The sequence below is a fragment of the Hydrotalea flava genome (assembly GCF_001623405.1).
Lineage (GTDB): Bacteria > Bacteroidota > Bacteroidia > Chitinophagales > Chitinophagaceae > Hydrotalea > Hydrotalea flava.
Genome location: NZ_LUHG01000065.1, coordinates 115344 through 163126, shown reverse-complemented (window position 1 = coordinate 163126; position 47783 = coordinate 115344). Strand labels below are relative to the sequence as shown.

Genomic DNA, 47783 nt, shown 5'->3' with positions numbered 1-47783 from the left:
AGCGCACGGTGTCTTCTAATCCTGCTCTGGCAGGCATGCCGCAAGAGGGGTCGCGCTGGTTATCTACCATATCTGCGGTAAATTTAGCCTGCATAGGCATGGGTGCCATGGCGGCGGCAGTATCTTTTTTCACTTCAGTTTTCTCGTTGTTGTTGGCACAAGCTGCTAAAAAAAGCAAAGCCGATGCTGCTACAATTAATTGCTTCATATTCATCGTTTTGGGTAAAGTTAAAAACTAAAACTTACATGTACATCACCCCTCCAATTTAATTTTGTTTGTCCTGCTGCATAATACTGGCTTACAGGGGCCATACAAGTAATGCCAACATTCATTTTTTTAATACCCACTTCTACTCCTGCCATGGCACTGGTAATATAACCACCGGTAGCAGCTACGCTCATTTTACTGAGGGTATTGGCTGCAGTATTTTCATACATCATACCGGCATTGGGCATTATGTTCATTTTTTTCAGCAAAATGTTGTAATAACCAATGGCGCTGCCGGTAAATTTGTTGCCAAACTGGTATTCGTTTTTTGCAGTATTTGCTTTGTAGGTTAGGGTGGAGTTAACGCCCCAGTTGCCCATACGAATATTGTACATGGTGTTCAACATAAAATCAATGCTGCCGGTACCTAATTGTGCATTTATATCAGCTACAGTAATGTTTGGATCTTTTAAATTTACATCCATTTTGCCGGTGGGTAGTTTTATACCTCCGCCAATCCATAACTGTTGCTCAATGCCGGCTCTGTGTTCGTATGTTTTTATTTTATGAAACAACAAATAATTTGCCATGAGTGATGCATCGCCCAAACCATTTTTATGGGTAATGCCATCATCATCTATTTGTTTGTTGAAATGAACTGGCACAATATATAATAATTGCCAACGCTTTGCTACATTAAACCCGCCCCAAACCTGTATGGTATTATAAAAGTTATGACTGTACTGTGCAGGATCGTTTACCAATACCGTATTGTAGTTCATATACTGGTATCGGATGCCAATAAATTTGGTTCTGAAATGGGGCATTAACCCCAAATAAAAATTACTGCCGCCACACCCGCAAATAGCGCATGCAAATGATGATGCAGTAATACATAAAAACAAAATTGTTGTAATGTATTTTTTGTACATAAACCTTTTTTTAGAAATTAAAATACAGGCAGTTTTGTAACTGTGTTGTACATCATTGCATGTAAAACAAACCATTACAAATATTGCTGAAAGAAAAAACAGAAAGATTATGCCCGCATTGCAGGTGGATGAAATAAAGGCACAGTAACGCCTTTATTGAGTGTTGCTGCATACATAAAATATGAAGTTGCAGTATAAAAGGCGTGATTTATATGAAGCGGGTAATGCTGATAAGCAAATAAATCAATTGTTTTAAAACTTTTATTGCTATTAGTGGCAGGTTGTGTCGCTTTTTTAAGCGCTTTGGCCAAATGGCACTGGCCATTACAATGCATTTGTGGTTTATTTTTATTAACACAGTATTCCAGTGTAATGGCAGCAGTATTTAGTCTGTAATACAGTTCAATTAAGTTGGTTTGAAAGCTTTCTGCTCCAATACCAATTATCATGAAAACTATGATCAGGGGTTTCAACATCAGTGGCAAAATTATGATAAAACCTACCTAAAATTATGATGCTAAGCATAATTTAATTAAGTAATGCAATAAAATTATGTGTGGTACAAATTGCAGCATACTATTTAAAATGGATGAAATATATTACAGCCTTAAATTCAAACACAGGTTAAAATAATTGTTATGCAGGAAGATATTATTATCCAAATCAGTAACCGGTTAAAAGAAATTAGAAAAGACAGAAATGTTACACTGCAGGAATTAGCCGAAAAAGCAGGAATTACTAAAAGCATGTTAAGTCAGGTTGAAAACAGCAGAAGTATTCCTTCGTTAAGTGTATTGCTGAATTTAATTAAAGGGCTTGAAGTTGACCTGAACGAATTTTTTAAGAATATCAATCTTCAATCCGGCAGTAAAGTAATTTTTAAAAAGGAATCAGCATATCAATATTTTGAAAAAGAAAACGCTGTAGGTTTTTACTACCAGCGCATATTCACAGCTACTTTTGAAGAGTATCATTTAGATTTTGTTTTATTGCGCATAGAACCCGGTGCTCAGCGCCAGCCGGTGAGTACGCAGGCATTTGAATTTAAATATTTACTGCAAGGCAATTTGTGTTATACCATTGGTGAAGATAATTATGATATGGAAGCCGGCGATTCGTTGTTTTTTGATGCCACAGAACTACATAATCCTGTAAATACAGGAAAGGAAGATGCCTTGTTGCTGGTGGTGTATTTTTTTCTTCAAAAGGGATAATACCTGCCAGTGTTGTTCACAATTAATTCATAAAAGTTTAATATTGGTTAACTGTATGCTTCATTTTGCTTCTTTTGTTAAATATTGCTTTACTATTTGTTAATATTCCCGCAATAATTCCATAACATAGGCCGGATAGTTTTGCCTTATAACTAAACATATTGTTTATGAAGCAAATTGTCCCCCAATTTTTCAGGCTACTGTTGTTCATGACAGTTAGTCTGCTCACTGCTCCAACCGTTCAGGCACAGAGTATGGTGCTAAAAGGACGTGTTGTAGATGCGGTTTCACAAACACCTATTGAAGGTGTTTCCATTGCTGTTAAAAAAACCAATCGAGGCACTACTACCAATGCGGATGGTGATTTTAGCATTTCAGTTGAAAAAAATGATGTGCTTGAATTTTCGTATGTTGGCTTTGAAACCAAGAGATTGGTTGTACACAATGGCGATGCCGTTGCCATTGCACTGAATCCGCAAAATGCCGATTTAAGTGCGGTAGTTGTTACTGCTACAGGTATTAAAAAAGAAGCCAAGCGTTTGGGTTATGCAGTACAAACTATTGATGCTACCAAACTTACCAAAGCAAGAGAGGCCGATCCTATTAATGCTTTAAAAGGTAATGCTGCAGGTCTTGCCATTAATATCAATTCAGAAATTGGCCATTCACCCGGTATTATTATACGTGGTGAGAATGGTGCCAACGATCAGCCTATGTATGTTGTTGACGGGGTGCCATTTACGTCGGATACTTATAATATCAATCCCGATGATATTGAAACGATTACTATTTTAAAGGGCCCTAATGCCGCTTCTTTATATGGTTTTCAGGGAAAGAATGGCGCCATTATTATTACTACAAAAAAGGGTTCTAAAAACGAGGGGCTGCATGTAGATTTTAATTCAAGCACACAGATTAACAAAGGATTTATTGCTTTGCCGAAATACCAGGATTTATATGGCCCCGGTGATAATGGTAAATATGCATTTGGTGGTGGTGGTTCCGGTCCGGCTAACTATCGGGGTGGCGGTGCCATTGGCGTAGGTGTTAACGATTATGATTATGATGTTTGGGGTCCTCAATTTAGAGGGCAGTTATTGCCGCAGTACGATGGTAAATACGATCCTACACAAAATTATACCACTACTTTTGCAGATGGTTCAACTTATATTGGCCATGTACAGCCTACACCGTGGATTGCCCGTGGTAAAGATAACCTTCGAAAATTTATACAGGCAGGATTGCTTTCCAGTAACAGCGTTTCTATTTCTTCTTCTACCGAAAAAACAGATGTACGGTTCTCTGTAGGTAATACTTATCAAAAGGGGATTGTACCCAACACGCAGTTAAACAATTTTAATGTAACTGCAAGTGTTACACAACGCTTCAATCCAAAATTAACATTGAGTAGTTACATTAACTACAGCCGACAATCTACTCCAAATATTCCGGATGTACAGTATGGTCCAAACAGCATTATTTATAATATTATTCTTTGGGGTGGTGCAGACTGGGCGATGAGTGATATGCGAAATTACTGGCAACCGGGTTTAGCAGGTATTCAACAAAAATACGAAGAGTTTTATCGGTATAATAACCCATACTTTATGTCGTATGAATGGTTAAGAGGCCATTACCAAAATAATATGTATGGTTATATTTCCTTAAACTATAAGCCCACAAAAAATCTTGAATTTCAATTAAGGCCCAGTATTTCAACTTATGATATGTTTAACTCTGAAAAAATGCCTTATTCAGCGGGTGCTTATGGCAGAGAGTTGCGTATGGGCGATTACAGAGAAGACAGAAGAGGGCAATACGACTCTTATGTAGATGGTCAGGTACGTTATAAAAAGAATTTATTTGGTTTTTTAGATATGGAAGCTTTGGGTGGCGGGACGGTACGCAGCTTTAATTTCAACTCCAACTTCACCTCTACCAACTATTTAAATGTACCGGGTATTTATTCTTTTTCAAACTCATTGTATCCTTTAACAGGAAGTACATTCCATTCGCAAATGAAAGTGTTGAGTGCTTATTATTCCGTTGATCTGGGTTATAAATCATACCTTATTGCCAACGTAACAGGAAGGGTTGATAAATCATCTGCTTTACCTGCCAATAACAACAGCTATTTTTATCCATCATTTAACCTGGCATCAGTGTTATCTGATTACATTAAATTACCAAGAGCCATTTCCTTCTTAAAAGTAAGAGGTTCTTATGCTGAAAGTAAAAGTGGAGGCACGAATGCATTCTTTACTCCCGATATTAGTGCAACACCGGCAGCAGGTTATGGTTACAACTGGTATTCTCCCTATGGTGGCCCTAGTTATCAGTTCTCACAGCCTTATACTTTAAGCCCAACATTTACCAATCAGTTAAGCAATAGTGCCAGCTATACCAACCAAACAGTAAGTGCCAACATACAAACGGCTGAAAGAAAAGCTACAGAATTTGGTGTAGACATTCGCTTCTTAGATAACAAATTAGGATTAGATGTAACCCATTACCACTATCTGAATACAGGTATTGTAAACCAGGGCACATCCTCTGCATCAGGTTATTCCAGCTTTTTAACCAACGGAAATGCTTATACCAATGATGGCTGGGAATTTACCATGAATGCAAATCCTATTAGTAATGCCAATGGTTTTAGTTGGAATGTAACAGCCAACGTATCTACTTATGTAAAAAAATGGGTAAACAATTCCAATCCAAATAACTATTCTAAAAATGGTACTCGGGTTGATTTGGTTTACGGTAATGCCTTTGTGCGTACGCCCGATGGTAAAATGGTAATTGACCCCGCATCAGGCCTTTATTTACGTTTTTCTGATTTGGGTTCTTCTGCACAAAAAATTTATGGCCATTCTGATCCTGATTTTCAATGGGCGGCTATTAATACTTTTAGCTATAAAAACTTTGCACTCCGCTTTCAGTTTGATGGAATGGTGGGCGGTGTAATGGAAGATTATGTTCGTAAAAAAACCTTACAGGGTGGTAGGCATATTGAAAGCGCAACCGGTGCATTTGGTATTGCCAGGCCTTTTGATGAAGCCAATGTAGCAGCCTATACCGGACAAGGCGTTAATTTAACCGGAGCACCAATTAGTTTAGACCCCATTACCGGGCAAATTAATAATATGAAAAGTTTAACCGAAACACAGAATACTACCAAAAGCCAGGTTCAGCCCTTTGTTACCCGTATGGCTTCTATCCCCGATTTAGATATTATTAAGAAAACGTATGCTAAATTAAGAGAGGTTACTTTAACTTATAACATTCCGGCAAACAAACTGAAACCTACTTCATTTATACGCGGAGCGAGTGTTTCACTGGTGGGTAGAAATTTACTGTACTTCTTCCCCAATCGGTATAAAGATTTAGATGTAGACCAGTATACACAAGACAGTGGTTCCGGTCTTCAAACACCGACCACCAGAAGTTATGGTTTTAATGTAAACCTATCCTTTTAATTCATAAAGCAAATTGTATGAAACAGATAAAAAATATTTCTCTTTTTTTATTGGGTGTTTTGCTGCTGGCTTCCTGTACTAAAAAAATTCAGGAACTTCAGGCCGACCCCAATAAACCTACCAGCGTTCCTGCGGGCTTAATTTTAGGAACGGTATTAACAAATATGGCCGGAAATGGCAGTGCCGGTTCTTTAGGCGGCCTCAATTCCTGGAATAATGTGCACAACTGGAACCAGTATTTCTGTAATAACTACGACTATTATGGAAATAATATTTACTCCTGGACCAATGGTTCGTTTGACCCCTACTTAGTTCTGAAAAATGTGGTACAAATGGAGCGTGAGGCTGTTGTAAAAGGCGCTTCATCAGTTAACCCTTATGAAGCAGTAGGCAGATTTATTCGTGCTTATTACTTTTACAATCTTACTTCTTTGTTTGGTGATGTTCCGTTAACACAGGCTTTACAAGGTTCCGCAAACCCTACCCCGTCATATACCACGCAACAACAGGTGTTTGCTTATATATTGAATCAGTTAGATACTGCCAATACACATTTTGCAACATTAATTGCCAATAACGACCAAACATTATCTGCCTCACAAGATTTGTTTTATCAGGGCAATTTATCAAAATGGCAAAAATTGGTCAATGCTTTTAAGTTAAGGGTGTTGATTCAGTTAAGTTCAAAAACATCAGATGCAACTTTAAATGTTGCTGCACAGTTTGCCAATATTGTCAATAATCCTTCTAAGTACCCCATCTTCACCAGTCAGGCAGATGATATGGCGGCACAATACGATGCTACTTATTTGCAATATCCCTTCAATCCCAGCAATTTCGGTTCTATTGCACAGCGTAACAACATGGCCGATACTTATGTAAAAGCTTTAACCACTATCAACGATCCCCGTGTGTTTGTTACCTGCGAACCGGCATGGGCCCTGGTTGGAAGCGATACCTTACAGCCTGCTAAATTTCAATATTTTGTGGGTGCCAGCACAGGGTTACCACTTTCAATTATGTATGGTAATGCTTCTGCCAATTTATACTCCTTTCCAAACCGTAAAAGATATTATTCAACTTTTACCGGTGAACCAGATGTGTTAGTGGGTTACAAAGAACAGAACTTTAATATAGCTGAGGGCATTGAAAGAGGTTGGGTTACCGGCAATGCAGCAAGTTATTATAAAACAGGCATCATTGAGTCGATGAAATTTTATGGTATCGATGTAACACAGCCCGGCTTTACTGCTTACTTTCTTCCTCCGGGTAAAACATCAACCACGCAGGTAACACCTTATAGTGTTTCGTTCAACTTTGTTAATTATTACGCTCAACCAGCAGTTCAACTTTCTTCCACTCCTGCAACTGCTATTCAGCAGATTATATTGCAAAAGTATATTGCCATGTTTCAAAATTCAGGCTATGAGGCTTATTACAATTGGCGCAGAACCGGCGTTCCTGCTTTTGAAGGGGGCAGTGGTGTGGGTAACAATGGCATTATTCCAATCAGATGGGCATATCCGGTTTCAGAGCAGGCACAAAATGCCGCCAACTGGAAAGCTGCACTACAAAGCCAGCAATTTTCTGCCGATGACTTGAACCAGAAAATGTGGTTGTTGAAATAATTTTTTGATGCATTTAATGATAAAAGTGAAAAATGTATATCAATATATTGTACTGATTTTGGTAGTTGGTTTTAGTAGTAGTTTTTCTGTACAAGCGCAGAAGGGGAATGGGGTATTACCTCGTTCCTCAACTGCTTTTGTTGTAATAGCGCATCGAGGTAACCATGTGTTTTATCCTGAAAATACCATTTCCGCAATTCAAGCAGCTATAGAGGCTGGTGCGCAATACGTAGAAATAGATGTAAGAGAAACCAGTGATAGTGTAATGGTATTAATGCACGATGCAACAGTTGACAGGACAACAGATGGTAAAGGTGCGGTGAGCAGTTTGGATTATGCACAAATTAAAGCTTTGCATACACCGGCTAAAGATGGGCAATTATATACTATCCCGTTATTTTCAGAAGTATTACAACTTTGTAAAAACAAAATCAATATTTACCTTGATTTTAAAAATGCCAATGTTGCAAAAGCATGGAACATGATACAACAGGCAGGCATGCAAAATCAAATTATTGTATATCCCAATACCTTACAACAATTCCATGAATGGCAAAAGTTAGCACCACAAGTACCTATCATTACCAGCGTACCCAAAACAACAAGTTTAACAGAAGAAAAATTAAATGAATTTTTTACAACCATGTATGTAGCTGTTGTAGATAATTTGTATGATGAAAACTTAATTAAAATAGCCCATGTAAATCATGTAAAGGTTTGGTTAGATGTAGAAAGCCCACAAGAATCAACAGCAATTTGGGATAAATTTTTGAAAGTGGGAGTAGATGGTTTACAAACCGACCACCCGCAACAACTATTGAAATACATAACTCAAAGGCAAATGGGGCTTGAATAAATTCAATGAACGACTAGCTAATATTTAATAACTTTAAAACGCATTTATGAAAAGAAGTATTATTTGTTTGGCAATTTTATTAGCGGCTTTTTGTACAAATCCGTTATTGGCACAACGCCAAACTGAAAATGTTGTAATTGTAACCTTAGATGGATTACGCTGGCAGGAAGTGTTTAAAGGGGTAGATTCTTATTTATTGGCCGACAAAAACTATATGCACGACAGCGACTATATAGCTGAAAAATTTACAGCGGCAACACCCGCTGAAAGCAGGGCTAAATTATTCCCTTTTCTTTGGTCAACTGTTGAACAACGGGGACGGCTTTATGGCAACCGTTTATATGAGAATGATATGAACGTAGCCAACCGCTACCATTTTTCATATCCCGGATACAATGAAATATTTACAGGTTACCCTGACACGGCCGTTAATTCAAACGATAAAATCAAAAATAAAAATAAAAATGTATTAGAGTTTTTAAATAAGCAAAAAGGGTTTACCGGAAAAGTGGCTGCCTTCTCTACCTGGGATGTGTTTCCTTATATCTTAAACAAATGGCGGAGTGGTATTTATGTAAATTCAGATACTGATACTTTGCATTTTCAAAACAGCAATTTAAAATTAATGAATGATATGCAGTTTTTAACGGCACAGCCCTTGAATGTGCGTCCGGATATTTTAACTTATATGGCAGCCCGCGAATATCTGAAAGCTTATCAGCCAAAGGTATTGTATATTGCTTTCGATGAAACCGATGATTTTGCACATGGCGGGATGTATGATCAGTATTTAAAAAGTGCACATGCCGAAGATGCCATGATACACGATTTGTGGAACTATCTGCAATCCAATCCTGTATATCGTAACAAAACCACTTTAATTGTTACCTGCGATCATGGAAGAGGTGATGTAAATAAAGATAACTGGCGCAGTCATGGTTCGCGTATTCCGGAATCTTCACAAATTTGGATGGCGGTAATGGGGCCGGATATTACACCGGAAGGAGAAGTAAAAACACACATGCAATTGTATCAGGAACAAATTGCTGCTACCATTGCTGCTATGTTGGGATTTCATTTTACAGCCAATCATCCCGTTGCAAAACCAATTGAGCAACTGTTACAAAAATAAACGGTATGAAAAAAGAACAAATTGAACAAACAGCCCATGAAATAATTGAGTTATATAAAAAATATGGGCATGAAGATTATATTGGTGAGCCGGTTTCACAATTAGAGCACATGTGCCAATGCGCTCAACTGGCAGAAGAAGGCGGGTATGATGATGAAGTAATATTGGCTGCTTTCTTTCATGATATTGGGCATTTATATGAACACATAATGCCCGAAGGGAGTACTGCCGGCCATATGGATAATTTTGGATTGGTGGATCACGAAAAATTAGGTGCAGCATATGTTTTGGAAAAGGGTTTTTCTTTGAAAATTGCAAAACTGATTGAATCGCATGTAAATGCAAAAAGATACCTAACTTATAAAGATCCCGAATATTATGCACAATTATCTGAAGCCAGTAAACAAACATTGCAGTTTCAGGGCGGCAGGATGGCGGAAGCAGAAGCAGCTGAATTTGAAGCAGATCCCTTGTTCCCATTATATATAGCCTTACGCCGTTGGGATGAGCAAGCCAAATTAACCAACAAGCCTTTACCTTCATTAGAGGTATATCAGCAACGTATTATTCAACACTTAAAACAACAAAGCTAATATGCCCATTCAATTAGTAGTTTTCGATATTGCAGGAACAACTGTAGCCGATCATGGCAACATCAATCAAACTTTTAGAGATGCTTTTCAGGCAGCAGGATTAAACGTGCAACCGGATGATGTAGATAAAGTAATGGGGTATAAGAAAATTGAAGCCATTGAAATTATTCTGCGCCAATATAAACAACCTTTATTGCCCGGCCATAGCATCGAATCTATTCATACCGATTTTACCAATCGTATGGTGCATTATTATGGAACAACACCATCCTTACAACCATTGCCTTTCGCAGAACAAATTTTTTCCTGGTTAAATAGTTTGGGTATTCAGGTTGCATTAGATACCGGATTTACCAGGCCTATTACGGATGCAATTTTAAACAGATTACATTGGAATCATCATCCCAATATTGCTTGTGTAGTTTGCAGCGATGAAGTGCCCGAAGGCAGGCCGGCACCCTATATGATACAATCTATTATGGGAAAAACCCGTGTGCAGGATGCTAAAAATATAGCAAAAGTAGGCGATACGGAGGTAGATGTATTAGAAGGGCGAAATGCAGAATGTGGTATTGTAATAGCCACTACAACAGGCGCATATACCGAGTTGCAACTGCGTACCTATGCTCCCGATTATATCATTCATTCACTTAATGAACTTAAGGGAATTATACAACCGCAATGGCAGTAAATTATATTAAAAAGCATCGGGAGTTTTTCGTAGCCTTATATGCTGCCATAATTACTTTTCTTACCTATGCAACGGTATATGCTTTCCGTAAGCCTTTTAGTGTCGGAACTTATCATGATACGCCTACTGTTTTCGGATTGGCTTATAAAGATGCATTGGTAATTACCCAGGTATTGGGCTATATGTTCAGTAAGTTTTACGGTATTAAATTTATTGCAGAGTTAAAACATTTTAGAAGAGGCAAATTAATATTACTGTTGGTGGGTATTTCGTGGTTGGCGCTTTTGTTGTTTGCCATTATACCTGCCCCTTACAATATTCTTTTTTTATTCATTAACGGGTTCCCGTTAGGAATTATCTGGGGAATTGTTTTCTCCTTTGTTGAAGGAAGAAAGGCAACCGACTTTATTGGAGCAGCATTAGCAGTTAGTTTTATTTTCTCCTCTGGTTTTGTAAAATCGGTAGGTAAAACTTTGATGGTGCAATTTCACATTAAAGAATTATGGATGCCTTTTGTAACCGGATTGGTTTTTGTTATACCCATGATACTACTGTTATGGTTATTAGAAAAAATTCCGCCGCCAACAGAGGCCGATAAAGCACAACGCGTTACCAGGGCTTCATTAAACAAAGCAGAAAGAAAAATCTTTTTTAAAAATTTTAGTACCGGATTGGTGCTATTGGTATTGGTATATGTAATATTAACGGTGTTTCGTGATATCCGTGACAATTTTGCGGCAGATATGTTCCGCGAAATGGGTTTTGGTAAAAATGCTGCCGTATTTACTGAAACAGAAACGCCCATTTCAATTATTGTCCTGATTTTGATTAGCAGTATGATATTTATTAAAAACAATGCACGTGCTTTTTTTATAACGCATTATTTAATTATTGCCGGTTTTATGATAGCCGGTATCAGTTCCTGGCTTTTCTTATATCAACATTTACCGCCATTGTATTGGATGACGCTGGTAGGTTTAGGTTTGTATGTGGGCTATATTCCCTTTAACTGTATATTATTTGATAGAATGATTGCCACTTACCGGTATACGGGTAATGTAGGTTTTTTAATGTATGTGGCCGATTCGTTCGGATATTTAGGAAGTGTAGGTGTAATTATACTCAAAACATTTTTTAGTGGACATATGGAATGGTCTGTTCTGTACGGAAACGGCGTTATTATTTTTTCTGTAATAGGTGTTGCAGGTACCACCATTGCTTTGTACTATTTTAAATCGAAATATAATAAAATAAATATTGTGTATGCGTAATCAGTCCGCAATTGTAATTGGCGCCGGTATTGTTGGGTTGGCAACGGCAAGGGCTTTGAGTTTAAAAGGATATTCCGTTACTGTAATAGAACGTGGCGAAAAAGCAGTAGGTGCATCCATTCGTAATTTTGGAATGGTTTGGCCTGTAGGGCAACCCGATGGTGTATTGTATAACAGAGCCATGCGGAGTAAGGAAATTTGGAAAGAAGTAGCAGATAGTACCAATATATGGTATAGAGAATCCGGCAGTTTACACGTTGCTTATCATGAAGATGAAATGCAGGTGTTGGAAGAATTATTTGATGCCTTTCACCAAAATGGCAGGCCGGTAGAGTTAATGCGTAAAAAAGATATTATTGAAGAATTTGAAGGCGTAATTGAATTGGGTTTATTAGGTGGTTTATACAGTGCCACTGAAATGGTGGTCAATCCACGAAAAGCTATTGCCACCATTCCTGTTTATTTATCAGAATATTTGAATGTTCAGTTTATATGGGGAAAAGTTGTTAATCGTATAGAACAGGGAAAAGTTTGGATGGGTAATGAAACCTTGCAGGCTGATTTGATAATGATATGTAGTGGAGCAGATTTTGAAACCTTATTTCCGGAAGTATTTACTGCTATCGCTATTACCAAATGTAAATTACAAATGCTTCGTTTTAATGCAGGTAATGATGGTATGCATATTGGTACTTCATTGTGTGGCGGATTATCTTTAATTCATTACGAAAGCTTTAAAGCCGCTGCCTCTTTGCCACAATTAAAGGCAAGATATGAAAAAGGTATGCCCGAATATTTAAAATGGGGTATTCATGTAATGGTTTCACAAAATGATGAAGGCGAGCTTACCGTTGGTGATACACATGAATATGGATTAACCCACGATCCTTTTGATGCGGCACATTTAAACAATTTGGTAATTCAATATTTAAAACAGTTTGTTCATTGCACCAACTGGTCATTATTACAAAGTTGGAATGGAATATATTCTAAAATGAGCAATGGTGACACCGAAGTTTTTCTTGAAGTCTTGCCCGGTGTTTATATTTTAAATGGATTGGGTGGAGCAGGAATGACCCTATCGTTTGGTTTGGCTGAGGAGAAAATAAACGAAATTGTATAGCCTCAGCGGTATTGCCTTGAGAAATTATGCTGTTTTATAAAATATTTTTTTTCTTCCAAGCAGCATAATACAGCTTGAATTTCTCTTTTTCATGTCATTTGCATAAAAAATATCAATAATCATCAATTTGTAGTATGTTTATCATGATATGTATTGCTCTTGAACTATTTTAGCGCTTTCATTTGCTGTATCAAATAAACACTATTTTTAAATTTTAAATGTGTTGATATGAAAAAGATAGCCCTGCTATTTATTACCGTTATTGCTATGTTGCCATCTCATGCACAAGGTGTTGCTGCGGCCATTGCCGATGCCAATAAATTTGTTGGCAATTATTTACAACCTTTTGGCGAAGGAGAAATTTACAATATGAATCGCGGCTGGTATAGTACGGCAAGGGCTCATAAACTATTGGGTTTTGATCTTTCCGTTAGTTTACAGGCTGCTGTAGTACCAACCGATAAACAAAATTTTACATTTAATAATGCTGATTATTCAACCTTTAAATTAAATGGCGGTGCAACGAGCGCCAGTCTGCCCACGTTTATGGGAGGCAGCTCATCACAAAGCATTCATGTAAATGTTACCGAAAACGGACAGCAGGCGTACACCGATTTTACAACCCCAACCGGTATAGGAAACGATTTTAAAAAGAATATTTCATTTTTGCCGGTATCTGTTCCACTGCCGGTAGCACAGTTGGGCATTGGTATTTTTAAGCATACTGATTTAAAAGTGCGTTACTTTCCAAAAACAGATTTAAATAATGTTTCAATGGGCATTTTTGGCATAGGTGTTCAGCATGAATTTTCTAATTACCTGCCTTTTCTTAAAAAAGTACCATTTCTGCATTTGTCGGCTTTAGCTGCCTATAACCACCTTTCAGCCGATTATTATCCTAATTTAACCAATTCCGGTTCTGTTCGAAGTAATAATGCAGATTTGAAGTATGATATCTCTGCCTATACCGTTCAGGCCATTGCATCTGTAAAATTTTCATTTTTAGAAATTTACACAGCTATAGGTTATAATTCGGGTAAATCTAATATCAATGTAAATGGTTCGTATCAGGCTACACTTAATACCAATTTTCCCCCGCCGAATAACACTTTTACCATTAATGCTACCGATCCATTGGCAATGTCGTATACAGCATCCGGTATTTCAAATACATGGGGGGTTCGTTTCAATTTATTTATTCTAAAAATTTATGCTGACTATACTTTTGCCAAATACAATGGTATTGGTGCAGGGGTGGCATTTGCATTTAGGTAATGAAAGCCGGTATTTATTTGTAAAATTTAAGTGGAGTTAAAATTTTTTGAAATTGAAATGGATGGGCTTGAATAATACAATGGCATTTAATATTGATTATACCCACGTATCGGTTTTATAAATAGAGAATAGTTACTTTTATCCTGTAATGCTGCAGGATAGTCAGAATAACGAACAATTATTGCAATGGTGGATGGCAGCCAGAGAAGGTGATGTGCATGCATTTAAAGCACTGCATCATCATTTGTTCGAAGGGTTGTATGCGTATGCCTTGAAGTTGCTGGATGATGAGACCCTTTCAAACGAAGCAGTGCAGGATTTGTTTGTGAAATTATGGATCAAAAAAAAGTCACTTCATTCCATACAGCAGGTAAAGCCATATTTTTATGCTGCTTTGCGAAAGCAGATTTTGAACTATTTTCGCGATTTAAAATTAAAAAATATTAAAATACAATTCTTTCAACAACCCAATATTGAATTTTCTCAGGAAGAAATTATTGTAAAAAAAGAAAGTGATTTTATACTGCAACAAAAAATTTCAATTCTTTTAAATCAGCTGCCAAAAAGGCAAAAAGAGGTAATTTACCTTCGTTATTTCGAAAATATGGATAATCAGCAAATTGCTGAAATTATGGGAATTAATTATCAGTCCGTTTCAAATCTCACGCAAAAAGCACTGCATAAGCTTCGAGATGCTAAAATGTTATCTACCCTCATTTCATTATCCTTTCTTTTTCAGTTTGTAAAAAATTAATTCTAAAAAAAGGGTATAAAAAATAAAATCGAGTGTCTTACACTAAAAGATTGCTATGCCCGATAATTTTTGGGAAGAAAATAGTGGCGAAAATTTGCCTTTTCAATTCAGGCACAAGCCTTCAACTGAAGCTCAGCGAGATGCCAACTGGTCATCTATCGAAAATAGAATAACCGGTCAGCAGTTTCGACCCATTTATCCTATGCTGAAGCCCATTCTTATCGCTGCAAGTTTTATTCTTTTAGTTGTGGTTACTTACTTTTTTGTGAATCAAAATTTGCATAGTACTGAACAGTATGCTATTGTTCAAACCGGTTTTGGTGAAATGAAAAGAATTGTTTTGCCCGATAGTACTGAAGTAATGATGAACGCCAATTCAACTTTAAAAATTCCGGCAGTTTGGGCTGATGATGTACAACGAGAGGTATGGATAAAAGGGGAAGCTTGGTTCCATGTTCGAAAAAAAACAGTAACAAAACAGAATTTTATTGTGCATACGCCACAAACCAATGTTGAGGTTTTGGGAACTATTTTTAATATAAAAGACCGCAGAGATAAATCAGTGATTTCATTAGAGGAAGGGTCTATACAATTAATTACCGACAAAAATAAAGTACTCACGAAAATTACTCCGGGACAGGTTGCTATTGTAACAAAAGATAAAAAAATGAGCGTAGCGTCTGATAGTAATGTGCGCTTTAGAAGTAGCTGGCAATTTAATGAATATCATTTTGATCATACCAGCATTACTGATATTGCCGAGATGATACAGGATAATTATGGATACCACACTGTTATTGATGCAAAACTTATTACAACAAAATTTTTAACCGGAGATCTTACAGCAAAAAGCATTCAGGATTTTATTAAGGTAATATCTGTTGCCATGAATGTAAATATTGAAATGAAAGGAAAAACCATTTATATATATCCCAAACAATAAGCATTTTAATTTTTAAAACGATTGTATTATGAGAAAAAATGTAGGAAAACTACTGCTATTGCAGCTATTACTATTTTCCATGTCTATTGGCATTGCCTTTTCAGAAACGCCACTTCCTTTTAAAAATGGTACGCTTTACCATACAATCAGGAAAGATGATACCAATAATACTAAAATGTTGGTGGATGTACTATCTGAATTACGAAAGGCTTATCAGGTTGATTTTGTGTATGAAAGTAATACATTGCCCGACACCAAAGTGGCATTTTCAATTACTAAATTTAAAAATGTAGAACAGGCACTGAATACCATTTTAATACCATTGGGTATTCATTATAAAAAAGTGCTCGATCAAACCTATGTATTATTTAGTAAAAACACTAAAATTGAAACGCTCAAAGATTTGATTAATAATCCACAAATTTTACAAGCCCTTTATCAGGATCCAAATTTTACAAATGCTTCTGTACAGGCCAATGTAATAACCGGTACCGTTACCGATGCAATTACACAACAACCTTTAATAGGGGTTAGTGTGGTTGTAAAAGGTACAAATAAGGGTACTTCTACCAACAATACAGGGCAGTTTACTATTACAGCCGAAAAAGGTGCTACCATTGTATTTTCTTATGTTGGTTATGCATCAAAAGAAATTGTAGTTGGCGCAACAAACACTATACAAGTACAGCTAACGCCCGTTGATGCTCAATTAGATCAGGTTGTAGTAGTAGGTTATGGTTCGCAGCGTAAAAAAGACTTAACCGGAGCCGTTTCAGTAGTTACAGCAGCCGATATTGCCGACAGACCGATTGTTGATGCAGGAGAGGCATTACAGGGAAAGGCCGCCGGAGTACAGGTGGTTTCCAATTCAGGGAAACCCGGTGCTGGTTTATCTATCAGGATAAGAGGTTCTTCTTCCATCAGTGCAGGGAATGATCCATTATATGTTGTGGATGGTATTCCAATGACGGATATTTCTTCTTTCAGTCCAAGCGATATTGAGTCTATTTCTGTTTTAAAAGATGCAGCATCAGCTTCTATATATGGCACTAGAGCCGCAAATGGTGTAGTAGTCATTACTACTAAAAAAGGAGTAGCCGGCAAATCTAAAATTGAATTTAGTACTTATTATGGTACTACCTCTCCAACCAAAATGTTGTCTGTTTTAAATGCCAAACAATATCAGGCTTATGCAAATGAACAGAAAGGAGCAGTAGTTGTAACTGACTCAATGGTGAATGCAAATAATGTGAATTGGCCAAAAGAAATTTTTCAGGATGGCACACAACAAAATTATCAATTATCTATTTCAGGCGGCAACGATAAATCAACCCATTATATTTCTTTAAATTATACTGATCAAAAAGGGATGATAAAACCTGCAACATATAATAGGTTAACCGGAAGAGTGAATTTAACAACCAAGGCTAGTAACTGGCTCACCATTTTGTCTAGTACAGTTCTTTCTCGCTCTAATAGCAACGATGTTACCGATAACCAAAGTGTAGCAAGAGGCGGCGTTGTTTTATCTGCTTTGGAAACTCCATTTATTATACCAAAATTTAATGCAAATGGGACCATTGGATTTAATCCCTTAACAGGATGGGAAAACCCCTATGGTGCAATTTTAGGAAGATATAACAAATCAACAGCCGACCGATTATTAACCAACTTAGGTGCCGATGTTAAATTGTTGAAAGGATTGGTATTTGAGTCAAGATTTGGTATTGATTATGGAAACTATACCAACACTTATTTTTTGGATCCTTTTCTTACCATTTATGGAAGACAAACCGGAGGTCAGCAATCCAGAACCAGAACCTATAATTTAACCTGGTTAAGTGAGCAAACTTTGCACTATAACAAAAATTGGGGTAAACATCATTTTTCTGCCCTGGCTGGCTGGACAGCTCAAAACTCACATACAGAGCAAACAACTATTTCCGGGTCATTCTTAAAACCGGAATACCGGTTACTGCCCTGGGATCAGGCGTATTTAAGAGATTCTATTAAGCAACCCGGAACCACCGGAATTGATGAATGGGCTTTGATTTCATATTTAGGAAGAATTAATTATGATTTTGATGGTAAATATCTGTTTCAGGCCAATATCCGTTCTGATAATTCTTCCAAGTTTGCACCGGGAAACAGAACAGCCATATTCCCCTCTTTCTCTGCAGGATGGCGTTTGTCGAGAGAAGCGTTTATGGAAAATGTACGTGCGGTTAACGATTTAAAATTAAGAGTAGCCTGGGGCCAAAATGGTAATCAGGAAGGAATTGGCAGCTATAGTTACCTGCCTTTGTCCAGTATCAATCCGGTTACGGGTGCAGTAACTCCTGTTTCAATTGCGCCGGCCAGTTTAACATGGGAAACTACATCACAAACAGATATAGGTGTTGATGCGAGCTTTTTAAATGGAAGAATTTCATTTACAGGAGATTTTTATGTGAAGAAAACCAAGAATGTATTGGTGAATTATCCTTTGCCCTCACAGGCAGGATTTGCAACTGCTCCACTCAATGCGGCAACCATGCAAAATATTGGAGAAGAGTTTCTTATTTCTACTAAAAATGTTGTAAAAGGCAATTGGAGGTGGAATTCAGATTTCAATATTTCATTCAATCAAAATAAAATATTAAATATTGGTGAAGGAGTAACCTTCCTGAATGCATTTGGCGGTGTTTATGCACGTGGTAACGCTATTGCATTGGCGCAAGGTTACGGCCTCGGTGAATTTTATGGGTATGTAGCACAAGGCGTGGATCCAAATACCGGGCATGAATTGTATTTAACAAAAGATGGTAAAACAACCGATAATCCCGCACCTACCGATAGAAGAATTTTAGGTAGTGCATTGCCCACTTTTATTTATGGGTTGAATAATACCGTTTCATTTAAAAATTTTACATTAACTATATTTATTCAGGGTTCACAGGGCAACAAAATATTTAATGCAGGAAGGTTAGAAGCCGAGGCTATGGTAAACTCCGCTAATCAAAGTTCGGCTGTATTAAGAAGATGGCAAAAACCCGGCGATATTACTGATATTCCAGGCGTAAGTACCAATGCAACCATTAATAATTCGTTGATATCTACACGGTTTTTAGAAGATGGTTCTTATTTAAGAGTGAAAACAATTACACTCTCTTACGATATTCCGTCGAAAGTATTAAACCATATTGGTTTAAGCAGGGCTTCTGTTTATGTTTCAGGTAATAATTTGCTAACATTAACCAAATACAAAGGTTTTGATCCGGAAGTAAATTCTTATGGCAATCCCGGAAATTCAAACGACAATAGAAATATTTCATTAGGGTTGGATAATGGCGCTTATCCACAGGCAAAAATGTTCTTATTTGGTTTGAATGTTGCGTTGAAATAAAAATGATTTTCGTTGCTTATATGCCATTTTGAAAATTTAAAAATCAGGAATATGAAAAATAAAATAATAATAACATTAATTACTGGTTCGCTTGGTTGTTTCATGATTTTGCCGGGCTGCACCAAATTGTTAGATAAACAGCCCATTACACAAGTGGTAACAAATACAGGAACTAGTTCTATTACTGCTTCTCAAGCAGAAAATGCACTGTCTGGTGTTTATAATGCTGAAATTGGTTATAGTTATGGATTAGAGTTCAATGTGTTAGACAGAATTACCAATGCTGATGTTCAGTCTGATAATTGCTATGCAGGTGGTGATAATCCTGACAATATTGCCATCGATTTGTTTACTGCCAATGCAGCCAATGGCAATATCAATCGTGACTGGAAAGATGCCTATGGTATTATAGCAACTGCTAATATTGCTATTGCACAGGTGCAGGCATGTACAGATCCTGCTTTGTCTGCAACCAGAAAAAATCAAATTTTGGGTGAAGCCAGATTTATGCGGGCATTTACTTATTTTGATTTAGTTCGCTTATTTGGCAGAATTCCGTTAATGCTAAAACCGGTGGACCAAACTAATTCTGAAACATTAATTAAATCTACATTAGTGCCACAATCTTCTGCTGATACTGCTTACCAGGCTATTTTACAGGATTTATGGTTTGCAAAAGATAATGTACAAAACGACAATACACCTCCCAATAAAATGGTGGTAACAAAAGGTGCTGTGAATGCAATTTTGGCAAAAGTATATGCCAGCATGCCTACTCCTAATTGGGATTCTGTTGCTTATTATTGCGATCAGGTGATACCCAATTATACATTAATGCCCAACTATACTTTTTTATGGGATAACAATCATAAAAACAATAGTGAATCTATCTGGGAATTTAATTATGTAGGCTGGAGTGTGATTGGCAACTGGATACCATCTCAATTTATCGGCAGCGGCTGGAAAAAATTTGAAACACCCACCAATGATTTGGTGAATACCTTTAGAACAGAAGGTGATTCTATTCGTTTACACGCTTCTATTACTTTTGTAAACTATGGATGGTCTGATCCATATTGGAAAGATGTCAACAATTATCCTATCCTGTCAAAATATAATGATCCAAACAATGGTACCAATGATTTTTATATGATTCGTTTGGCAGATATTATTTTACTGAGAGCTGAAGCTTACAATGCCAAAGGATTAACGACCAACGCAGGTGCATTGGTGAATTTAATTCGTGCCAGAGTTAATCTGCCTCCTACAACAGCAGTTTCGCAAGGTGATATGGCATTGGCAATTGAAAAAGAAAGAAGATTGGAGCTGGCATTTGAAGGCCATCGCTGGTTCGATTTAGTGAGAACCGGAAGAGCCATAACAGTAATGAATGCACAAAAAGATGGTGCAGGTAATAATTTAAATTACAATGTTAAACCTTATCAACTGGTATTTCCCATACCGCAAAATCAAATTGATAACAATGTTTTGTTGAAACAAAATTCAGGTTACTAGTCGTTTAGGTTACATACAAAAGCACCTGCAGATTTTTGTGGGTGCTTTTTTCAGTACATTACCTTATTTTTAGATAAAGCATTTTTCAGTAGGTTGATGCAATTTTTAAATTTTATATGAAATTATACAATGAAAAAACTTTGTAAATATTTTCTGCTTATCAATTGTATGATATTGGCCATGAGTTGTTCCTCGGCTCAAAAGTCGCCTGAAATGCCTAATAGGCCTCCAAATACGGTAGTTAATTTAAAAGATTCAATATCTGTATGGCTCACCAATGCCAATGGTTCTGTGCGTTTACAACAACAAACGCCATTATATTTCGATACGGTTAATAAAACCAATTTTATTATTGTGGTTGATAGTTTGCAGCGTTATCAAACCATGGATGGCTTTGGGTATACTTTAACCGGAGGTAGTGCAACTTTAATCAATCAATTACCCAATACACAAAAAACTGCCTTGTTGAAAGAGTTGTTTGGCCATGACGCCAATAGTATCGGAATTAGTTATTTGCGCATTAGTATTGGTGCTTCTGACTTGAATAGTAGCGTATTTTCATACGATGATATGCCTGCAGGACAAACAGATACTGCCTTATCAAAATTTAGTTTAGGGGCAGATACTGTTGATCTGATTCCGGTTTTGAAAACAATTCTTCAAATCAATCCATCCATTAAAATATTGGGTTCACCTTGGTCGGCACCTGCCTGGATGAAAGATAATGGCAGTACCATCGGCGGAAGTTTGCTTCCGGCTTATTATCCTGTATATGCAAAATATCTGGCAAAATATATTCAGGCAATGCAACAGCAAGGTATTACCGTTCATGCAATTACTATTCAAAACGAGCCATTAAATCCCAATAACAATCCCAGCATGGTGATGCAGGCAGCCGATCAGGCTAATTTTATTCAAAATGCATTGGGCACCGTTTTTAAAAATGAAAATATTACTACAAAAATTTTGTTGTATGATCATAATTGCGACAGGCTGGATTATCCTATTGCTATTTTAAATAATCCTGCCGCAGCACAATATGTAGATGGCTCAGCTTTTCATTTATACGCAGGAAATATTAATGCACTAGCTCAGGTGCATGATGCCTTCCCTGATAAAAATGTATATTTTACGGAACAATGGGTAGGTGCTCCCGGCGATTTCCCATCTAATTTAACATGGCATGTAGAGAATTTAATCATTGGTGCGCCACGCAATTGGAGTAAAACCGTATTGGAATGGAACCTGGCTGCTGATGCACAATATGAACCACATACACCCGGTGGTTGTACCCAATGCCTGGGGGCATTAACCATACAGGGGAATACGGTTATACGAAATGTGGCTTACTATATTATAGCACATGCATCAAAATTTGTACCTTACGGTTCGTATAGAATTGCTTCAAATATGGTAAATGGCTTACCCAATGTGGCTTTTCTTACACCGGCAGGGAAAAAAGTTTTAATCGTTTTAAATACCACTGCAACAACACAGGCATTTGGTATTCAGTTTAAAAATTTATTTGCTCCGGCAGCATTAGCATCTGGTGATGTGGCAACTTATGTTTGGTAAATAACATTCAATGATGTTTATATGAAAAAATTATTGTTTCAATCTGTTGTTTTAGGATTATTATTAGTGAGTAGCGCCAAAGCTCAAACACCGCGCTTTTATCAGGAAATTCAGGCATTTAAACAACAAGATAGCCTACATTTTCCACCTGCCAATGCCATATTGTTTGTAGGTAGCTCCTCCTTTCAAAAATGGAAAGATGTGCAGGATTATTTTCCTAATCATATCATTATTAATCGCGGTTTTGGTGGTTCTACGCTTCCGGATGTAATTCGGTATGCGCCAGATATTATTTTGCCTTATCACCCCAAACAAATTGTGATTTACTGTGGTGAGAATGATATTGCCGAAGATCCTGCCATAACACCACAACAGGTTTTAGAAAGGGTAAAGATCTTGTTGCAAATCATCAGAAAAAAATATAAAAACATACCTGTTGATTATATTTCTATTAAGCCAAGCCCAAGCCGAATACAATGGCAACAAAAAATGGCCGCATCTAATACACTCATTCAAAAATATTTACAACAGCAGCCTCATACCCGTTTTATTGATGTGTATCATGCTATGTTAAACCTGGATGGTACCATTAACGAAACCATTTTTATACATGACCGCCTGCACATGAATGCAACGGGTTATCATATCTGGCAGAAAATATTAGAGCCTTATTTGTTATAATTTAATTTTATTGATTTATATCCTTGATTTTGCAGTTAAATGAATGTATTTCTTTCAGATAATAATTCTATTTGTAATTAATTTGTATATTACAAGCATGAATCGATTAAGCTTGCTTTTAGTAGTGATTACAATCACAAGTTGCCACAAAGCTTCAAATTCTACTCCTGCTATTGCACCCGGCAATGTGGTAATTCATGCTGTTGTTTCTACCGATAGTAGTGGCAATGTAAATTTTACTGCTTCGGCAAACAATGCTGTATCTTATGATTTTGATTTTGGGAATGGCATTATTCAAGCCATTCCTTCCGGAATAACAACTTACAAGTATACTGCTTCCGGAACCTATACCGTGAATGTAATTGCAAAAAGCGCATCAGGCCTTACTTCGTCTGCCAACATACAAATTACCGTAGCAGTAAAATTAAATTTGGTTTGGTCAGATGAATTCAATACACCCGGAAGTCCGGATCCGGCTAAATGGGGTTATGATTTAGGTGCCGGCGGATGGGGTAATAATGAATTAGAATATTATACATCTCGTACCGATAATGCTATCGTTTCGAATGGAACATTAAAAATTATTGCCAAAAAGGAAAATTATTCAGGAAGCAATTATACCTCTGCCCGCTTGCTTACAAAAGGTGTATATAGTTTTAAATATGGCCGGATAGATGTAAGCGCAAAGTTGCCCGCTTCTATTGGAACATGGCCGGCTATTTGGATGCTGGGCAATAATATTTCAACTGCAGGCTGGCCTGCTTGTGGAGAAATAGATATTATGGAACAGAATGGAAATAATAAAAATATTATTTATGGCACATTGCATTATCCCGCACAGGTAAATCAATATGGTGATGGTGCTACTACCTCTATCACCAATGCAGCAACAACTTTTCATAAATATTCTGCAATATGGTCGGCCAACACCATTCAGTTATTGATAGATGATGTGGTGTATTATACATTGCCCAATAAAAGCAGCTTCCCATTCAATCAAAATTTCTTTATTATTTTAAATGTAGCAATGGGGGGTACGTTAGGCGGTACAATTGATCCTGCTTTTACCACCGACCAAATGGAGATTGATTATGTGAGGGTATACCAATAATCATTGAAATGCGTTAACTTCCAATCATAAATATTGCTCAATACCAAACCTACATTCTCCCATTCAAAACTCCTTTCACCAACTTATGCAATCCTTATTCAAATGTATCGTTTTTGTTTTTTGTATACTGCATTCAGGAATAGCACAAACACAAAAAGCCCAGAAAGGAAAAGTAATTTTTTTTGATAATTTTAATACAAAACATTTAGATACGGCTAAGTGGAATATTGAAATTACCGGATTTCATGTAAACAATGAATTACAGGCCTATGTAGACTCTTCTAAAACATTGTACATAGAAAAAAACAAGCTGATATTGCAGCCATTGTATGCACCTGGTTTTGTAACAAAAGATGGGCAACATTTTGATTTTATTTCGGCCAGAATAAATACCCGGAATAAATTTGAATTTGAATATGGCCGTGCAGAAGCCCGCATTCAATTAACCAACGGTGCCGGATTATGGCCTGCCTGGTGGATATTGGGTAATGGGCCTTGGCCGGCTACCGGCGAAATTGACATTATGGAAAATATTGGCGATGCTGGATGGGCAAGTGCTGCGGTGCATGGCCCCGGATACAGTGGTGAAACGCCATTTGTAGAACGTTACCATTTTCCAAAAAACAATGATGCTACGCAGTGGCATGTGTATGCTGTAAACTGGACGCCCGATGCAATGGTTTTTGAATATGACGGCAAACCCATGTACCGCGTTACAAAAGCCATGACAGATAAATATGGACAATGGGCTTTTAGCAATAAAAAGTTTTTGATTTTAAATTTTGCTTTGGGCGGTAATTATCCTGCAGGAGTGAATGGCGCAAAAGAGCCCTATTTTGGCCTGCCTGAAAAAACATTACAACAAATTAAGCAAAATAAGGCAAAAATGGTAGTTGACTGGGTAAAGGTTACCCAATTGGATGCCCCAAAGCCTTCTGAATAAAAAAATGAGCAGTAGGAGTAGTATTCGATAAAGCGTTTATCCAAAATATTTGCACGGCATAAATGGTTTCACTAATTTTCATGCCTGCAACATGAGAAAATGCTTATCCATATTACTCCTAACTGTGCTCCTCACTTATATGGGTGGTTACCATTTGTGGTATGTGCTGTATAAAGTGCATTTAAAAACAGAGATGAAGCTGTTTATTGCTTCCCATCCCGATACAAAAGCTGCCTGTCATTTTCAGTGGAGTATAGATGCAAACGGAAACATTACAGACCCCTCATTCTCTTGGGAAGAAAAAAATCATGAATTTAAATTGAATGGCTTATTGTATGATGTGGTTCATATTCAATATAACCAAACAACGGTAACCATTTGCTGTTTACCCGATAATGCTGAAAACAGCGTAGATTTACAGCACTTTGTCGTGCAAAAAAATAAACAAGATGCCGGAAAACAAAACCGGCTTAGTTTTTCTCAGATATTCTCATTCTTTTATCAACCAGAACTTTTTCAAATCTTATTTCCTGAACCCGTCAATATTTGCTGGCATACTTTTCATTCATATTATTTGCATTACATCGCACTTTCTGTAGTGTTACCTCCTCCCCGATTTACAATCTGTTAGTCCTTCTTCATTAAAATGGCATTCGTTGTTGGAGTGCTATTGCATTCTCTTTATTTAGGTAAATGAATTGTTCATTCTATTCATCATTATATATTACATTATGAAAAAAACTATAGCTATATTTCTTTTTTTGTTTTCATTGCAACAACTGCAAGCACAAAACATACAGGGGCGTGTTGCAGATAATACCACCAATCAGCCATTAGTGGGTGCAGTAATTGAGCTGCCCAACAGGCAAAAATTAATTACTGATGATAATGGCCGATTTCAATTACAACACGTTACAAGTAATATACTTGTAACCATAAGCAGTTTGGGATATGAAACCCAACAGGTTACCATAAAACCTGCCAATAAAGAGTTGTTGATTTTATTAACCCCTACTACCGATAATTTAAATAAGGTGCAGGTAACGGGTTGGGCAACGGGTAAACGCGATAACCAATTAACCGAAGCACAATCGGTAGGTGTATTAACGTATCACGATTTACAACGTGGCAATGGTTTATTTCCTGAAACCCAAATGAACACTATTCCGGGTGTATTTATGCAAACCAGAGGTATTTCCGGTGGCCAGCGTATCATCATCAGAGGATATGGCAATACCACTAATTTTAATGGCTTAGGCTATCAGGTTTTTTTAAATAATATTCCATTAACCGATGCCACCGGTGTAACCATATTAGATGATATTGATTTTTCTACCATTGGCAGAGTAGAGGTGTTTAAAGGGCCGGAATCCAGTTTGTATGGTTCGGGTATTGCCGGTGTGGTTAAATTGTATTCTATTCAACCCAAACCCAATACCACAAAAATTTTGGAAGAAAATACAGTAGGCAGTTACGGTTTGTATAGAAATAATACACGTATTGAATCGGCAGGCAGTAATTCTGTTTTGTTTTTTAATTACGGCCATCAAACGTCAAATGGTTACCGTAACCATAGTGCATCAGCAAAAGATTACGCTTCCTTTAAAGGCGATTTTTATGTAGGCGATCAACAAACCATTTCAACCTATTTGTCATATAGCAGTTCTTATGAAGAACTGGCCGGCGAAATTCCCGGTGATACATTATACCGCCGTATCACCTGGAGCGATCCGAAATATGTGAATAACAATGCCCATGTATTAATTGAAAGTTTTAGAGCAGGTATTACAGATGATATTAAAATCAATCAGCACTTCAATAATCAAACCACCGTATTTACTTCAGGATATACATTGGATCAGCCATTTGCCGCAGGCCTTAACTCAAACGCAGTATTAACTTTTGGCGGCAGAACGGGATTTATTTATAATGGGAAATCGGGTGCAGTAGGCATTCATGGTATTATTGGCGGACAATTTGAGAAAACGCTTTCTTTTAATAAAACCTATAATTTAACCAATGGTGTAATGGGCGGCATTAGAGGCGATTTGCAGATTCAGGCATCTACCTACAATCTATTTACCGAATGGAAGTTGAATTTGCCTGCTCAAATTATGCTAACAGCAGGAAGCAGTGTTAACTTTATTGAATACAGTATTCGCGATATGCTTACGAATAGTGCCAACCCAACACATGCCGACCAGTCGGGTTACAAACGGTTCACCCCCGTACTAAAACCACGAATTGCTGTTTTAAAAATGTTGAATAAAAACAGTTCAGTGTATGTGGATGTAAGTACCGGCTATACGCCACCTACTACCAACAATGTAGTGATACCGGCTATCGGAAAAGTAAACACAGGTTTACAACCTGAATTGGGTATTCAATATGAAGTGGGAACAAAAGGAAGCTTTTTCAATAATAAATTATCTTATCAATTGGCATTGTTTCAGTTAGATGTAAGCAATAAAATTGTGAATCAGTCAGTGGCCGCTACTCAAACCACACCCTTTTATACTTTTGCAGTAAACGTTGGTAAACAGCGAAATAACGGTGTAGAATTGTCGTTAAACTATCTTGCCTTACAAACTAATCAGGGTTTTTTCCGTTCTGTAAAACCATTTGTAACCTATACGTACTCTAACTTTAAATATGTAGATTTTAAGAGTGATAATAATAACAATGCCAACACCCTTAATTTTTCAGGTAATAAAGTTGCCGGTGTAGCACCTAATTTTTTAAATATTGGTTTGGATGTGGTAACTGCGCCCGGTATTTATTTTAGCAGCACTTTTCAATATGTTGATAAAGTGCCCTATACTTTCGATAATTTGAATGATGCATCCGCTTATCGTTTATTGGGTGCTAAGTTGGGTTATCGCCAAACGCTGCATCAACATTTTGATGTGGATGCGTTTATAGGTGCAGATAATCTGTTGAATAATACTTATTATACCTTTTTATTTTTATCGCCTACATTAGCTTCACAAACCGATCCGCACTTTATACCCGGGCCATATACTGCCATGTGGTATGGCGGATTAAAACTGGCTTATCATTTTTAAACAATTGATGTATGATTAAAAAAAATATAATTCGATGGCTGCCTGTAATAGTATGGCTGGCCATGTCATGTAAACAAGGTAAACAGGAAGCGATGAATCCTGCCAATGCCAAACGAATTGTTTCTGTTTCAAAACAATTAACAGAAATGATGTTTGCGTTGGGAAAAGGGAAAGATATAGTAGCCTGCGATTTGACCAGTAGTTATCCCGATAGCGCAAAATTATTGCCTAAAGTGGGTTACCATCGTTTGTTGAGTACGGAAGGAATTGTATCCATGCGGCCCGATATTGTAATTTATAGTCAGAATATTGGGCCTGCCACAGTCATTCCACAATTACAACAAGTGGGGGTACATTGTAAAGAATTTTTTGAATCGAATACTTTGGATAGTGCACAGCTTTTATTAAAAGCATTGGGTACTTATTTTGGGGTATCTGCTGTGGCCGATTCGCTCAGTCATCAACTACAACAACAAATGCAGGTAGTATATGCTGCACAAAAGCAATGCGTAGATACACCAAAAGTAATGGTGATTCAATTTGGCCAGGCCAACAATGTTTTCTTTGTAATGAGTGGGAGGAATGGTCCGGCAGATGCAATGATACGTATGGCAGTTGGAAAACCCGCAGTATACCAGGCAAAAGGAGCCACGCAGTTAAGTGCTGAAGCCATTGCTGCGGCCAATCCCGATATTATTATTGTTACTGATTTTGGATTTGATAAATTGGGGGGCATGGAAGGTGTGAAAAAATTACCGGGTGTTGCCTTAACCAATGCAGCCAAAAACAATACAATATATCGGTTTAATGAACATGATATTGTATATTTTGGTCCGCGAAGCGCCAACAACATTTTATCACTCATGAAAATCTTTCATCCCAATATTCATGCAACGCTACTCTAAACTGTACTTTGGTATTTTAATATTGTTATTGGTTGGTACCCTCATCATGGCCATTGCTTTTGGTGCTGTTCCCATCCAAATACATGAAATGTACACCGCATTGCTGCATACTGTTAAAGCTGATGTTCCATTCAACATTCATGAAGCCGTATTTCTTGAAATTAGGTTGCCACGTGTATTGCTCTGCGCTATTACGGGTGGTATTTTAGCTGCTTCCGGAGTAATGATGCAGGGCTTATTTAGAAACCCGATAGTTGAGCCGGGATTAATAGGAACCAGTGCTGGTGCTGCTTTTGGCGCCTCATTTATATTTGTGTTATCGGGTAGTTTGCCCATGTGGTTACAACGGTTTTCCGGCATTTTTCTGGTTCCGGTATTTGCATTTGTGGGTGGTGTTATTGCAACGGTACTGGTATATACATTGGCCAAATCGGTTCATCGGGTTTCGGTAACCAATTTGCTGTTAATTGGTATTGCTGTGAATGCTATTGCTTTAAGCGGAACCGGATTTTTAAGTTTTATTTCCAGAGATCCGCAGGCAAGAAGCATTACTTTTTGGAACCTCGGCAGTTTTGCTGGTGCATCCTGGCTGCAGATATTGATTACTGCTATTGTTACACTTCCGGTAATGATTCTTTTATTGCGCTATGCCAATCAGTTGAATGCATTGATGTTGGGCGATAAAGAAGCCGGCTATTTGGGCGTACATACCGAGCGTTTAAAATGGCAGATTTTATTGCTCAATACTGCCATGGTTGCTATTGCAACCGCATTTGTTGGTGTAATTGCTTTTGTGGGATTAATTGTGCCGCACATGATGCGTTTATTGATAGGTGGAAATAACAGAACATTATTACCGGCTGCTTTTTTATCTGGCGCAATTTTATTGACGGTAGCCGATATTGCTGCCCGGTTATTGATTGCTCCGGGAGAAATTCCTATTGGTATCATTACTTCATTGGTGGGGGCACCCGTATTTATTATTTTATTGAAGCAAACCCATTTACTGCAAAAAAGAGGTAGTTATGATTGAGGTAACGGAGGTAAATTATACAATTCAAAAAAAACAATTGTTGCAGAATATCAATCTGTGCATTCAGAAAAATACTTTTACAGTTATCATGGGTGCCAACGGAGCCGGTAAAACAACCCTGTTACAATTACTGGCAGGAAGTATTGTACCTTCAAGTGGTTCAATTACAATCAATGGTATAGATATAGCAACCTTATCACCGGAAGTGTTGGCTAAAAAAAGAGCAGTATTATCGCAACAATACCATTTGCCTTTTACATTAACTGTTCGTGAAGTGGTTATGATGGGCCGTTATCCTTTTTTTCAACACCAACCCCTTACCATTGATGTGGCAATTGTAAACCAGGTGATGCAGCAAATGAATGTGGCGCATTTGGCAGATACATTCTATCAACACTTATCTGGAGGTGAGGCGCAAAAAGTACAGATGTGTCGTGTATTGGCACAAATTGCAGATGCATCGGAATCACAGAAAAAAATATTGTTTTTAGATGAGCCGGTTTCTCAATTAGATGTAAAATACCAGTATCAGTTAATGCAAATTGCACAATCTTTAACCCGTCAGCATGTTACCGTTGTGGCAGTTTTGCACGATATGAATTTGGCTTTACAATTTGCAGATACCCTGCATTTTATGAAAAGTGGTCAGTTGCTATACTCATTACAGCAGCCTGCTGATATTGATGCTGCATTAATAAAAAATATTTTTGATGTGCATGCCATAAAATTGGAACAACAAAATTTAGATCATCCTTTCATTTATTTTCAACCCGAATAAATTTTCTACTTATAAAACAACCCTATTCGTGCAAACCATTGATATATCCGGAACCATTGGCCTTATAGCTACCGCTGTTTTAACTTTGAATATTTTGCTAGGTATGCTGCTTAGTTCAGCGTATAAAAAATCTGTTTATTGGAAGCGCGTTCCTGCCTTTATTCAAAAGCTGAATATTACCGATATACATAATTATACCGCCTATTTGGCTTTGTTATTGGTGTTGGTGCATATTGTATTAATACCTATTGATTCTGCTTCAAAATTTTCGTGGTTGCAATTGCTATGGCCATTGAATACTCAACACCAGCCATATATGGCTTTGTTGGGCAGTTTGTCGTTCTATGCACTTATTCTGGTAATTATTACCACCCAAAAAATCATTAAAAACAAAATGGGATTTCGCTTTTGGAAGAATGTGCATTTAATTTCATACGGTGCTGCCTTGCTGTTTATAATACATGGCATTTGGATGGACCCGGAATTAAAAGACCGGCCTGTCGATTTCTTAGATGCAGAAAAGCTGCTATCAGAAATTTGTGGGTTGGTTCTGATAGCGGCTTCTGTAATCAGGATTCGCTATTTTATACGAAAACAATGCTGAAATGGTAAAGCTTTATTCTTTGTCTTCTTCCTTTTTAAACAAATCTAATTTAGAGGACTCTATCAAATTACGGAAGGCTTTCCATTTACTGTTGAAGAAGTTATCTGCTTTTTGCAATACCTGGTTTACACTTTCTTCCGCAACCTTATACAAGGTTTCCTCCTGTTCTCCGGGAGCTGCATTTTTATATAATGCCGTAAAGCGGGCATTTGCAATATTGCCATTTACAGTTACCTGAGGTACAGTACCATAACCCTGCTTTTCCTGTGGTTTGCCATTTAAAGTTTCTCTAATGTCTTTAATCGATTGCTCCAATGCTTTCATGCTATGCCGTATGCTGTCTCTTCTGCTACTATCTATGTTGGGCAGGTTTGCTTTTATATTGACCATAATGGCATCTGCATCTGTTAATCGTTCTGTTAACTGGTTTACTTTTATGGTTAGTGAATCTAATCTTGCATTGAAAGCACGTTGTGCTTTTCTTACTTCCGGCGATGTAGGTGCATTGGGATCATCATTCACCACAACGGTTGCAGAATCTTTTAATTTGCCCCATTGCAATACAACGGTATAGGTTCCGGGATCTACCGGTAAGCCACCCGGTTCGGCACTGCCTCCACCAAAATTTCTTCCTCTTCTGCCACCGGCACTGCGAATACCTTTCTCTTCTAATCCCCAAAAAAACCGATTAAAGCCGGTATCAGCTTTCACTACTAAATTGCGCACATTGTTGTGTGCTGCATCATAAATATGTATATGCACTGAATCAGGCATTTTTGCTTTGCCGGTATCGCTTGAAGTTTTTTCGGTAAAGAAACTAATAGAGGCGCCAGGCTTTCTGTTTTCTCCTTCATAAGTGCCCCAAATGCTGTACTCAATACCCGAAGGGTTTTTCATTTTGGCCTGATAGGCTGTTGGTATTGGGAAAGCCACTAATTTTTGCGTAAATGCTTTACCGTTATTGGCTGCTATTCTTCTCAATGGACGAATATCATCTAAAATCCAGATAGCCCTTCCAAACGTTGCAATGGCTATATCTGCTTCTCTTTCCTGAATGGCTAAGTCGTATGTAGAAACAGAAGGATAGTTGTTTTTAAATTGCTGAAAATGGGTTCCATTATCAAAACTTACCCAAAGGCCCTGTTCTGTTCCTACAAAAATTAAGTTAGGCTCAACGGGGTCCTGAATCATACATAAAGCATATCCCGTTACTTTCTTTTCATCTACCATTCTGGTCCAGGTTTTACCAAAGTCTGTTGTTCTAAAAATATAGGGTTTAAAATCGCCCAACCGATAGTTGTTGCAAACAACAAAAGCTTCACCTGCTTTGTATCTGGAGGCTCTGATTTGCGGTATCCAACTTCCTTCTGGCATTCCCGGAATTTTTCCTCTGAAATTGGTCCAGGTTTTACCGCCATCTTGTGTTAATTGTACATTACCATCATCGGTTCCTACCCAAATTACCCCCCGTTGTACACGTGATGGTTCAATGCATAAAATGGTACAATAGTTTTCTGCTCCGGTAATATCAATGGATAAACCACCATTGTTACTTTGATCTTCTTTCGCAGTATCATTGGTGGTTAAATCAGGTGAAATGATATTCCATGAAATACCTTTGTTAGTGCTTTTGTTTACAAACTGGCTGCCAAAGTAAATGGTATTATTGTTGAATGGGTCCTGCGCTATAGCAGCATTCCAGTTAAAACGATGCCGTAAGGTACTGCCAACATCTGGTGGTTTAATGCGCCATTGTTCGCCGGTGGCTACATTATAACGGCCCAGTTCGCCTTCCTGACTCATGGAATAAACCCAGTTGTAATTATCCGGATCGGGTATTACATCAAAACCATCACCACCGCCCACTTCGGTCCAATAACTGTTGCGAATACCTGATTTTATCCAAACATAAGCAGGGCCATACCAACTGCCATTGTCTTGTAAGCCGCCCATTACATGGTAGGGTATGGCATTGTCTACATTAATGTGATAAAATTGACCAACGGGCAATTTACTTTCAAACTGCCATGTTTTTCCCTTATCTCTTGTTATGGCCAGCCCACCATCATCGCCATCAATAATCAATGAAGGATTGAAAGGATGAATCCACCAGGCATGGTGATCGGGATGAATGCCACTGTACGGGATCAATATGCGAAAAGTTTTGCCGCCATCTTCACTAACACTCACCATTTGGTTAATGTTGTATAATCTGTTTTCATTTTCAGGGTCAACACGAATGTCCTGAAAATAAAAGGCCCGGTTGGTAACCACAGCAGGGTCACTGTTTACTAACTCCCATTTCATGCCACCATCATCTGATTTATATAACCCGTTTTTGGTAGCTTCTACCAATGCATACACCCGACTGGGTAAACTACGGCAAATGGTTAAACCAATACGGCCATAATTGCCATCTGGCAGGCCATCTGCCTTGCCTAATTTTTTAAAAGTTTTACCTGCATCGTAGGTTACGTATAATCCACTGCCGGAGCCGCCGCTGGTAAAGCTCCAGGGTGTTCGGTGGTGTTGCCACATGGCTACAAATAATTTGTTTGGGTTACTTGGGTCTATCATCATATCTGCCACACCACTGGAATCGTTGGTATGTAAAATTAATTTCCAGGTTTGTCCGCCATCGGTTGTTTTATACAATCCTCTTTCTCCATGCACACCATAAGGGTTGCCAATGGCGCCTGCATATACAACATCTGGATTATTGGGATCAATAATAATTCGATGAATATTTTTTGTTTTTTGCAAACCCATGCATTTCCAGGTTTGTCCGCCATCTAAACTTTTATAAATTCCATCTCCCAGGCTAACAGAATTTCTCGGATTGCCTTCGCCGGTGCCTGCCCAAATAACCGAAGGATTGCTTTGCGTAATGGCAATGGCACCAATATTTAAAATAGGTTCCTTGTCAAATATCGGCTTCCATGTGGCACCGCCGTTTTCTGTTTTCCAAACACCGCCGCTGGCACTACCCGCATAAATAATATTGGGATCGCTCCAAAGCGCATCAATTGCAGTAATACGGCCGCTCATACCTGCCGGACCAATTGTACGGGGTTGTAAATTTTTAAACTGTGTGGCCAGATTGATTTCTTGTGCCTGTGCCGTAAAATAACAGCCTGCAAAAAGCAGAATGCTGAAGTAAAATTTTCTCATGTTGCCTGAATTTTTAGTTGCAGATTGTAAGGTAATAAATTTTTTATACAGCGAATGAATTTATGAATGAATGTGTAGGTAAACCACCGATGGAATTTATTTTGAGTGAATATGCCTTCATCCGTACCTTTTACCTCCATATTAAGCAAATGAACTACACAGTTCGTAATTGAATGAAGCATTGAAATTCAGGAACTGCACATAAAATAGAGATAATTATGTTGAAATATAAAACGAATTTTTTTCAATTCTAAATAAAAATTTTATGAAATGGCGCTTTCGTTTTTTGATGGTGGTATTACTTTGTACAATCATCCAAACCCTTCAGGCACAGGTTTCTGCTGCTTTGTTTCAAGAAATGCAGTGGCGTATGATTGGCCCGCACAGAGGCGGTAGAACAGTAGGCGCAGTGGGTGTGCCACAACAACCCAACGTATTTTACATTGGCGTAAACAATGGCGGCGTTTGGAAAACCACAGATTATGGCAGAACCTGGTTCCCAATTTTTGATGACCAGCCAACCGGCTCAATAGGTGATGTAGCAGTAGCGCCTTCCAACCCAGATATCATATATGTAGGCTCTGGTGAGGGTTTGCAACGGCCCGATTTGTCGGTAGGTAATGGCATGTACAAATCAACCAACGCCGGTAAAAAATGGCAGCATCTTGGTTTAACAGATGTGCAGCAAATTGGTGCGGTAGCCATTGATCCTACTAACCCCAATCGGGTATTCGTAGCGGCAATGGGTCATCCGTATTGTCCAAATGCAGAGCGCGGTGTTTTTAGAACTTTGGATGGAGGCAAAACCTGGGAAAAGGTTTTGTACAAAGATGAAAATACCGGTGCCGTGCAGGTATCCATTGATCCCAAAAATCCGAATATCATTTTTGCTGATTTATGGGCCGGCCGGCAAGGCCCTTGGGAAAACGGCGAATGGAATGGTTCGCAAAGTGGATTATTTAAATCAGTAGACGGGGGTAATACATGGACCAAAATTACCCGTGGATTGCCAACTGTAAAACAGGGTTTGGGAAGAATTGGATTTTGTATTGCCCCCAGTAATCCAAAAAGAATGTATGCCACTGTTGATGCAGGTGAATATGGTGGTATGTACAGAAGTGATGATGCAGGAGAAAGCTGGTACAGCATTAGCAACGATGGCCGTTATTGGGGACGTGGCAGCGATTTTGCAGAAGTAAAAGCCGATCCTCAAAATGAAGATATTGTATACACAGCGAATGTGGTGGTGTGGCGGTCGGAAGATGGTGGGCATAGCTGGAAAGATTTTAGAGGAGCACCTGGTGGTGATGATTATCACCGCATCTGGATTAATCCCAATAACTCTGATATCATTTTAATTGCTGCCGATCAGGGTGCAATTATTACCGTAAATGGCGGAGAAACTTTTTCATCGTGGTACAACCAGCCCACTGCACAATTTTATCATGTTAGCACTGATAATGCCTTCCCTTACAATGTGTATGGCGGCCAGCAGGAAAGTGGCTCCGTTGGTATTGCATCCAGAGGGAATGACGGGCAAATTACCTTTCGGGAATGGCACCCCGTTGGTGTGGAAGAATATGGTTATGTTGCCGCCGATCCGCTGAACCCCAATATTATTTATGGTGGAAAAATAACCAAATATGATAAACGTACCGGTCAGGTTCAAAATATTGCACCTGAAGCAGTACGTACCGGTAAATACCGTTTTATAAGAACAGTACCGGTTTTATTTTCTCCCGTCAATCCACATACGTTATATTTTGCCGGCAATGTGTTGTTTAAAACCAATAATGGGGGCATGAGCTGGCAGGTGATCAGTCCTGATTTAACCCGCAATGAATGGGATATACCGGCCAGTGTAGGCATTTATACCACGCCTGCTTTAAAAACCATGCCACGCCGCGGCGTTATTTATACCATAGCTCCATCTTACACCGATAGCAATACCATTTGGTGTGGTACCGATGATGGTTACATACAAATAACCCGCGATGGCGGCAAAAGTTGGAAAAATATTACGCCAGCAGCTATTATTTCATGGAGCAAAATTTCATTGATGGATTGCGGGCATTTTGATAATAATACGGTGTATGCTGCGGTAAATCGTATCCGTTGTGATGATTTACATCCGCATATTTATGTTACTCACAATGGTGGTAATACCTGGGAAGAAAAAGTAAACGGCTTGCCGGATAATGAACCCATTAATGTAGTTAGAGAAGACCCTAAAGTAAACGGCTTGTTGTTTGCAGGCTCTGAAAATGCAGTATATGTTTCATTTGATAATGGCAACCATTGGCAAAGCCTTCGGTTGAATATGCCGGCTACTTCTATTCGCGATTTAGTGATAAAAGATGATGATATTGTAGTAGGCACACATGGCAGGTCATTTTGGATTTTAGACAATATTACTCCATTAAGGCAAATTGCACAACAACGCCTTACCGTTAATAAGGCTTATTTGTTTCAACCACAAAATGCATTGCGTATTCGATGGGATATGAATACCGATACCCCATTGCCACAGGAAGAACCCGCAGGGAAAAATCCACCCGATGGGGCTATCATTGATTACTATTTGCCTGCCAACTATTCCGGTACTGTTATGTTAAGCATTAAAGATGCTACCGGTAATATTATACGCAGCTATGCAAGTACAGATACGCCTTATGCTATACCTAAAGTAAATATTCCAAAATACTGGATACGGCCTCAGCAAATACTTTCTGCCCAACCGGGTATGCACCGTTTTTTGTGGGATATGCATTTAGCGCCACTGCCCGTTCCGCCTGCTTACCCCATTGCTGCTATTTACGGCAATACAGCACCGTTAGCTACAGCTCCATGGGTATTGCCTGGTATTTACACAGCAATATTACAGGTAAATGGAAAAACAGTGCAACAAACTTTTAAAGTTGTAATGGATCCAATGGTTACTACTACTTCTGCCGATTTGCAACGCCAGTTTAATTTAGCCAATCAGTGTTATGAAATAAGCAAAACATGTTTAGAGCGGCTACAAATCATTCAGCAAATGATTCAAAATACAGAATCTGCTTCAAAAATAAATTCATTAAATACAATAGCAGGTAATGCTTCAAATGGCAGAAGGGTTATTAGTAATAAGAATAGCTATCATGATATATTACAACAAAGCAGAAATTTAATGAGCATGTTGGAAGAAGCAGATATGCCGCCCACTCATACCATTGACTTGGCTGTTCAGCAATTAGCCGCTAATTTTAAGTCACTGGAAAATCAATGGCAAATAATTATATCTGAATAGTTATATTAAAAATGATTACCTAACTTTTAAAACCAAATAGCATGAGAAAATTGTATGGCTTTTTACCATTGCTGGCAGGTATATTTTTTGCCACGCAGTTAAGTGCACAAAAAAACGTTAAGAAAAATGTAGTGCAACAGGATAATACCGATTCTGTTTATTTTTCTGCGTTGAAATTCAGAGAAATAGGGCCTTTCAGAGGGGGCAGGAGCGCAGCAGTAACAGGTAGTTTTACCCATAAAACTACTTTCTATTTTGGTGCTACCGGTGGCGGTGTATGGAAAACAACCGACGGTGGCAGTAACTGGAAAAATATTACCGATAAATATTTTGGTGGAAGTATTGGCGCCGTTGCTGTTGCGCCTAGTGATGAAACCATTTTATACGTAGGTGAAGGCGAAAATTCATTACGTGGCAATGTATCAGAAGGGCTGGGTGGTATGTGGCGCAGCGATGATGGCGGACGAAGCTGGAAAAATATTGGCTTGAAAGACGGTCGTCATATCATCCGGATTATTATTGATCCAAAAGATCCGAATACTGTATGGGCTGCTGTAATGGGCCATACATTTGGTCCTAATGAAGAACGGGGCGTATATAAAACCACCAATGGAGGTAAAACCTGGAAACGCGTATTGTATGTCAATAATTTAACTGCCTGTTCTGATTTGGTGATGGAGCCGGGTAACCCCAATGTATTGTATGCAGGTATGTGGCACGTTGAGAGAACACCGTATAGCATGGTAAGTGGCGGCGAGGGCAGTGGCTTGTACAAAAGTAAAGATGGTGGAGAAACCTGGGTGAATTTAACCAGCAAAAAAGGATTACCAAAAGGTGTTTGGGGTATTGTTGGCGTTGCAGTAGCACCATCTAATACTGATAAAATTTATGCCATTATTGAAAATGCAAAAGGTGGTCTGTTTGTGAGTAATGATGGTGGTGAAACCTGGAGTTTACAAAGCAGCGATAATAATATTCGCCAACGGGCATGGTATTATTCCAAAGTGTTTATTGATCCTAAAAATGAAAATTTAGTTTATGTATTGAATGTGGAAATGATGCGCAGCCGTGATGGTGGTAAAACTTTTCAGGCAATGAATACGCCACACAGCGATCACCACGATTTATGGATTGATCCCGAAGATGGCAATCGTATGATTGTTGCAGATGATGGTGGAGCACAGGTTTCATTCAATGGCGGACAAACCTGGAGTTCACTCATGAACCAGCCTACCGCACAAATTTATCGGGTAACAACAGATAATTCATTCCCTTATAGAATTTTAGGAGCACAACAGGATAATACAACCGTTCGTATTAAAAGCCGTTCTAACGGTTCAGGCATTGGTGAAGCTGATTGGCAACCCACGGCAGGTGCCGAAAGTGGTTATGTTGTAGCAGATCCGTTAAACCCCGATATTGTGTATGGCGGTAATTATGGTGGCTATCTTTCGCGTCTCGATCATCGCACAGGTGAAAATCGTGCGATTAATGTATGGCCTGATAATCCGATGGGTGCCGGCGCAGATGTGTTGAAATATCGTTTTCAATGGAATTTTCCCATTTTCTTTTCTCCCACAAATCCCAAAAAATTATATGCCGCAGGTAACCATTTATTTGTAACTGAAAATGAAGGGCAGAGCTGGCAAATGATTAGTCCCGATTTAACTACGAATGATAAATCGAAACAGGCTTCGAGTGGCGGTCCCATTACACAAGACAATACTTCGGTAGAATATTACTGTACCATTTTTACGGCTGCAGAGTCAGCATTGGAACCCAATGTTTTATGGACAGGGAGTGATGATGGCCTGATACATGTAAGCAAAGATGGTGGTAAGAACTGGGAGAATGTAACCCCGCCTGATGCAGGTAAATGGATGATGTGGAACTGTGTGGAAACAGATTCGAAACAAAAAGGTAAAGCTTATTTTGCCGGTACCAAATACAAGATGGATGATTACACACCGTATCTCTATAAAACCGAAGATTATGGTAAAACCTGGAAGCGCATCACCAATGGCATACCATCAGATTACTTTACCCGTTGTATTCGTGCTGATCAGCAAAGGCCGGGCTTATTGTATGCCGGAACAGAATATGGCTTGTTTATTAGTTACAACGATGGTGAAAACTGGCAGCCTTTTCAGTTAAATCTGCCCAAAGTGCCTGTAACAGATATAACCATTAAAGAGAATGATTTAATTGTAGCTACCCAGGGCAGAGGTTTTTGGGTATTGGATGATTTGGGTTTATTGCAACAAAAAGATGCTGCTGCTTTACAACAACCGATACATGTATTTGCTGTTTCAGACGCTTATCGTTATGCAAGTGGTGGCCGTTTCAGAAGAAGCTTTACTACACACAACAGTAACATGGGAACAAATCCACCTAACGGTGTGGTATTTAGGTATTATCTTAAAAATGCCTCTGATACTTCAAAGGTAGCTATTACCATTTTTGATAAACAGGGCAAACCCATTGAAACCTACGGCACCGAAAAATTACCGGTTAAAGTAAATGAGGGTATGAATGAATTTGTATGGGATATGAATTATCCCGGCGGTAAAAAAATTGATAACATGATTTTATGGAATGGCACCATAGGCAATGTTAAAGCTGCGCCGGGAAGGTATACCGCGAAATTTAAATTCCTGAAAGATTCAGTGGAAGTGCCTTTTATTATTAAGGGGATACCCGATCAGCACATGAGTCAGGAAGATTATGATGCACAGGTAAACTTTTTATTGCAGATAAAAGATAAGTTTAATGAAGTGCAAATGGCAATAGTACATATTCGTGAATTACGTGAACAAATAAATGGGTTTGTTGAAAGATTAGATACCGCAAAATCAAAATCTTTAAAACCGGTTACTGACAGCATCAATAAAAGGCTAACAAAAATTGAAGAAGCATTGTATCAAACCAAAGCCAAAAGCAGTCAGGATGTGTTAAATTACCCTATTCGCATTAATGATAAACTGGCCGGATTATTTAATGTAGTAGCCAGTGGATATACAGCGCCGAGTCAGCAATCGAGAGAAGTATATGCAGATTTAAGTGAGCAGGCTGATAAACAATTGCAATTATTGGATGGCATCTTGAAAAAAGATATACCTGCTTTAAATGAATTGATTAATAAAGAACAGTTGCCGGTGATAGGAATTAAAAACAATGATTAAAAAGCTGCAATTGCAAAATGTTAAATAATTTTTGCCACGGATACACGAATGAAAATTCTATGTGTGCGTGGCAATTTTTTTTATTCCTACATGCCGAATGAACATCCACCTGCTCACTGGCTGCGGGATGGAAGCGGTAGCCCGCAACGCAGTGAGGACTACAAGCGTACAGCCCGGACTACAGCCAGGATTTGTATTACAGCCTAACAGCCCCTTATTCAAAACAAATGGCCAAGCGGCAATCAGAAAACTTTAATTTTACAACATTATTGAGCAAGCAATTTCTACCAGAATGAACCAGCAATTAGCAGCCTTATCCCGGCAACTAACCGGCGAATTGTACTATGATACCACCATGCGAACCTTATATGCCACCGATGCATCGGCCTATCGGGAAATGCCTTTGGCAGTGGCTATACCCAAAACAGAGGATGACATCAAAAAATTAATTGCTTTTGCATTACAATATCATACTTCGTTAATACCTCGTACGGCAGGTACCTCGTTAGCGGGTCAGGTAGTGGGGAATGGCATTGTGGTGGATGTATCGAAATACTTTACAAAAATTATTGAAGTAAATACAGCCGAAAAATGGGTAAGGGTACAGCCTGGAGTTATTAGAGATGATTTGAATCTGTTTTTAAAGCCTTATGGGCTGTTATTCGGTCCTGAAACTTCAACCGCCAACCGTGCGATGATTGGAGGAATGGTGGGCAACAACTCTTGTGGTTCAAACTCGGTGGTGTACCGAAGCACAAGAGAACATGTTATTGAAATAAAAGCTATTTTAAGTGATGGAACAGAGGCTGTGTTTGGTGAAACAGATATAGATACTTTTCATGCCAAATGCGAATTGGATACATTGGAAGGTAAGATTTATAAAACTATTCGTCACTTATTAAGCAATTATGAAAATCAGTTAGAGATAAAAAAACAATTTCCAAAAAAATCGGTAGAACGTCGTAATACGGGTTATGCCATTGATTTATTGGTTGAAACGGCGCCATTTAATGCCGGTGGTCCCGATTTTAATTTTTGTACACTCATTGCCGGCTCAGAAGGCACGCTGGCATTTATAACCGAAATTAAATTAAATCTGGTACCGTTACCTCCTAAGGAAACAGGTTTGTTGTGTGTGCACTTTAATACCATTCATGAATCATTATTAGCGAATTTAATTGCTTTGCAATTTGGGCCTACTGCCAGTGAACTGATTGACCATTATATTTTAGAGTGCACCAAAGGCAATATTGAGCAACAAAAAAATCGCTTTTTTGTGCAGGGCGATCCGGGTGCTATTTTAGTTGTTGAATTTAAAAAAGATACCCGTGAAGAAATTGTTGCTATTGCCCAACAGGTAGAGGCTGCCATGCGGGAAAGGGATTTGGGTTATCATTTTCCATTGTTGTTTGGGAATGATACCAAAAAAATATGGAACCTGCGAAAAGCCGGATTGGGATTGTTGGGTAATATGCCGGGCGATGATAAAGCCGTGCCCGTTATTGAAGATACGGCTGTTGATGTAACCGATTTGCCTGCATACATTGAAGAATTTAACGCAATATTAAAAAAGCATGATTTGTATGCCGTACATTACGCCCATGCAGGTTCGGGTGAGTTACATTTGCGGCCGATTCTTAATTTAAAAACGGAAGAAGGCAATGCTTTGTTTAGAACCATTGCAACAGAAGTAGCAGCATTGGTAAAAAAATACAATGGCTCTTTAAGTGGCGAACATGGCGATGGTAGATTACGCGGCGAATTTATTCCGCAAATGATTGGTGCAAAAAATTATACGTTACTGCAGCAAATAAAAAATAGTTGGGATCCGCACCATATTTTCAACCCGGGAAAAATTGTAGATACTCCACCTATGAACAGTATGTTGCGGTACACGCCGGGGCAAAAAGATCCAAATGTTGCAACGGTATTTCGTTGGGGTAACCAAACCATTTTACAACATGCCGAACAATGCAATGGTTCAGGAGATTGTAGAAAAACACACTTGTCTGGCGGAACCATGTGCCCTTCTTTTATGGCTACCCGTAATGAAAAAGATACCACCCGTGCCAGAGCTAATATATTACGTGAGTTTTTAACTAATTCAACTACCGTTAATAAGTTTAACCATAAGGAGATTTATGAAGTAATGGATTTGTGTTTAAGTTGCAAAGGCTGCAAGTCTGAGTGCCCATCGAGTGTTGATGTGGCTAAACTTAAAGCAGAGTTTTTACAGCAATATTATAATGCAAATGGAGTTCCGTTAAGATCTAAATTAATTGCCCATTTTAATACTATAGCAAAATTAGGTTCTGTTTGGCCTGGTTTGTATAATGCATTAGTTACAAATGCATTTACCGGAAGCCTTATTAAGAAAATGGCGGGTTTTGCAACAAAACGCTCCATGCCTAAACTTTCTTCAATTACCGTGCAGCAATGGATGAATAAACGAAAAAAACAATTATTTGCTGGGAACAATCAAAAAATTGTGTATTTATTTTGCGATGAATTTACCAATTATAATGATGCTGAAATTGGTATTGCTGCAATTCAATTATTAGAAAAGTTGGGCTATACAGTTTTAATACCCAAGCATGTGGAAAGTGGAAGGGCAATGTTATCAAAAGGCTTGTTGCTTGAAGCAAAAAAAATTGCACATCAAAATATTGATTTATTAAGTGCTGTTGTAACAAATGATACACCTTTAATTGGTGTTGAGCCTTCTGCCATATTAACGTTTAGAGATGAATATATTGACTTGGTGGATGATGCCCATTGGGAAGCCGCTAAACAATTGGCTAAAAATGTTTGGTATATCGATGAATTTTTAGCTCGAGAAATTAGAAATGGCAACATCTCTTCCGCATCTTTTACGAAGGAGCAAAAAAATATTCAATTGCACGGCCACTGCCAGCAAAAAGCATTAACTAATTTGAATGATTCTATTCAGGTGCTTTCTCTTCCTGAAAATTATACGGTGAATACGATTCCATCCGGTTGCTGCGGTATGGCCGGCTCGTTTGGATATGAAAAAGAACATTATGATTTATCCATGCAAATTGGTAGTTTGGTTTTATTTCCTGCAGTTGAAAAAGCAGATACGATTACTGAAATTGCTGCTCCCGGTACCAGTTGCAGACACCAGATAAAAGATGGAACCGGTAAAAAAGCCAAACATACCGTTGAAATTTTATGGGAAGCATTGGTTTAAATAATGATTGTAATGAACTGCCAAAAGTATTTTTTATGAGTATACAACAGGCCTATAATCAATGGGCAGAACAATATGATTCCAACGATAATAAAACCCGCGATGCTGAAGCAATAGTGTTACAAACTTTATTGCAGGATATTCATTTTCATTCCTGTTTAGAAATTGGTTGTGGTACAGGTAAAAATACACAATGGTTACACACAAAGGCAAATACGCTATTGGGTGTTGATTTTTCAGAAGCTATGTTACAACAAGCCCGAAATAAAATACAAGCTCCCAATGTACAGTTTGTACAAGCGAATATTTTAGAACCCTGGTATTTTGTACAGCAGGCGGTTGATATGGTTGTGTTCAGCCTGATATTAGAACATATTGAAGATATAGCTGCCATTTTTAAAAAAGCTGCCAATACTTTACAACCCGGTGGATATATGTATGTGGGCGAATTGCATCCCTTTAAACAATATACCGGTTCAAAAGCACGATATACCAACGAGAATGGTTTGCAGGTATTAACTTGTTATGTACACCATTTGTCTGAATTTTTGAATGTCGGAATGGCAGTTGGTTTCAAAGTGAAACGGGTATTTGAATATTTTGACACAGATGATGCCAATAGCGTTCCCCGTATCTTAGGTATTTTGTTTCAGTTATTCTCTTAAATGATACACATGTTTTACTAACATTGAAATTACCTTACCGCTATGTATTTTAACCATTGGTCACAAAGGAATATCATTAAAAATAAGACAACACTAACTTTCTTTCATGAATCTAATCTGCAATATTATCTGGCTCATTTTTGGTGGCTTTTTGGCTGCTTTTGGCTATTTTTTGGGCGGCATTGTTTTATGTGCTACCATTATTGGTATTCCATGGGGTTTGCAATGTTTTAAAATTGCAGGTATTGTTTTAGCTCCGTTTGGAAAAAAAGTGGAGAGCGATTCGGCTAATCAGGGCTGCCTATCTGTTGTATGTAATATTATCTGGTTGTTTTCGGGTGGACTGGCTACTTGTATTACGCATATTGTAATGGGTGTTTTATTATGCATTACTATTATTGGTATTCCCTGGGGTAGGCAGCATTTTAAGTTGGTGGAATTATCGTTAATGCCTTTTGGTAAAAAAATTGTGGATGCTTAAAATTGAAAGCGAATCAGTATGCCGTAATAATCAATTATCCAATATCAAATAATACCTGCGTTTTCTTATTACACAGGCTTTATCAACCTATTTTGTTCTAATTTGCTGTTTGATTAATTATATAAGTTCAGCAAATGTTTAAAATAATGTATCCTTACTTACGCACTTTCGGTATTTGTATTATTTCTATTGTATTACTTTGTTTACTGCCTGCACCATCAAATGCACAGCAACACATGAATATAGATGAAGGCTGGAAATTTCACTTTGGCCATGCCTCCGATCCATCTAAAGATTTTAATTATGGAGTAGCCAATATTTTTTCTAAAACAGGCGGCGCTTATGGCACTGCTATCGATCCTAAGTTTAATGATAGTGCCTGGCGTACAATTCATCTTCCTCACGATTGGGCAGTGGAGTTGCCTTTTGTATATGTGGACAATTTTGATGTGGAGTCGCATGGTTATAAACCGGTAGGGGGTTTATTTCCGGCTACCAGTATTGGTTGGTATCGCAAACATTTTACAGTATCTGCTGCCGATTCGGGCCAGCGTTTTCAACTGCAATTCGATGGCATTTTTCGTAATGCCAGTATTTGGGTGAATGGCATTTTCGTGGGCACCAATATGAGTGGGTACGTTGGTGTTGATTATGATATCACTGATTTCTTAAAATTTAATGCTGACAACGTTATTGTAGTACGGGTTGATGCTACGCAATATGAAGGTTGGTTTTATGAAGGTGCCGGTATTTATCGGCATGTATGGTTGAATAAAATGAATCATCTTCATTTTGCTACCAATGGCGTTTATATACACACAGCAATTGCACAAAACAAGGCAAAAATTTTTGTAGATGCAACGATTGATAATGAAGGTGTACAGCAAAAAGAAGTTGTTGTATATAGTTGCCTTACCGAACGAAATGGGAAAATGGTTGCATTATCGGCTCAGCCTGTCTTAACTATACCCGCCGGTGGTACCACTACCATACAGCAATCCATTCCCGTTATACATCCGCATTTGTGGTCTATTGATGATCCGTATTTATACCGGGTAACCACAATTATTCAATCCGGCAATGTAATGATCGATTCTGTTACATATCGTGTTGGTATAAGAACGATTCGCTTTGATGCGGGAAAAGGATTTTTTCTAAATGGTGTCAATATTAAAATTCATGGTACCAATAATCACCAGGATCATGCAGGATTGGGCAGCGCACTGCCCGATGCCATGCAATATTATCGTATCCGTTTATTGAAAGATATGGGCGCTAATGCATACAGAACCAGTCACAATGCACCAACCCCCGAATTGTTAGATGCTTGTGATAGCTTGGGAATGTTGGTATTGGATGAACAACGTTTACTCAATAGCAGTCCGGAATATATGCATCAGTTTGAAACCTTAATAAAAAGAGATCGTAATCATCCTTCGGTTTTCTTATGGTCAATCGGTAATGAAGAGGGCTGGATTCAAACTACTGATATGGGTAAACGTATTGCCACCACTTTATTGGCAAAACAAAAAGCACTTGATCCTTCCAGAACCAGTACCTATGCCGCCGATTTGGGCAATGTATTTCATGGTGTAAATGAAGTAATTCCTATCCGGGGATTTAATTATCGCCAATTTGCTGTGGCCGATTATCATAAAGACCATCCTACACAACCTGTTATTGGTACTGAAATGGGTAGTACCGTTACCACAAGAGGTGAATATGCTGTTGATAGTGTTAGGGGTTATTTACCCGATGAAGATATCACAGCACCCTGGTGGGCAAGTACAGCAGAAACCTGGTGGAAGCTGGCAGCAGATGCACCTTATTGGGTGGGCGGATTTGTTTGGGCCGGATTCGATTATCGGGGAGAGCCTACTCCTTTCCGTTGGCCCAATATTAATTCGCATTTTGGGGTAATGGATGTGTGCGGCTTTCCTAAAAACATTTATTACTATTATCAAAGCTGGTGGACTGATAAAGATGTATTGCATATTGCACCACATTGGAACTGGATGGGCAAAACCGGAACGCCTATTGATGTGTGGGTATATTCCAATGCTGATGATGTAGAGTTGTTTTTAAATGGT

General features: G+C 38.3%; 34 protein-coding genes (1 of these 34 only partly in view). 30 read left to right on the top strand and 4 right to left on the bottom strand.

Features of this window, described 5'->3' with window-relative positions; translation table 11 throughout:
* The 3 genes from A0F92_RS07535 to A0F92_RS07525 all read right to left on the bottom strand — a co-directional run.
* Positions 1-208, bottom strand: a 208-nt coding sequence (locus A0F92_RS07535; RefSeq protein ID WP_167516901.1) for a hypothetical protein, incomplete at its 3' end; no start/stop codon positions are given.
* 20 nt (positions 209-228) lie between these two features.
* Complete coding sequence (locus tag A0F92_RS07530; protein WP_167516900.1) at positions 229-1140, bottom strand: hypothetical protein; 912 nt, start codon at positions 1138-1140, stop codon at positions 229-231.
* Between the two features lie 107 nt (positions 1141-1247).
* Positions 1248-1589, bottom strand: a complete 342-nt coding sequence (locus tag A0F92_RS07525; protein WP_068243694.1) for a hypothetical protein — start codon at positions 1587-1589, stop codon at positions 1248-1250.
* A gap of 189 nt (positions 1590-1778) precedes the next feature.
* Between A0F92_RS07525 and A0F92_RS07520 the strand changes: the two genes are divergently transcribed.
* From A0F92_RS07520 to A0F92_RS07405, 24 genes are all read left to right on the top strand, one after another.
* Positions 1779-2354, top strand: coding sequence for a helix-turn-helix domain-containing protein (locus A0F92_RS07520; protein WP_068243691.1), 576 nt, complete (start codon positions 1779-1781; stop codon positions 2352-2354).
* Positions 2355-2521: 167 nt separating this feature from the next.
* Positions 2522-5833: a SusC/RagA family TonB-linked outer membrane protein gene (locus A0F92_RS07515; RefSeq protein WP_068243687.1), complete on the top strand. Its 3312-nt coding sequence runs from the start codon at positions 2522-2524 to the stop codon at positions 5831-5833.
* A gap of 17 nt (positions 5834-5850) precedes the next feature.
* A complete protein-coding gene (locus A0F92_RS07510; protein WP_068243684.1) occupies positions 5851-7461 on the top strand; it encodes a SusD/RagB family nutrient-binding outer membrane lipoprotein in 1611 nt (536 codons plus the stop codon).
* Positions 7462-7468: 7 nt separating this feature from the next.
* Positions 7469-8317, top strand: a complete 849-nt coding sequence (locus tag A0F92_RS07505; RefSeq protein WP_167516899.1) for a glycerophosphodiester phosphodiesterase family protein — start codon at positions 7469-7471, stop codon at positions 8315-8317.
* Positions 8318-8363: 46 nt separating this feature from the next.
* A complete protein-coding gene (locus A0F92_RS07500) occupies positions 8364-9449 on the top strand; it encodes an alkaline phosphatase family protein (protein ID WP_068243680.1) in 1086 nt (361 codons plus the stop codon).
* Positions 9450-9454: 5 nt separating this feature from the next.
* Positions 9455-10042 carry an HD domain-containing protein gene (locus tag A0F92_RS07495; RefSeq protein WP_068243675.1) on the top strand — a complete coding sequence of 196 codons (588 nt, stop codon included), beginning with the start codon at positions 9455-9457 and terminating at the stop codon, positions 10040-10042.
* Between the two features lies 1 nt (position 10043).
* Positions 10044-10733 (top strand): HAD hydrolase-like protein, encoded by a 690-nt coding sequence (locus A0F92_RS07490; RefSeq protein ID WP_068243672.1) that lies wholly within the window; start codon positions 10044-10046, stop codon positions 10731-10733.
* Positions 10724-12004, top strand: coding sequence for a DUF5690 family protein (locus tag A0F92_RS07485; protein ID WP_068243671.1), 1281 nt, complete (start codon positions 10724-10726; stop codon positions 12002-12004). The genes A0F92_RS07490 and A0F92_RS07485 overlap by 10 nt, the downstream gene beginning before the upstream one ends.
* The gene (locus tag A0F92_RS07480) at positions 11997-13127 is read left to right on the top strand and encodes a TIGR03364 family FAD-dependent oxidoreductase (protein ID WP_068243667.1); all 1131 of its coding nucleotides are present in this window, start codon (positions 11997-11999) and stop codon (positions 13125-13127) included. The genes A0F92_RS07485 and A0F92_RS07480 overlap by 8 nt, the downstream gene beginning before the upstream one ends.
* Positions 13128-13355: 228 nt before the next feature.
* On the top strand, positions 13356-14402 hold the full coding sequence (locus A0F92_RS07475; protein ID WP_068243664.1) for a DUF6588 family protein: 1047 nt from the start codon (positions 13356-13358) through the stop codon (positions 14400-14402).
* 148 nt (positions 14403-14550) lie between these two features.
* Entirely contained in the window at positions 14551-15156 is a 606-nt protein-coding gene (locus tag A0F92_RS07470) for an RNA polymerase sigma factor (RefSeq protein ID WP_068243662.1), read from the top strand.
* Positions 15157-15211: 55 nt separating this feature from the next.
* Complete coding sequence (locus tag A0F92_RS07465; protein ID WP_068243659.1) at positions 15212-16099, top strand: FecR family protein; 888 nt, start codon at positions 15212-15214, stop codon at positions 16097-16099.
* A 28-nt stretch (positions 16100-16127) separates the two neighbouring features.
* The gene (locus A0F92_RS07460) at positions 16128-19484 is read left to right on the top strand and encodes a SusC/RagA family TonB-linked outer membrane protein (protein ID WP_167516898.1); all 3357 of its coding nucleotides are present in this window, start codon (positions 16128-16130) and stop codon (positions 19482-19484) included.
* A gap of 51 nt (positions 19485-19535) precedes the next feature.
* Positions 19536-20999 (top strand): RagB/SusD family nutrient uptake outer membrane protein, encoded by a 1464-nt coding sequence (locus A0F92_RS07455; RefSeq protein ID WP_068243655.1) that lies wholly within the window; start codon positions 19536-19538, stop codon positions 20997-20999.
* A gap of 129 nt (positions 21000-21128) precedes the next feature.
* A complete protein-coding gene (locus A0F92_RS07450; protein ID WP_068243652.1) occupies positions 21129-22574 on the top strand; it encodes a glycoside hydrolase family 30 protein in 1446 nt (481 codons plus the stop codon).
* Between the two features lie 21 nt (positions 22575-22595).
* The gene (locus A0F92_RS07445; RefSeq protein WP_068243646.1) at positions 22596-23255 is read left to right on the top strand and encodes a GDSL-type esterase/lipase family protein; all 660 of its coding nucleotides are present in this window, start codon (positions 22596-22598) and stop codon (positions 23253-23255) included.
* Positions 23256-23352: 97 nt separating this feature from the next.
* The gene (locus A0F92_RS07440; RefSeq protein WP_068243643.1) at positions 23353-24366 is read left to right on the top strand and encodes a family 16 glycosylhydrolase; all 1014 of its coding nucleotides are present in this window, start codon (positions 23353-23355) and stop codon (positions 24364-24366) included.
* 85 nt (positions 24367-24451) lie between these two features.
* On the top strand, positions 24452-25309 hold the full coding sequence (locus A0F92_RS07435) for a glycoside hydrolase family 16 protein (protein WP_068243640.1): 858 nt from the start codon (positions 24452-24454) through the stop codon (positions 25307-25309).
* 91 nt (positions 25310-25400) lie between these two features.
* On the top strand, positions 25401-25940 hold the full coding sequence (locus tag A0F92_RS07430) for a hypothetical protein (protein ID WP_167516896.1): 540 nt from the start codon (positions 25401-25403) through the stop codon (positions 25938-25940).
* A gap of 100 nt (positions 25941-26040) precedes the next feature.
* Complete coding sequence (locus tag A0F92_RS07425) at positions 26041-28374, top strand: TonB-dependent receptor (protein WP_068243634.1); 2334 nt, start codon at positions 26041-26043, stop codon at positions 28372-28374.
* Between the two features lie 11 nt (positions 28375-28385).
* Entirely contained in the window at positions 28386-29279 is an 894-nt protein-coding gene (locus A0F92_RS07420) for a heme/hemin ABC transporter substrate-binding protein (RefSeq protein ID WP_167516895.1), read from the top strand.
* Positions 29263-30312 carry a FecCD family ABC transporter permease gene (locus tag A0F92_RS07415; RefSeq protein WP_068243630.1) on the top strand — a complete coding sequence of 350 codons (1050 nt, stop codon included), beginning with the start codon at positions 29263-29265 and terminating at the stop codon, positions 30310-30312. The genes A0F92_RS07420 and A0F92_RS07415 overlap by 17 nt, the downstream gene beginning before the upstream one ends.
* The gene (locus A0F92_RS07410) at positions 30305-31090 is read left to right on the top strand and encodes an ATP-binding cassette domain-containing protein (RefSeq protein ID WP_068243627.1); all 786 of its coding nucleotides are present in this window, start codon (positions 30305-30307) and stop codon (positions 31088-31090) included. The genes A0F92_RS07415 and A0F92_RS07410 overlap by 8 nt, the downstream gene beginning before the upstream one ends.
* 28 nt (positions 31091-31118) lie before the next feature.
* The gene (locus A0F92_RS07405; RefSeq protein WP_068243625.1) at positions 31119-31694 is read left to right on the top strand and encodes a ferric reductase-like transmembrane domain-containing protein; all 576 of its coding nucleotides are present in this window, start codon (positions 31119-31121) and stop codon (positions 31692-31694) included.
* Between the two features lie 12 nt (positions 31695-31706).
* On the opposite strand, the gene A0F92_RS07400 is transcribed toward A0F92_RS07405, so the two are convergent.
* Positions 31707-34865: a WD40/YVTN/BNR-like repeat-containing protein gene (locus A0F92_RS07400; protein ID WP_068243621.1), complete on the bottom strand. Its 3159-nt coding sequence runs from the start codon at positions 34863-34865 to the stop codon at positions 31707-31709.
* Between the two features lie 265 nt (positions 34866-35130).
* Here A0F92_RS07400 and A0F92_RS07395 point away from each other — a divergent pair, with 265 nt between their 5' ends.
* From A0F92_RS07395 to galA, 6 genes are all read left to right on the top strand, one after another.
* Entirely contained in the window at positions 35131-38154 is a 3024-nt protein-coding gene (locus tag A0F92_RS07395) for a VPS10 domain-containing protein (RefSeq protein WP_253810254.1), read from the top strand.
* A 41-nt stretch (positions 38155-38195) separates the two neighbouring features.
* Positions 38196-41336: a WD40/YVTN/BNR-like repeat-containing protein gene (locus A0F92_RS07390; protein WP_068243618.1), complete on the top strand. Its 3141-nt coding sequence runs from the start codon at positions 38196-38198 to the stop codon at positions 41334-41336.
* A 292-nt stretch (positions 41337-41628) separates the two neighbouring features.
* The gene (locus A0F92_RS07385) at positions 41629-44547 is read left to right on the top strand and encodes an FAD-binding and (Fe-S)-binding domain-containing protein (RefSeq protein WP_068243614.1); all 2919 of its coding nucleotides are present in this window, start codon (positions 41629-41631) and stop codon (positions 44545-44547) included.
* 35 nt (positions 44548-44582) lie between these two features.
* Positions 44583-45212 (top strand): class I SAM-dependent DNA methyltransferase, encoded by a 630-nt coding sequence (locus A0F92_RS07380; protein WP_068243748.1) that lies wholly within the window; start codon positions 44583-44585, stop codon positions 45210-45212.
* Between the two features lie 106 nt (positions 45213-45318).
* Positions 45319-45693: a YccF domain-containing protein gene (locus tag A0F92_RS07375; RefSeq protein WP_068243611.1), complete on the top strand. Its 375-nt coding sequence runs from the start codon at positions 45319-45321 to the stop codon at positions 45691-45693.
* A 134-nt stretch (positions 45694-45827) separates the two neighbouring features.
* Positions 45828-47783, top strand: partial view of a beta-galactosidase GalA gene (gene galA, locus A0F92_RS07370; protein WP_068243608.1) — the 5' portion only. The gene runs 1470 nt beyond the window's last position; 1956 of the gene's 3426 nt are visible here — the first part of the coding sequence; it begins with the start codon at positions 45828-45830; its stop codon lies beyond the right edge, outside the window.

Bases quoted from the DNA above. Each gene is read 5' to 3' on its own strand.
- A0F92_RS07530 (WP_167516900.1), bottom strand. From the start codon at position 1,140: ATGTACAAAAAATACATTACAACAATTTTGTTTTTATGTATTACTGCA.
- A0F92_RS07525 (WP_068243694.1), bottom strand. From the start codon at position 1,589: ATGATAATTGGTATTGGAGCAGAAAGCTTTCAAACCAACTTAATTGAA.
- A0F92_RS07520 (WP_068243691.1), top strand. From the start codon at position 1,779: ATGCAGGAAGATATTATTATCCAAATCAGTAACCGGTTAAAAGAAATT.
- A0F92_RS07515 (WP_068243687.1), top strand. From the start codon at position 2,522: ATGAAGCAAATTGTCCCCCAATTTTTCAGGCTACTGTTGTTCATGACA.
- A0F92_RS07510 (WP_068243684.1), top strand. From the start codon at position 5,851: ATGAAACAGATAAAAAATATTTCTCTTTTTTTATTGGGTGTTTTGCTG.
- A0F92_RS07505 (WP_167516899.1), top strand. From the start codon at position 7,469: ATGCATTTAATGATAAAAGTGAAAAATGTATATCAATATATTGTACTG.
- A0F92_RS07500 (WP_068243680.1), top strand. From the start codon at position 8,364: ATGAAAAGAAGTATTATTTGTTTGGCAATTTTATTAGCGGCTTTTTGT.
- A0F92_RS07495 (WP_068243675.1), top strand. From the start codon at position 9,455: ATGAAAAAAGAACAAATTGAACAAACAGCCCATGAAATAATTGAGTTA.
- A0F92_RS07490 (WP_068243672.1), top strand. From the start codon at position 10,044: ATGCCCATTCAATTAGTAGTTTTCGATATTGCAGGAACAACTGTAGCC.
- A0F92_RS07485 (WP_068243671.1), top strand. From the start codon at position 10,724: ATGGCAGTAAATTATATTAAAAAGCATCGGGAGTTTTTCGTAGCCTTA.
- A0F92_RS07480 (WP_068243667.1), top strand. From the start codon at position 11,997: ATGCGTAATCAGTCCGCAATTGTAATTGGCGCCGGTATTGTTGGGTTG.
- A0F92_RS07475 (WP_068243664.1), top strand. From the start codon at position 13,356: ATGAAAAAGATAGCCCTGCTATTTATTACCGTTATTGCTATGTTGCCA.
- A0F92_RS07470 (WP_068243662.1), top strand. From the start codon at position 14,551: ATGCTGCAGGATAGTCAGAATAACGAACAATTATTGCAATGGTGGATG.
- A0F92_RS07465 (WP_068243659.1), top strand. From the start codon at position 15,212: ATGCCCGATAATTTTTGGGAAGAAAATAGTGGCGAAAATTTGCCTTTT.
- A0F92_RS07460 (WP_167516898.1), top strand. From the start codon at position 16,128: ATGAGAAAAAATGTAGGAAAACTACTGCTATTGCAGCTATTACTATTT.
- A0F92_RS07455 (WP_068243655.1), top strand. From the start codon at position 19,536: ATGAAAAATAAAATAATAATAACATTAATTACTGGTTCGCTTGGTTGT.
- A0F92_RS07450 (WP_068243652.1), top strand. From the start codon at position 21,129: ATGAAAAAACTTTGTAAATATTTTCTGCTTATCAATTGTATGATATTG.
- A0F92_RS07445 (WP_068243646.1), top strand. From the start codon at position 22,596: ATGAAAAAATTATTGTTTCAATCTGTTGTTTTAGGATTATTATTAGTG.
- A0F92_RS07440 (WP_068243643.1), top strand. From the start codon at position 23,353: ATGAATCGATTAAGCTTGCTTTTAGTAGTGATTACAATCACAAGTTGC.
- A0F92_RS07435 (WP_068243640.1), top strand. From the start codon at position 24,452: ATGCAATCCTTATTCAAATGTATCGTTTTTGTTTTTTGTATACTGCAT.
- A0F92_RS07430 (WP_167516896.1), top strand. From the start codon at position 25,401: ATGAGAAAATGCTTATCCATATTACTCCTAACTGTGCTCCTCACTTAT.
- A0F92_RS07425 (WP_068243634.1), top strand. From the start codon at position 26,041: ATGAAAAAAACTATAGCTATATTTCTTTTTTTGTTTTCATTGCAACAA.
- A0F92_RS07420 (WP_167516895.1), top strand. From the start codon at position 28,386: ATGATTAAAAAAAATATAATTCGATGGCTGCCTGTAATAGTATGGCTG.
- A0F92_RS07415 (WP_068243630.1), top strand. From the start codon at position 29,263: ATGCAACGCTACTCTAAACTGTACTTTGGTATTTTAATATTGTTATTG.
- A0F92_RS07410 (WP_068243627.1), top strand. From the start codon at position 30,305: ATGATTGAGGTAACGGAGGTAAATTATACAATTCAAAAAAAACAATTG.
- A0F92_RS07400 (WP_068243621.1), bottom strand. From the start codon at position 34,865: ATGAGAAAATTTTACTTCAGCATTCTGCTTTTTGCAGGCTGTTATTTT.
- A0F92_RS07395 (WP_253810254.1), top strand. From the start codon at position 35,131: ATGAAATGGCGCTTTCGTTTTTTGATGGTGGTATTACTTTGTACAATC.
- A0F92_RS07390 (WP_068243618.1), top strand. From the start codon at position 38,196: ATGAGAAAATTGTATGGCTTTTTACCATTGCTGGCAGGTATATTTTTT.
- A0F92_RS07385 (WP_068243614.1), top strand. From the start codon at position 41,629: ATGAACCAGCAATTAGCAGCCTTATCCCGGCAACTAACCGGCGAATTG.
- A0F92_RS07380 (WP_068243748.1), top strand. From the start codon at position 44,583: ATGAGTATACAACAGGCCTATAATCAATGGGCAGAACAATATGATTCC.
- A0F92_RS07375 (WP_068243611.1), top strand. From the start codon at position 45,319: ATGAATCTAATCTGCAATATTATCTGGCTCATTTTTGGTGGCTTTTTG.